The 55,451-nt window shown below is 63.7% G+C and carries 59 protein-coding genes and 1 pseudogene (2 of these 60 cut by a window edge); 48 read left to right on the forward strand and 12 right to left on the reverse strand.

Going from position 1 to position 55,451, the window contains the following annotated elements:
- The 10 genes from V7066_RS15275 to V7066_RS15320 all read left to right on the forward strand — a co-directional run.
- Positions 1–563, forward strand: partial view of a PRTRC system ParB family protein gene (locus tag V7066_RS15275; protein ID WP_334183859.1) — the end only. 1,204 nt of this gene lie to the left of the window's left edge; only the last 563 of its 1,767 coding nucleotides appear in the window; the start codon falls outside the window, past its left edge; the stop codon is at positions 561–563.
- A gap of 33 nt (positions 564–596) precedes the next feature.
- On the forward strand, positions 597–1,010 hold the full coding sequence (locus V7066_RS15280; protein ID WP_330704092.1) for a PRTRC system protein E: 414 nt from the start codon (positions 597–599) through the stop codon (positions 1,008–1,010).
- A gap of 53 nt (positions 1,011–1,063) precedes the next feature.
- On the forward strand, positions 1,064–1,270 hold the full coding sequence (locus tag V7066_RS15285; protein ID WP_330704091.1) for a PRTRC system protein C: 207 nt from the start codon (positions 1,064–1,066) through the stop codon (positions 1,268–1,270).
- A gap of 87 nt (positions 1,271–1,357) precedes the next feature.
- Positions 1,358–2,533, forward strand: coding sequence for a hypothetical protein (locus V7066_RS15290; RefSeq protein ID WP_334183860.1), 1,176 nt, complete (start codon positions 1,358–1,360; stop codon positions 2,531–2,533).
- Positions 2,482–3,312: a PRTRC system protein B gene (locus V7066_RS15295; RefSeq protein ID WP_330704089.1), complete on the forward strand. Its 831-nt coding sequence runs from the start codon at positions 2,482–2,484 to the stop codon at positions 3,310–3,312. The genes V7066_RS15290 and V7066_RS15295 overlap by 52 nt, the downstream gene beginning before the upstream one ends.
- Entirely contained in the window at positions 3,309–3,968 is a 660-nt protein-coding gene (locus tag V7066_RS15300) for a PRTRC system protein A (RefSeq protein WP_330704088.1), read from the forward strand. Before V7066_RS15295 ends, V7066_RS15300 begins: the two co-directional genes overlap by 4 nt.
- On the forward strand, positions 3,958–4,761 hold the full coding sequence (locus tag V7066_RS15305) for a PRTRC system ThiF family protein (protein WP_330704087.1): 804 nt from the start codon (positions 3,958–3,960) through the stop codon (positions 4,759–4,761). The genes V7066_RS15300 and V7066_RS15305 overlap by 11 nt, the downstream gene beginning before the upstream one ends.
- A gap of 35 nt (positions 4,762–4,796) precedes the next feature.
- Positions 4,797–5,030, forward strand: coding sequence for an antitoxin (locus V7066_RS15310; protein WP_330704086.1), 234 nt, complete (start codon positions 4,797–4,799; stop codon positions 5,028–5,030).
- A gap of 3 nt (positions 5,031–5,033) precedes the next feature.
- Positions 5,034–5,435 carry a type II toxin-antitoxin system VapC family toxin gene (locus tag V7066_RS15315; protein WP_330704085.1) on the forward strand — a complete coding sequence of 134 codons (402 nt, stop codon included), beginning with the start codon at positions 5,034–5,036 and terminating at the stop codon, positions 5,433–5,435.
- Positions 5,436–5,798: 363 nt separating this feature from the next.
- Complete coding sequence (locus tag V7066_RS15320) at positions 5,799–6,521, forward strand: hypothetical protein (RefSeq protein ID WP_334183861.1); 723 nt, start codon at positions 5,799–5,801, stop codon at positions 6,519–6,521.
- A 675-nt stretch (positions 6,522–7,196) separates the two neighbouring features.
- On the opposite strand, the gene V7066_RS15325 is transcribed toward V7066_RS15320, so the two are convergent.
- The 5 genes from V7066_RS15325 to V7066_RS15345 form a co-directional block, all read right to left on the reverse strand.
- Positions 7,197–8,423: an NAD(P)/FAD-dependent oxidoreductase gene (locus V7066_RS15325; protein WP_334183862.1), complete on the reverse strand. Its 1,227-nt coding sequence runs from the start codon at positions 8,421–8,423 to the stop codon at positions 7,197–7,199.
- A gap of 118 nt (positions 8,424–8,541) precedes the next feature.
- Positions 8,542–9,045, reverse strand: coding sequence for an aromatic-ring-hydroxylating dioxygenase subunit beta (locus V7066_RS15330; RefSeq protein WP_334183863.1), 504 nt, complete (start codon positions 9,043–9,045; stop codon positions 8,542–8,544).
- Positions 9,042–10,322 carry an aromatic ring-hydroxylating oxygenase subunit alpha gene (locus V7066_RS15335; protein ID WP_334183864.1) on the reverse strand — a complete coding sequence of 427 codons (1,281 nt, stop codon included), beginning with the start codon at positions 10,320–10,322 and terminating at the stop codon, positions 9,042–9,044. Before V7066_RS15335 ends, V7066_RS15330 begins: the two co-directional genes overlap by 4 nt.
- Before the next feature lie 66 nt (positions 10,323–10,388).
- Complete coding sequence (locus V7066_RS15340; protein ID WP_334183865.1) at positions 10,389–11,519, reverse strand: amidase; 1,131 nt, start codon at positions 11,517–11,519, stop codon at positions 10,389–10,391.
- Positions 11,516–12,208, reverse strand: coding sequence for a GntR family transcriptional regulator (locus V7066_RS15345; protein ID WP_334183866.1), 693 nt, complete (start codon positions 12,206–12,208; stop codon positions 11,516–11,518). The genes V7066_RS15340 and V7066_RS15345 overlap by 4 nt, the downstream gene beginning before the upstream one ends.
- Positions 12,209–12,476: 268 nt before the next feature.
- On the opposite strand from V7066_RS15345, the gene V7066_RS15350 reads away from it, so the two are divergent.
- From V7066_RS15350 to V7066_RS15370, 5 genes are all read left to right on the forward strand, one after another.
- The gene (locus V7066_RS15350) at positions 12,477–13,802 is read left to right on the forward strand and encodes a spinster family MFS transporter (protein WP_334183867.1); all 1,326 of its coding nucleotides are present in this window, start codon (positions 12,477–12,479) and stop codon (positions 13,800–13,802) included.
- Positions 13,795–14,397: a nuclear transport factor 2 family protein gene (locus V7066_RS15355; RefSeq protein ID WP_334183868.1), complete on the forward strand. Its 603-nt coding sequence runs from the start codon at positions 13,795–13,797 to the stop codon at positions 14,395–14,397. Before V7066_RS15350 ends, V7066_RS15355 begins: the two co-directional genes overlap by 8 nt.
- 94 nt (positions 14,398–14,491) lie before the next feature.
- A complete protein-coding gene (locus tag V7066_RS15360) occupies positions 14,492–16,687 on the forward strand; it encodes a TonB-dependent receptor (protein WP_334183869.1) in 2,196 nt (731 codons plus the stop codon).
- Positions 16,688–16,843: 156 nt separating this feature from the next.
- Positions 16,844–19,396: a beta-glucosidase H gene (locus V7066_RS15365; RefSeq protein WP_334183870.1), complete on the forward strand. Its 2,553-nt coding sequence runs from the start codon at positions 16,844–16,846 to the stop codon at positions 19,394–19,396.
- Positions 19,393–20,193: a 2-keto-4-pentenoate hydratase gene (locus V7066_RS15370; RefSeq protein WP_334183871.1), complete on the forward strand. Its 801-nt coding sequence runs from the start codon at positions 19,393–19,395 to the stop codon at positions 20,191–20,193. The genes V7066_RS15365 and V7066_RS15370 overlap by 4 nt, the downstream gene beginning before the upstream one ends.
- A 423-nt stretch (positions 20,194–20,616) precedes the next feature.
- On the opposite strand, the gene V7066_RS15375 is transcribed toward V7066_RS15370, so the two are convergent.
- Together V7066_RS15375 and V7066_RS15380 are read right to left on the reverse strand one after the other, a co-directional pair.
- Positions 20,617–21,009: an ArsR/SmtB family transcription factor gene (locus V7066_RS15375; protein ID WP_334183872.1), complete on the reverse strand. Its 393-nt coding sequence runs from the start codon at positions 21,007–21,009 to the stop codon at positions 20,617–20,619.
- A complete protein-coding gene (locus tag V7066_RS15380; RefSeq protein WP_334183873.1) occupies positions 21,006–21,629 on the reverse strand; it encodes a peroxiredoxin in 624 nt (207 codons plus the stop codon). Before V7066_RS15380 ends, V7066_RS15375 begins: the two co-directional genes overlap by 4 nt.
- 87 nt (positions 21,630–21,716) lie before the next feature.
- On the opposite strand from V7066_RS15380, the gene V7066_RS15385 reads away from it, so the two are divergent.
- The 8 genes from V7066_RS15385 to cydB are packed head-to-tail and all read left to right on the forward strand — an operon-like array spanning position 21,717 to position 28,520.
- Positions 21,717–22,634, forward strand: a complete 918-nt coding sequence (locus tag V7066_RS15385) for an MBL fold metallo-hydrolase (RefSeq protein ID WP_334183874.1) — start codon at positions 21,717–21,719, stop codon at positions 22,632–22,634.
- Positions 22,631–23,080 carry a YeeE/YedE family protein gene (locus V7066_RS15390; RefSeq protein ID WP_334183875.1) on the forward strand — a complete coding sequence of 150 codons (450 nt, stop codon included), beginning with the start codon at positions 22,631–22,633 and terminating at the stop codon, positions 23,078–23,080. The genes V7066_RS15385 and V7066_RS15390 overlap by 4 nt, the downstream gene beginning before the upstream one ends.
- 14 nt (positions 23,081–23,094) lie before the next feature.
- On the forward strand, positions 23,095–23,301 hold the full coding sequence (locus V7066_RS15395) for a YgaP family membrane protein (RefSeq protein ID WP_334183876.1): 207 nt from the start codon (positions 23,095–23,097) through the stop codon (positions 23,299–23,301).
- A complete protein-coding gene (locus tag V7066_RS15400; RefSeq protein ID WP_334183877.1) occupies positions 23,298–23,708 on the forward strand; it encodes a DUF6691 family protein in 411 nt (136 codons plus the stop codon). Before V7066_RS15395 ends, V7066_RS15400 begins: the two co-directional genes overlap by 4 nt.
- A gap of 37 nt (positions 23,709–23,745) precedes the next feature.
- Positions 23,746–25,329: a TIGR01244 family sulfur transferase gene (locus V7066_RS15405; RefSeq protein WP_334183878.1), complete on the forward strand. Its 1,584-nt coding sequence runs from the start codon at positions 23,746–23,748 to the stop codon at positions 25,327–25,329.
- A 3-nt stretch (positions 25,330–25,332) separates the two neighbouring features.
- On the forward strand, positions 25,333–26,118 hold the full coding sequence (locus V7066_RS15410; protein ID WP_017502964.1) for a sulfite exporter TauE/SafE family protein: 786 nt from the start codon (positions 25,333–25,335) through the stop codon (positions 26,116–26,118).
- Positions 26,119–26,130: 12 nt separating this feature from the next.
- Positions 26,131–27,525: a cytochrome ubiquinol oxidase subunit I gene (locus V7066_RS15415; protein WP_334183879.1), complete on the forward strand. Its 1,395-nt coding sequence runs from the start codon at positions 26,131–26,133 to the stop codon at positions 27,523–27,525.
- The gene (gene cydB, locus V7066_RS15420) at positions 27,522–28,520 is read left to right on the forward strand and encodes a cytochrome d ubiquinol oxidase subunit II (RefSeq protein ID WP_334183880.1); all 999 of its coding nucleotides are present in this window, start codon (positions 27,522–27,524) and stop codon (positions 28,518–28,520) included. The genes V7066_RS15415 and cydB overlap by 4 nt, the downstream gene beginning before the upstream one ends.
- Before the next feature lie 136 nt (positions 28,521–28,656).
- Here cydB and V7066_RS15425 read toward each other — a convergent pair whose 3' ends face one another.
- Positions 28,657–29,289, reverse strand: a complete 633-nt coding sequence (locus V7066_RS15425; protein ID WP_334183881.1) for a tyrosine-type recombinase/integrase — start codon at positions 29,287–29,289, stop codon at positions 28,657–28,659.
- A 183-nt stretch (positions 29,290–29,472) separates the two neighbouring features.
- On the opposite strand from V7066_RS15425, the gene V7066_RS15430 reads away from it, so the two are divergent.
- The 7 genes from V7066_RS15430 to V7066_RS15460 all read left to right on the forward strand — a co-directional run bounded on the left by V7066_RS15430 (position 29,473) and on the right by V7066_RS15460 (position 34,561).
- Complete coding sequence (locus V7066_RS15430) at positions 29,473–29,805, forward strand: ArsR/SmtB family transcription factor (RefSeq protein ID WP_017502969.1); 333 nt, start codon at positions 29,473–29,475, stop codon at positions 29,803–29,805.
- A gap of 8 nt (positions 29,806–29,813) precedes the next feature.
- Entirely contained in the window at positions 29,814–30,245 is a 432-nt protein-coding gene (gene arsC / locus V7066_RS15435; protein WP_017502970.1) for an arsenate reductase (glutaredoxin), read from the forward strand.
- Positions 30,242–31,303 (forward strand): ACR3 family arsenite efflux transporter, encoded by a 1,062-nt coding sequence (gene arsB / locus V7066_RS15440; RefSeq protein ID WP_017502971.1) that lies wholly within the window; start codon positions 30,242–30,244, stop codon positions 31,301–31,303. The genes arsC and arsB overlap by 4 nt, the downstream gene beginning before the upstream one ends.
- Entirely contained in the window at positions 31,300–31,734 is a 435-nt protein-coding gene (locus V7066_RS15445) for a GNAT family N-acetyltransferase (RefSeq protein ID WP_017502972.1), read from the forward strand. Before arsB ends, V7066_RS15445 begins: the two co-directional genes overlap by 4 nt.
- A complete protein-coding gene (arsH, locus tag V7066_RS15450; protein ID WP_334183882.1) occupies positions 31,731–32,471 on the forward strand; it encodes an arsenical resistance protein ArsH in 741 nt (246 codons plus the stop codon). Before V7066_RS15445 ends, arsH begins: the two co-directional genes overlap by 4 nt.
- A gap of 529 nt (positions 32,472–33,000) precedes the next feature.
- Complete coding sequence (locus V7066_RS15455) at positions 33,001–33,462, forward strand: hypothetical protein (RefSeq protein ID WP_334183883.1); 462 nt, start codon at positions 33,001–33,003, stop codon at positions 33,460–33,462.
- A gap of 16 nt (positions 33,463–33,478) precedes the next feature.
- Positions 33,479–34,561: a DUF5983 family protein gene (locus V7066_RS15460; protein WP_334183884.1), complete on the forward strand. Its 1,083-nt coding sequence runs from the start codon at positions 33,479–33,481 to the stop codon at positions 34,559–34,561.
- Between the two features lie 92 nt (positions 34,562–34,653).
- On the opposite strand, the gene V7066_RS15465 is transcribed toward V7066_RS15460, so the two are convergent.
- Positions 34,654–34,818, reverse strand: a complete 165-nt coding sequence (locus tag V7066_RS15465) for a hypothetical protein (RefSeq protein ID WP_330705269.1) — start codon at positions 34,816–34,818, stop codon at positions 34,654–34,656.
- 141 nt (positions 34,819–34,959) lie between these two features.
- On the opposite strand from V7066_RS15465, the gene V7066_RS15470 reads away from it, so the two are divergent.
- The 11 genes and pseudogenes from V7066_RS15470 (at position 34,960) to V7066_RS15525 (ending at position 46,199) form a co-directional block, all read left to right on the forward strand.
- Positions 34,960–36,717, forward strand: a complete 1,758-nt coding sequence (locus V7066_RS15470) for an ATP-binding protein (protein ID WP_334183885.1) — start codon at positions 34,960–34,962, stop codon at positions 36,715–36,717.
- The gene (locus V7066_RS15475; protein WP_334183886.1) at positions 36,714–37,916 is read left to right on the forward strand and encodes an ATP-binding protein; all 1,203 of its coding nucleotides are present in this window, start codon (positions 36,714–36,716) and stop codon (positions 37,914–37,916) included. The genes V7066_RS15470 and V7066_RS15475 overlap by 4 nt, the downstream gene beginning before the upstream one ends.
- A 12-nt stretch (positions 37,917–37,928) precedes the next feature.
- The gene (locus V7066_RS15480) at positions 37,929–39,227 is read left to right on the forward strand and encodes a hypothetical protein (protein WP_330705266.1); all 1,299 of its coding nucleotides are present in this window, start codon (positions 37,929–37,931) and stop codon (positions 39,225–39,227) included.
- A 31-nt stretch (positions 39,228–39,258) separates the two neighbouring features.
- Entirely contained in the window at positions 39,259–39,465 is a 207-nt protein-coding gene (locus tag V7066_RS15485) for a hypothetical protein (RefSeq protein WP_334183887.1), read from the forward strand.
- A pseudogene (locus V7066_RS28795) lies at positions 39,462–40,378 on the forward strand (hypothetical protein). Before V7066_RS15485 ends, V7066_RS28795 begins: the two are co-directional and overlap by 4 nt.
- A gap of 643 nt (positions 40,379–41,021) precedes the next feature.
- On the forward strand, positions 41,022–41,240 hold the full coding sequence (locus V7066_RS15500) for a hypothetical protein (protein WP_330705264.1): 219 nt from the start codon (positions 41,022–41,024) through the stop codon (positions 41,238–41,240).
- 838 nt (positions 41,241–42,078) lie between these two features.
- A complete protein-coding gene (locus V7066_RS15505) occupies positions 42,079–42,546 on the forward strand; it encodes a DUF736 domain-containing protein (RefSeq protein ID WP_330705263.1) in 468 nt (155 codons plus the stop codon).
- A gap of 83 nt (positions 42,547–42,629) precedes the next feature.
- Complete coding sequence (locus tag V7066_RS15510; protein WP_330705262.1) at positions 42,630–42,911, forward strand: hypothetical protein; 282 nt, start codon at positions 42,630–42,632, stop codon at positions 42,909–42,911.
- Positions 42,912–42,997: 86 nt separating this feature from the next.
- Complete coding sequence (locus V7066_RS15515) at positions 42,998–44,008, forward strand: DUF2493 domain-containing protein (RefSeq protein WP_330705261.1); 1,011 nt, start codon at positions 42,998–43,000, stop codon at positions 44,006–44,008.
- A 405-nt stretch (positions 44,009–44,413) separates the two neighbouring features.
- Complete coding sequence (locus tag V7066_RS15520) at positions 44,414–45,397, forward strand: DUF2493 domain-containing protein (protein ID WP_334183889.1); 984 nt, start codon at positions 44,414–44,416, stop codon at positions 45,395–45,397.
- 199 nt (positions 45,398–45,596) lie between these two features.
- Positions 45,597–46,199 carry a hypothetical protein gene (locus V7066_RS15525; RefSeq protein WP_334183890.1) on the forward strand — a complete coding sequence of 201 codons (603 nt, stop codon included), beginning with the start codon at positions 45,597–45,599 and terminating at the stop codon, positions 46,197–46,199.
- Here the strand turns inward: V7066_RS15525 and V7066_RS15530 are convergent, their stop codons facing one another.
- Positions 46,200–46,436 carry a hypothetical protein gene (locus V7066_RS15530; protein ID WP_334183891.1) on the reverse strand — a complete coding sequence of 79 codons (237 nt, stop codon included), beginning with the start codon at positions 46,434–46,436 and terminating at the stop codon, positions 46,200–46,202.
- Positions 46,437–46,640: 204 nt separating this feature from the next.
- Between V7066_RS15530 and V7066_RS15535 the strand changes: the two genes are divergently transcribed.
- The 7 genes from V7066_RS15535 (at position 46,641) to V7066_RS15565 (ending at position 54,939) form a co-directional block, all read left to right on the forward strand.
- Complete coding sequence (locus V7066_RS15535; RefSeq protein WP_334183892.1) at positions 46,641–46,988, forward strand: hypothetical protein; 348 nt, start codon at positions 46,641–46,643, stop codon at positions 46,986–46,988.
- Between the two features lie 421 nt (positions 46,989–47,409).
- A complete protein-coding gene (locus V7066_RS15540; protein ID WP_334183893.1) occupies positions 47,410–47,736 on the forward strand; it encodes a hypothetical protein in 327 nt (108 codons plus the stop codon).
- Between the two features lie 705 nt (positions 47,737–48,441).
- The gene (locus tag V7066_RS15545) at positions 48,442–48,741 is read left to right on the forward strand and encodes a CopG family transcriptional regulator (protein ID WP_334183894.1); all 300 of its coding nucleotides are present in this window, start codon (positions 48,442–48,444) and stop codon (positions 48,739–48,741) included.
- 66 nt (positions 48,742–48,807) lie between these two features.
- Complete coding sequence (locus tag V7066_RS15550; RefSeq protein ID WP_334183895.1) at positions 48,808–50,901, forward strand: type IV secretion system DNA-binding domain-containing protein; 2,094 nt, start codon at positions 48,808–48,810, stop codon at positions 50,899–50,901.
- A complete protein-coding gene (mobF, locus tag V7066_RS15555; protein ID WP_334183896.1) occupies positions 50,898–53,852 on the forward strand; it encodes a MobF family relaxase in 2,955 nt (984 codons plus the stop codon). The genes V7066_RS15550 and mobF overlap by 4 nt, the downstream gene beginning before the upstream one ends.
- A gap of 11 nt (positions 53,853–53,863) precedes the next feature.
- The gene (locus tag V7066_RS15560; RefSeq protein ID WP_334183897.1) at positions 53,864–54,439 is read left to right on the forward strand and encodes a restriction endonuclease; all 576 of its coding nucleotides are present in this window, start codon (positions 53,864–53,866) and stop codon (positions 54,437–54,439) included.
- Complete coding sequence (locus tag V7066_RS15565) at positions 54,439–54,939, forward strand: lytic transglycosylase domain-containing protein (RefSeq protein ID WP_334183898.1); 501 nt, start codon at positions 54,439–54,441, stop codon at positions 54,937–54,939. The genes V7066_RS15560 and V7066_RS15565 overlap by 1 nt, the downstream gene beginning before the upstream one ends.
- A gap of 301 nt (positions 54,940–55,240) precedes the next feature.
- Here V7066_RS15565 and V7066_RS15570 read toward each other — a convergent pair whose 3' ends face one another.
- Both V7066_RS15570 and V7066_RS15575 read right to left on the reverse strand, forming a co-directional pair.
- Positions 55,241–55,447, reverse strand: coding sequence for a hypothetical protein (locus V7066_RS15570; protein ID WP_334183899.1), 207 nt, complete (start codon positions 55,445–55,447; stop codon positions 55,241–55,243).
- On the reverse strand, positions 55,447–55,451 hold the 3' portion of the coding sequence (locus V7066_RS15575; RefSeq protein ID WP_334183900.1) for a phytoene desaturase family protein. It continues 1,582 nt past the right edge of the window; the window shows 5 of its 1,587 coding nt (coding positions 1,583–1,587); the start codon falls outside the window, past its right edge — the gene reads right to left on this strand; it ends in the stop codon at positions 55,447–55,449. Before V7066_RS15575 ends, V7066_RS15570 begins: the two co-directional genes overlap by 1 nt.

The raw sequence follows: 55,451 nt of genomic DNA on the forward strand, positions 1-55,451 counted from the left end.
CCGCTAATCCGGCCCATGCCCAGGCCACGATCCTGGTCGCCGCGATGTCAGGCACGCTCCCGCAGATCAAGGCGGAGACATTGCGCGGGCGGGCCGGGCTGCTGGTTGGTACGTCCTTCCCCGATCTCGATTTCAGCGAGAAGATCGCGGTGGTCCAGGCGCTACCGGAACCACAGGCTGCGACAGTGCTGTCCGCCATCGGCGCGGCCTATGCGAAGGATGTCACCAGTTTCGATCATGTCGCCGATCTGGCGCGGGTCTTCGCCGTCGACCTGCGCGACGCCTGGCAGGTCGATAAGGCCTTCCTCGAACGCTACTCGAAGGAGGAACTCAGGTTCGTTGCCCGCGAATGCGGGATGATCGCACACATCGGCGAGAAGGCGTTCGCGAAACTGCTCGGCCAGAAGAAGACCGATCTCATCACCGGCATGCTCCATGCACTCGGTTTCGAGTGGGCAGGGCGTCTGCCGAGCGCCATGACCCTCGACGGCGCATATGGGCCCCCGCCTGCGCGCCCAGTTGCACCGGCGAACGAGGCTCCGATTACGGACCTCGCCGCCTGAACGCTCCCTCGCTCTTCCAGAAGGATTTCTCCCATGCTGATAACCAGCCTGCTCCCGCTGCTCGCCCGCTATTCGCTCGGCTGCGATCTTGTCGCCGGGCCCGAGGGCATGGTCACGCTCACCATCATCCCGCGCATGATCGAAGGCGGCGGCCACAAGCCCGAAGCCGGTGAACTCCGGCCGATCTCGCTCACTGCGAGCGCCGCCGAGATCGATGCCGAACTTGCGCGGGGCGAGGACGGCGCGCTCGGCCAGCTCATCGCGGGTCGCAAGGCGCTCGCCGACCAGCTGGAAGAGCAGCGCCAGGCTATCGAAGCCGCCCGCGCTGCCGCGGCCGCGAAGACCAGAGCTGCGACATCGACGCCGAAACCGGCGACCGCCGACACCCAGCCTCCCGGCAATCCGCCGTCCGACGCCAAGCCCGAAGAGCCGGCCAGCCTTTGGTGATGCACGGCGCGGAAACCTCGCCCCATCGCTCCCGTCCATCTCTGGAGACAGTCATGCAGATCGATCATCTCACCCGAACCTATCGCTATGACGGCATCGACCTGCCCGTCCCGCCGCATCTCGCGCAGGACCCGGCCGCGCTGCGCGCCTATCATGCGACGCTGTACCCGGCGATCCTCAACGCCGCGATGGTCGATGCCGGGGTCATGGGCGGCGCGCATGTCACCGAATATCGCCGCGCCATCGGCACCAAGGGCTGATCGCGGTGCCGACGGCGCGGCGACGCCCCGGCGCGGCCATCCCCCCTGCGCTGCGCAAAACCCTCCTGGACTGGATCGAGACGGACGATGGCGACACTGCCGGCTTCACCCCGCCCGCCTGTAGCCCCCGGGCCCGAGCCCTCCATGCGCGGATCGTCGTCGACCCGCCGGGGCACGCGGGCGAAACCCGCGAACTGCTCCAGCCGCCGGCCGGACTTCGCCTCCCGCCGCTTGGCTGATCTTGCCAGTGATCTTGCGGGCGATCTTGCGGGCAGGGCCGTCGCGCTATCGTCCGATGTCCCGGCGATCTTCGACGCGCCGCTCGCGCCCCATCACCGGGTGATCGGGCGCTGGGCCGCGTCCCGGGCACAGGATGCGAGAGCCTGTACGCGGCTCGAAGCCCGTCGCCACATCGAGGCGGTGTTCGATGCCGCCGTGCGAGAAATCCTGGACCCGATCGATATCGTCGATCTGCGCATCGCGGTCCTGGGCAGCGAGGCGGATGGGCCGCCCGCGATCGCCATCATCTGCGACAGCATGGGACAGCTTGATCTGGGATGGATCGAAACCGGCGATGCGCCCACCGCCTGGCGCGCCGCTGCCTACCGGGCGCTTGAGCAGACACTCGGGCGGATGCTGCCGGTCTTCAGCTACCAGGATCTCTTGGACGAGATGTCCATGTACTACTGGGAGGGGGAAATCGATGACGAAGCTGCCCGCCGCAGCCTGATCGAATGTCACGGCGCGGACGCCGAGGATCTCGACGGTCACATGCTTCCTTCGCAACTGGACGAGCGCCGGCCGCCCTGGATGATCGCAGCGAACGCGGCGCCGCTAAAGCGGCTTCCCGCTGCCTTTCGTCGCAAGCTGGCAGATCTGCGTGCTGCGCAGGAGGTGCTTGGCACACTCTCGCCCGAAGCCGGCGCCTGGCACTTCGATTTCGAGGTCGCGAGCGCATATCTCCCCGGTATCGAGGAATGCGCCTCGCTGCCGCCGCTGACCTTGGTTCCCTTCGTGCCGTTCGCCCGCGAACTCGACGATGTCATGCGCAGCGGCATGGAAATGGGGTTCACGGATATCGCCGGTATCTGCCCGCTGCCGGATGTGGCCTGCATCGACGACTGGTTCGCCTCACTGCGGCTCGGCGCACAGTTCCTCCTCACGGTCCAGAACCTCATCCGCTTCGATCCCCCCAAGCCCAGGAGCCACCCATGTCCGACCATAGCACCCACTTCGAAGCCAGCGGTGGCGGTCTCGTCCTGACGAACGCCATCCTGCTCTATACGAACCAGGCGCTTCGACATCTCAAGCCCTACGGCGCCTCTTCGATCGATACGGCTGCCTTCGCCAGCATCCATGCAGTGGAACACGATGGCGATGGCCGGCCGACCATCGCGGCCGGCAGCCCGCTGACGCGCGCGCATCTGCGGCAGTGGTCGGAAGCGCTTGGCCGTACCGTCGTGCCGGAACTCCTCCCTGAGCATGTGCTGGTCGCTCATCCCGACATGCTGGCCTGGTGGGTGCCGGCTAAGGTGCGCCCGGCTCATTTCGCGCTTTCCGATCCTCCTGCCGATCTCCATGCGCTCGCTGCGCGAACGACGCTGCCGGTTCCCTATCCACCCCATCTCCTGATCGCCACACGCCATGGGCTTGGCGTCTATGCCCTCCCGGCAAATGAACGCCCGGGCGCCGACACGCCGGTGCTGCACTCGCCGATCCTCAACGTCTTCGTCGACGGGCGTCTCTGCTGGGGCAATATCCCGAAACCCAGGGTGCTCAGCATCGCCTCCATTCCCGCCTATGAGAGCGCGCTGTTCGACTCCTGGTCGACGCATCCCAATCCCGGGCAGGACCGGACGATACGCGGGAAGGGCGGGCTGGTGCGGCTCTGGGACGATCTGGCGGCGCGGGGTGCGCGCCGGTTTCCGGTGAGCCGTCTCAAGCCATTTGGCGCCGGCACGGCCGGGCAGGGGATAGGCCCGCGAAGGACCGCCGCCTGCGCGGTGACGGTAGGCCGGCTTATCGCGCGGGGCCGGGTATGACGATGCTCACCGATGATGCGACGGCGGCGGCGGTGCTTGAGGCCATGCCCTGCTATCCGGTGCCGCCATTTGGAAGGTCGCCCGCCATCGAGGCGCTGCGCGCTTCCCGCGTCGGCCATGGTCTCGCCATCGGCCATGACGGTGTGAAGCTGATCCTGCGTCGCCCGTGGCTGGCGCTGGACGTGCCGGTTGCGGCGCCCATCGCCGGCTATGTTCCTTATGGCAGCATCGGGGCACCGCGGGCCGATCTACGCTGCGGCCTGGTACCCCGGCGTTATTTCGTGCAGATATTGGAATTTCTCAAGGCGGCCCTGCCGAATGAGGCCGCCGCATTCATCCTGTGGAACGAGGCGAGCCGTGAATTTGCCGTCGAGTTCCCCGATATCGATGAAGCGACGCCGACACGACTCGTATATCGCATGCCCAGACTGCCGCCTGACTGGCACATGGTCTGTGACATCCACAGCCACGCGCGCGGCCGTGCATTCTTCAGCGCCACCGACGATGCCGATGATGCCTATGCCACCAAGATAGCGATCGTCTTCGGACGTCTCGACCATCCCGATGGTCCCACCATGGCTGCGCGGCTCTGTGCGGGCGGTATGTTCCTGCCCTTGCCGCGCTGTCCGTTTGCAGGAGCTCCCGATGCAGACTGATCAGGCACGGCGGCACTATCTTCCTGCCGGCTTTGACGATCGTGCGATCACGATCCTGCTAGTCGGATGCGGCGGGAACGGAGCGCAGATGCTGATGGGTCTCGCCGCGCTTGATACGGCGCTACGCGCGATCTCCTCGCGCTCGCTCGACGTCACCGTGGTCGATGACGATATCGTCACCGAGGCGAACCTTGGCCGTCAGCCATTCTACCGCTGCGATATCGGCCATTCCAAGGCGCGTACGCTGACCGAGCGCATCAATCTAGCGCATGGCCTTGCCTGGGAGGCGGTTCACGGACGCGCTCCTGAAGCGATCGGGATCGACGGCTTCGACATGCTCATCAGCTGCGTTGATACCGCCGCGGCCCGCCGCGCGCTGGGGGCGGCACTGCAGACCGGCAGAAATCCGCCCGTCTACTGGATGGACCTCGGCAACCGCTCCGGCGACGGCCAGTACCTGATCGGCTGTCCGCAGCGCACCAGTCACAGCGATCGCCCCCGTCTTCCCACCGTACTCGAAGCCTTTCCGGAACTCGCCGACGAAAGCCTGGCTGAAAACGATGCGCCATCCTGTTCGGTCGCCGAGGCGCTCGAGCGTCAGTCGCTGTTCGTCAACCGCGTCCTGGCAAGCCATGCTCTCGCGCTGCTCTTCGATCTTTTCGGGCGCGGTTCGATCGGGCATGCCGGGGCCTTCATCAATCTTGCCGGCGGTCAGACCGTTCCGATCCCACTTCCCTTCGCGAATGGCGCATCACTTGCGGCAGCCGGGCACGCAAACATCTCGCATTCTTAGCCTGTATAGGCTATGTCATATGCCAAGGAGTCGCCATGAACCTCGAGCGTCACGTCAAACTGTTCAAGAACGGCCGCAGCCAGGCGGTCCGCATTCCCCGTGAGTTCGAGCTTCCGGGCGAGGACGCCATTATCCGCAAGGAAGGCTCGCGCCTGATCATCGAACCCGCGCGTCCGCGCTCCCTGCTTGCCGTTCTCAAGACATGGGAGCCGCTCGATGAAGAGATCGGCCCGATCGAGGACCTGCCCGCAGAATCGGTCGACATCTGATCCATGTTCCTGCTCGATACGAATATCCTGTCGGACCTGATCCGGCAGCCCGATGGCATGGTCGCCCACGCTATCGCCGACGTCGGCGAGGACGCGGTTGCGACCAGCATCATTGTTGCCGGCGAACTGCGCTATGGCGCAGAAAAGCGCGGATCGCCGCGCCTGAAAAGCAAGATCGAGGATTTGCTGTCTCTCATTGCGGTGCTGCCGCTCAAGGACGATGCCGACGCCTGCTATGGGCGTCTGCGTGCCGACCTCGAGCGTCGTGGCACGCCGATCGGCGCTAATGACATGCTGATCGCCGCTCATGCGCTCGCAATCGACGCGACCCTCGTTACCGACAACATCCGCGAATTTGAGCGCGTCGATGGGCTGCAACTGGTGAACTGGCTCCGAACCACCTGACGCCCGGTTCACGCGGCGTTCCCGGTCTGATTCCCGTGGTCAGCGAGCATGAAGAAGGGAAGGGAGCCGCCGGGTGAAACCTCGCCCGCTTACGCCCAGGGCTTCCGCGATGGCGGTGGTTGTTTCGAAGATCTGTTCGACGGGGCCAGGCGATCCTACGCGGCTGCCGCACGAACCGGAGACCCATTGCCGATTTCCGCCACGCCTCGGGTTTCAAAGCCATCTCCGAGCAGTTGGCCGTCTCCGACAGACGCCCCGCGTCCCGCCCGGTGGTCGAAGCGCACCGTGATCATCGGTGCTGCCACTGCATCCGATGCAAAGGCAGGCTTGATGACGATGCTCCAGGCACAGCCCGGGCATGAAATGGCGCACATCATCATAGCCGACGCCGGTAGGGGCTTTCGGACGTGGCGTGGTGGGGAGCCCGCCCAGACCTGTGATCCGGCCGATCAGTTACGTGCGTTGCTCAGCGGCATCGAGCCCGACGACTTGCTGATCATCGCCGACGACAAAGATCTCGCCTGGATAGATCGACATGCCGGCGTGCTTCCGCTCTGCCGGACCATGGAGCGCATGCGTAATTCGGCGATCCAGCAGCGCGCGCAATTGCGCGCCTGGCTCGAGCGCGGACTATGCGAGGGGGAGGTCCTCGCCGGCGGCCATATCCGCTGGACCAAGCTCGCGCAGGGGCTGTCCGGCCGCCTCGGCGAATTCGTCGCCCGCTATGCCGATAAAGCCCAGCCACGCGGACACCGCCTCGTTATCGAACTACGCGATGGCGATCCCGCCATCGGCTTCATGACGCCGCAGGGCGAACTGCTGAACCCCGAACCGATCATCACCAACAAAGCGCATATGCGCAGGCACATGGCGGCGATGCTGCGATGCTTTGCAGCCGCCATTCCGCATCACCGCGACATGGCTGCCCGCACAGCACGACCAGACAATCCGGGAGTACCCCATGAACGAGATGACCAGCTTGCCCGTCATGCCGGGCAAGGACGCGCGAGCGGCAATCCTCCTGCCGGGACCGATCGACGATGGCCGTTGAACCGAGCGGGGCACAAGCGGACTTCCCGAGATTGAGCCGCGCCGAAATCCGCAACGCCATCCCCACACTTCCCGCTGCGTGCTTGTCGCGCTCCTGCCCGGTGACCTTCAGAAGAATGCCCGTGCGAAAGCACACCAGAACTGGAAACGGTATCACCGCTTGGGCCGGGTACGTTTGGCGAAGCCTTGGTATCCTCCCGACAATCGCAGTCTGATATACGAGCTGTTACCGCAACCGAGTTTTCCGACGATTCCGGTTGATACCACTCCTTGGCTGCGAAAGCCCAGCTCTGGCCGGTAGGCGACCGTCCGGTTTAGAGTCAGCCTTCGAGGATAACCGACGCTCACGCAGCGTCGGCTGCCGACCAGGTCAAGTCATTCCGAAGCCAACACGGGAACGTCCACTTTCGCCGAAACTGGTCATTCGTGACTTTGATAGTTGCCGAGCAGCTACGCGCCCAACCTTGCCGTTCAACTGGGAAATTAGACCGCCTATGAGCGGACATTCTGCCTATGACCGGGGCTGGGACCTTTGAGACTGTCAGCTTCGGAGCTGCGGCAATGGGGTAGCGGAAATTCCGGACCGAAGGGGCTGACTCCAGCTCGGGCCAGCATTGCGGCCAATCCGCTTGGACTATGCCCAACTCCCATTGATTGGCTTGTCGGGATGTGATTCATGGTTGGATGGCCCGCGATCAATGAGGCCCGAGCCTAGATGAATTCCTTCAGCGGCGTCCCCGCATCAGCAAGCCGCTCGAAATTGGGCGTCGCGCCGGCTTCGACCAGCTTGCGGCCCTGCACGTAGTCCTTGACCATGTTCACACAGTCCAGCGCCACAACCTTGCCCTGCTTGAGGTAAACCACCGAGAAGCTGCGCCCCTCGACGTCGCCGCGCGTCACCGTCTGGTCGAAGCCCATGTTGATCCCGGCCGTCTGCAGCTTGAGATCATACTGGTTCGACCAGAACCACGGGAACGCCTTGTAGGGCTTTGCGTCCCCGCAGATCGCCTTGGCCACGCACGTCGCCATGTCGTTGGCGTTCTGCACCGATTCCACGCGCATCACCGTGCCGCCCGCATAATCGCAGGCAAACGCCGCGCAGTCGCCGATCGCGTAGACGTCCGGCAACGAGGTGCGGCAGAACTCGTCCACGTCCACGCCGTTCGCGCCCGAGGCACCTGCCAGGATCAGCGGGCCGACGGCGGGCACGATGCCGATGCCGACGATCACCGCCTCGGCGGGGATGACCTCGCCATCGACCAGTTTCACGCCCGTCACCCGGTGACCGTCGCCTTCGAGGCATTCGACCGCAACGCCGGTGCGCAGATCGACGCCGTGATCGCGGTGTTCCTTCTGGTAGAACTCGGACAATTCCTCACCCGCGACGCGCGCCAGCACGCGCGGCAGGGCTTCGAGCAGGACCACGCTCAGCCCCATCTTCGACAGCACCGCCGCTGCCTCGAGCCCGATGTAGCCGCCGCCGATGACGACGATGTTCTTCGTCCCGGCATCGACCTCGGCCATCAGCGTGTCGCAGTCCTCGCGGGTGCGCACGGCGTGGACGCCCGCAAGCTCGGCGCCGCCGCACGACAGGCGCCGCGGATCGCCGCCGGTCGCCCAGACCAGCTTGCCGTAGCCGAAGGTCGTGCCGTTCGAGAGCGTCAATTCCTTCGCCTGCGGGTCCACCTTGGTGACTTCGGTGGAGAGCCTGAAGGTCACCTCCTTCTCGGCCCAGAACGTCGGCGGGCGGATGTAGAGACGATCGAAGGTCTTCTCCCGCGCGAAGTATTCCTTCGAAAGCGGCGGCCGCTCGTAAGGATGCTCCGGCTCGCGGCCGATGACGGCGATGGTTCCGGTGAACCCGTTCTGGCGCAAAGCGAGTGCGCACTGCGCTCCCCCATGCCCCGCTCCCACGATGACGACGTCTGATTTTTCCATGATGCCTTGCCGATCAGTCCTGAAGGAAGTGCGCCTTGCAGAAGTCCGGCAAGTATCGGGGGCCGACGGCAAACCGCGCGGCCCCCGATACTTGCCGGTTCCAGCCGTCCCTCACCGGTTAGAACAGATATCCGATGCCGTGCAGGTAATCGTCGGCGTTGACGAGCGTGACGATCTTGCGCCCAATCCGCCACTGACCGCCTTCGACCGGCTCGAGATGGTGCTCAACGTCGGCGGCGATCGTGCGCAGCCGCTCGAACTTGTATTCAGCGATCTGCATTGCCGAGCGCACGACGAGACGCTCGCCGTCCCTCTCGAACACGAAGCGGGAGACGGTGCGCACCGTGCGCGCCGGCGGAGATGCGGACATGGAGAAGCCGCTGCGCAGCCGCTTCACGCGCGCCTCGCGCATCTCGGCATCGTCGTAGGCCACGTTCAGCGCATCGGCGTGATCCTTCACGCCGAACTCGGTCGGAATGATGTAGAGGCCGTCCTGCGTCCACAGCGGCAGCCATGCCTTGTAGTCGAGCCGGTCGAGAATCTCGGCCTCGCGCCAGATGAACTGCATGGCGCCGAAGGCTTCGGCAGCGTCGACGGTCGCGGTCATCGCCTCGGTGCTCATGCCGTCATCATCCTCTTCCACTGCTGATAGGCGGCACGCATGCCGGTTTCGGCGCTGACGTCGCCCGCATCGTGGCCGGCTTCGGCAACTCCTTCGGGCGCATCGACTCCTCGGTTGACCATGATCCACAGATCATCGCCCGCTGCTGCACCGCGCTGGACGCGCTCCCAGCCCTCGGCGTCGTCGGGCGTGCCGAAGCCCATTGGTCCCTGGAAGTGTTCGTGCAGGCGCAGGCGCATGCGGTTGCCCGCGACAGGGCCCTCATCCATGCCGATGGCGACGTGAGTAATCTCGGTCTCGTCCACGGTCACCGGGCGCAGCACGCGGAAAAATGCCATCGAGCAGGCGACATTGGGGAACAGGTTGAGGTTGAACCCGGTGCCGCCCACGGCGCGCACCACCTTGCGAACGGTCGCGTCGTCGTGGCCTTCGGCCACCAGTTCAGCCGCCAGGTCGGCGAAGCGATCTGGGATCGGTGCGTCGAGATTGTCCTCAAGGTCGATGAGATCGGGGATCATCACCATGACGGAGTGGCCGTTGCCGAGGTTCTCGACCCAGCCGCCATGACCCAGCACGTCGAAGATGTTCTCGGTCTCCTCATCGAGGCTGTCGAGGAAGGTCTTGTGGACGATCGGGAAGTGGTAGGCGTCGGTGGTGTTCTCGAGCTGGATTTTCCAGTTGCCGGGAAAGCGGAACTTGTGTTCGCCCAGCGTCTTCACGCCGAAGCCCGCCCCCTGCTTCATGAACAGGTCGATCCACTTCTTCGCGGGGCCAAGGAAATCGACGAGCGGCTCGATGTCATCCTTGAACGTGGCGAAGATCATGCCGCCGTACGTTTCGACGCGCAGCGAGACGAGGCTCAGTTCCGCCTTTTCCGGCTCGCTCTGGTAACCCGAGACATGGGGCACCTTGCGCAGGGCGCCGTCCACGCCGTAGCTCCAGCCGTGGTAGGGGCAAACGAACACGCTGGTTTTGCCCTTCTTCTTCTCGCATACGCTGGCGGCGCGGTGGCGGCAGCGGTTGAGCAGGACGTGGATGGTGTCCGTCTTGTCGCGGGTGACGATGACCGGCTGATCGCCTACCCACGAGGTCTTGAAGGTGTTTGCCTTGGGCACGTCGCTTTCATGCGCGACCCAGACCCAGGTGTTCCGGAAGATCCGGTCCAGCTCCTGATCGAAGATCGCCGGATCCTTGTAGAGCGAGGTATGGACGCGGTCGTCGCGGACGAGGTGCCCGCAGTCGATCGCGACGCCGCCCCGGGAGGTCGTCGTGGTCATGGATTTTCCCTTGGTTATGAAGTTCCGCAGACCGCGATTGCGATCGGCGGGCCTCTATCTTCGAACTCAGCTTGCGGCGGCGAGCCGCTTCTCGATTTCGCGTGCGCAGGCGCAGAGCCGGGCATCGCCGTTCATGCGGCCGACGATCTGCAGGCCGACCGGCAGCCCGCGATCGGACAGCAGCGGCAGGGTCACGGCCGGGTGGCCGGACAAATTGAAGGGACGTACCAGCCGGGTGAGCGGTACGCAGGTGCGCGGGTCGGCGGCTTCCTCGATCGTCGGCGGGACCACTGGCAGGGTCGGCAGGACCAGCACGTCGAACCGGCCGAGCAGCGCATCGATCTCGGCGGAGAAACGGCGGCGCACGGCTTCGGCTGCGGCCAGGTCTTCGGGGCGTACCATGCTGCCCGCGCGAACCCGGCCGCGAACGTCCTCGCCCATGGCCGGGTCATCGACATGCGCGCCGATCGCGCTCCAGGTCTCGGCGCCCATGACCGTGAGCCCGGCGTCGAAGGCATCGACGAACGAATCGGCGCGGCATGTCTCGCCGCCGCCCAGTCGGGTCAAGGCATCCGCGAATGCGGCGCCGACTTCGTCATCAGCCTCGACGTCGAGCACGCCGATACGCAGCGTGGCGGGCGCATCCTCGGTCGTCCAGTGACCGGCGATCGTGGCCATCGTGCGCTCCACCTCGCCGACGTGCGCGGCGAAGACGCCGACGCAGTCGAGCGTGCTCGCGCACGGGTGCACGCCTTCGCGGCTAACAAGGCCGAAGCTCGGCTTGAAGCCCACCACGCCGCAGCAGGCGGCGGGCATTCGGACCGAGCCGCCAGTGTCGGTGCCGATCGCGACATCGGCGATGCCCGCCGCGACGCCGACGGCCGAGCCGCTCGACGAGCCGCCGGGGATGCGATCGAGCCAGCGCGGGTTGACGGGCGTGCCCGCCCAGGCGTTGGCGCCGGTCACGCCGAAGGCGAACTCGTGCATGTTGGCCTTGCCCACGATCGTAAGCGAACCGTCCTGGCGCAGGCGGCGGACGACATTGGCGTCGTCGCTCGCCGGCGGGGCATCCGCCATGACCGCGCTGCCCTGGAAAGTCGGATAGCCGGCGATGTCGAGGCAGTCCTTGACCAGCACGCGCACCGGGCCATCGCCGATGCGGAGCTCCCGGGCCACGGCGCCGAATTCGTCGATCACTTGTATTCACTCCCCTGGCGATCTTCATCGAACGGATTGAGCGCGACGAAGCGCAGCCGCGCGTTCTCGATGAAACTGAGCATCTGCTCGTAGACGTAGAGCGAGTCGCGGCGGCGGAAGCCGGTCAGCAGCGTGCTGCCGATCGCCACCGAGATCGCGCGTGTTTCCCTGTCGTGCAGGGTGGCGAGCCGGACCGCGTTGACCTGGTCGAAGTGCCGATGGATCATCGCCACGAGGCGCACGTTCGGGACCATCGCCAGCCATGCCTCGCGAAATGCGACATTGGCGTTGAACAGGCCCATCATGTCGTCCCTCTCGTAGGCGTCCTGAGCCGCTGCGAAGGCCGTTTCGAGCGTGGCCAGCCGCTGCTCGGTCATCTCGACCACCGCCATCGCCGCCGCGCGCGGTTCAAGCATCTTGCGGATCTCGAAGATCTCTAGGATGTCCGCGTTGCTGGGGGTCGGAAGCCGGAAGCCCCTGGTCGATCCGACAAGGTAGCCCTCGTGCACCAGGCGCAGCAGAGCCTCGCGGGCGGGCATGCGCGACATGCCCAGTTCCAGGGCAAGCGCCTTGTCCACGATGCGGTCGCCCGGAGCGATTCGTCCGAGGCGCAGACGGCCGAGGACTTCGGCATAGGCTTCTTCGGCATTGCTGCCTTTTTCGGGATCTTCGAGGAGGGGAGTGATCATCGAACACCTCTCATTAAGTGCATACACTTTACGTACTTATGTTTCTTCATGCAACCGTATTTGGCCGTTTGTGACATTTTACGTTTGACATGGATCAAATTCCGCATGAAAACGGTATGCAGATACGGCGCTGCTGCAAGGAGTGGCGCACGATAATCGAAGCCCTTCGGCGGCCGCGACAATTACCATGGCAAAATGCGTACGCCCTGTGGCTTGCGCATTGGCTTCGGGCGGCAGTGGCTGATCGAAGTTCAGGGACAATGCGTTTATGCAAGTCGATCCAACCCCATCGGCATTTCCGCGCCAGGCCGCGTCACAGGCGCACGCGCGCCGGGCCTGGCTCATCGTCGGGCTGCTGACGCTCGTCTACCTGCTGTCGTTCGTGGACCGGCAGATCCTCGCCCTGCTGATCGAGCCGATCAAGGCCGACCTGCAGATCGACGACTTGCGCTTCAGTTTCCTGACGGGGCTGGCGTTCTCGGTGTTCTTCGCCGTCGCCGGGGTGCCGCTGGGGTGGGCCTCCGACACGTTCCGTCGCAACCGAGTGATCGGTGCGGGCATCCTATGCTGGAGCGTGGCGACGATCGCGTCGGGACTGGCAGACAGCTATGGCCATATCTTCATCGCCCGTATCCTCGTCGGTGTCGGCGAGGCGGCGCTGACGCCCGCAGCCTATTCGTTGATCGCCGACATCGTCGCACCCGCCATGCTGGGCCGCGCGATCGCGGTGTTTTCGATGGGATCGCAGTTCGGCGCGGCGACGGCCTACCTGCTCGGCGGCGGACTGGTCGCGATGCTCTCGCGCCCAGGTGCCGGTCTGCCCTTCTTCGGCGATCTCGCCGTCTGGAAGCAGATGTTCGTCATCGTCGGTCTGCCGGGCCTCGTGCTTGCGCCGGTGATCCTCTTCGCGGTGCACGATCCGCGTCGCAACACGGCGGCGGATCGCGTCTCGCTGGCAGCCGCCTGGGCGCAGCTCAAGCCGCAGCGCGCCTTTCTGGTGCGGCACTATTGCGGGTTCACCGCGCTCGCGGCGGCATTCTTCTCGATCATGGCATGGCTGCCGGCGATGCTCGGGCGCCGGCTCGGACTGGATGCCGCGCATCTGGGCCTGACTGCGGGAACGCTCGTCCTGGTCTGCTGCCCGCTGGGCACGCTGACCGCAGGCTGGCTCGCCGATCGCCTGTCGGGCAGATATGGGCGCGAGGCCCCGCTGCGGGCGGCGATGATCGGCATGCTGGTCATGGTGCCTGCGATGGTGATCATTGCCGTGGCCGGTAGCGGCCCGCTGTTGATCATCGGCACGGCCTTGGCGCTGTTCGTTTCCCCCTGGCCGCTGGTCCACGCATCGCAGTCGCTGCAGACCAGCGTGCTACCGCGCATGAGGGCACAGATCACCGCCCTGTTCCTGCTCATCGCCAATCTCATCGGCCAGACCGGCGGGGTGAGCCTGGTGGCGCTGCTGACCGACAAGGTCCTGCACGACCCGGCGCAGGTCCACCTGTCGCTGGCGGCGGTATGCATCGTCGCCATGCTGCTGGCCTGGCAACCCTTGCGCAGCGCCGCCGCGCTCGTCCGGGAGGCGCGTGATGTCTGAACCGTCCGGAGCCGCTGCGGCCATCACGCAGGTTTCCGAACTGCAGGCGGAACTGAACCGGCTGCGCGCGGATGTGGCGCTCCTCCAGGCCGAGGCCGGAGCGCGCCGCACGCTGGGCCGCTACATGCGCCTGTGCGACGTGCCGCGCCTCATGACCGGGGCGAGCGAGGAGGAGCGGGCGCAGGCGATTGCGGCGCTGTTCATGCCCCAAGCGATCTGGGAAGGCGTGGGCGGTGCGCATGGTGCACAGTTCGGCAGCCAGGTTGGCCGCGAGGCGATCGCCGCGCATTTTCTGAACTTCTATACCCGACGCGAGCCGCTGCAGGTCTTCAACACGCATTACCTGTGCACCGAAAGCCTCGAAGCCGCCGATGGCAGGGTCACCGGCGACTGGGTCCAGTTCCAGCCCTGGGTCGATGTCGCAGGCGGCTCGCTGCTGCGCTCCAGCCGTCTCAACGTTACGTTTGAGCAGGTCGGCGAGGAATGGCTGATCGCCCACTATCGCACCGAAAATCTCTTCATCGCCGCTCTGCCGGACAACTGGTGGAGTTCACTCATCGCAAGACCCGCGCTGGAAATACCGCGCGCGGACTGACCATCGCCGAATTCTTGATTGCCGCAGGAACTTTCGTGCCGGGAGAAGCAAGATGCTCACCGGTGCTCCCATTCACTTTACCATGAGGGTTACCATGACGAAGGCTGCATTGTATCTGCGAGGCACGTTCCTTGCCACGTCTCTGATGTTCACGCTGCCCGCCAGCGCGCAGGAAGCGCCCGCTGCGGCCGACGAGCAGACCGGCGGTGACATCATCGTCACCGCGCAGAAGCGCCCGGAACTGCTGTCGAAGGCGCCACTTTCGATCAGCGCCGCGACCGGCGACCAGCTCAAGAGCGCGGGCATCACCGATGCATCGAACCTTGCGACCGTCATTCCGACCGTGCGCATCGACCAGGCCAACGGCCTGCAGGTGACCATCCGCGGCGTATCGAGCGCCGACGGCACGGAAAAGGGCGATCCTTCGGCAGCCTTCATGCTCAACGGCGTCTACGTGGCTCGCCCGCAGATGCTTTCGGGTGCATTCTACGACATCGGCCGCGTCGAGGTCCTGCGCGGACCGCAGGGCACGCTCTACGGCCGCAACGCGACGGCGGGCGTGGTCAACATCATCGCCAACCGTCCCTCGACCGACAAGTTCGCGGCTGCGGTCAATGCCGAATACGGGAACTACGACACCTACCGCGTCGATGCGATGGTCAACGTCCCGCTGAGCGACCGCATCGCCGTGCGCGCCGCAGGCGCCTACAACAAGCATGACAGCTACCTGATCGCGGGAACCGGCGTGGGCGATCACAAGCTCGGCCAGGACCAGGACGAATATGCCGGCCGCCTCAGCGTCGATGCCAAGTTCGGCAGCGACGACCAGGGCGAGCTGTATATCGTGGGTGACTACACCCATCAGGGCGGCGCGGGCACGCAGGCGGTCACCATGGCCAACTTCTACGGCGCGGCCACCACGACCAGCCCGGTGTACCGGCATCCCTCGTCGAGCGAGGCGCGCACGGTCAATTATCCCGTCGTCAGCGATCCCTATCAGGATAACAAGATCTACGGCGTGACGGCCGAGGCGAAGTGGGGCTTCGGCCCGGTCAACCTGACGTACCTCGGTTCCTACCGCATCTTCGATCAGGACCAGCGCAGCACGTACGTCAACTATAACGCGAACCGCTACGCCGAGCAGTACCAATACACCAAGAACAAGTCGAATTCGCAGGAACTGCGGCTCGCTACGTCGGGTGACGGTCCGCTGACGGCAGTTGCAGGCCTCTACTACTTCAAGGAGAAATCCGACTACGCGGACACAGTGCTGCACGGTTATGCGGGCTTCCCGCTGTACACCTTCCAGCAGGGCCCGGTCGAAGCGGAATCCAAGGCCGCTTTCGGCCAGGCGACGTACGAAGTGGTCAAGGGCCTGCGCCTGACCGGCGGCCTGCGCTACTCGCACGACCAGAAGTCGCGCCTCGGCGAGACGATCTACGATCGGACATCTTCGGAGATCGGTGCGAGCACCAACGTCCTTTCCTCGATCAACGACGCTTCGCGCACGGACTCCAAGCTGACCTGGAAGGTCGGCGCGGAATACGATGTCACGCCCGACATCCTGACGTATGGCACCGTCTCGACCGGCTACAAGGCCGGCGGCTTCAACGACGGCTGCGCGGCGGGTTCGCCAGGATGCACCAGCCCCGTCGTCGATCTGTACTACAAGCCCGAGGAACTGACCGCCTACGAGATCGGCGTGAAGGGCAAGGCGCTGAACCGCATGATCACGTTCAGCGTGGCGGGCTTCTACTACGACTACACCAACATGCAGCTCAGTTCGCCCGGACTGATCGGCCTGACGACGCTCAACGCGGGCAAGTCGACGATCAAGGGCATCGAGACGCAGTTCACGGTGACCCCGACCGCAGACGACCGCGTCGATCTGTCCATCAACTATCTTGATGGTCACTACACCGAATACAGCCCCACCGCATCGGTCGACTTCGCCGGGCGGCCGCTCGACAACTCGCCTGACTGGGTGGTCACTGCAGGCTATACGCATACGTTCCCGCTGGCGAATGGCGGCGGCGTCGCGGCGCATGTCGATACGATGATCAGTGACGACTACTACGTGACGTATTTCGGCAACGGAACGCAGTTCCGCAATCCGAGCTACATGAAGAGCAACGCCAACATCACGTACAATGCGCCCGATGATGCGTACTACGTGAGCGCCTTCATCAAGAACATCGAGAACTCCGTTCAGTTCTCGGGTTACGGCGCCGGACGTGTCTATGTCTCGCAGCCGCGGGTCTACGGTGTTCGGGCAGGCATGAAGTTCTGACCGAACGACGGCGCCCGGAGCAAACTCCTCCCGGCCTGGGCGCCGTCATCTTTGCCGCAAATACCAGAAGGTACGACGCGACACGCCGGGCTGCCTCCGGTGACCGGCCGCGTTTCGGGCCTGACAGCGGGCCATGTCCTCCTTAGAAAGATCCTGATGTCCCAGATCGCTTGTCCTCGCCCGTCCCGTCGCCGCGCGACCATGCTGGCGGCGCTGTTCGCCTCGACGCCGATCGTGCTTGCGGCGACGACGCCGGCCTTCGCGCAGACCGCGCCGTCCGAACAGGATATCGACGTCCGTGTGCAGGCCCTCCTTGGGCAACTTACGCTGGAGGAAAAGGTCTCGCTGCTGGCAGGTGGATCGCGCATCGCCACCGCCGCAGTGCCGCGTCTGGGCATTCCGGCCGTGCGCATGGCCGATGGTCCCAATGGCATCCGCGCCAACGAGACATACAAGGCCACCTCGTTCCCGGCCAGTTCCGCGATGGCGGCGACGTGGAACCCCGCAATGGCAAGCCGGGTGGGTGAAGCCATCGGCGAGGAAGCTCGCGCGCTCGACTATTCGATCGTCCAGGGACCCGGTCTCAATATCCAGCGCGTGCCGGTCGGCGGACGCAACTTCGAATACTATTCCGAGGACCCCTATCTCAGCGGCCGCATGGCGGTTGGCTGGATCAAGGGCCTCCAGTCTACCGGCGTCATGGCAACCGCCAAGCACCTGGCAGTGAACAACCAGGAAACCGATCGCCAGACCGTCAACGTCATCGTATCGCAGCGGGCGCTGCGCGAGGTCTATCTCCCCGGCTTCGAGGCGGTGGTGAAGGAGACCGATCCCGGGTTGGTGATGGCCGCCTACAACAAGGTCAACGGGCATTACTCGACGGAGAACAAGTGGCTCCTGCGCGATGTCCTGAAGGGCGACTGGCACTATCCCGGCGTCGTCATCTCGGACTGGGGCGCAACCCATTCCACCGCGCCTGCCATCAATGCCGGGCTGGACTTCGAGATGCCCGCGCCGGCCAAGTTCTTCGGCAAGGACATGGTCGAGGCGGTGCGGCGCGGCGAGGTGTCCATGGCGACCCTCGACGATTCGGTGTCGCGCATGCTGCGCCTGATCCTTCGTACGGGCCGGATGGACGGCTGGGCGCTGCGCCCGCAGGACAAGGTGGACAGCGCGCAGCACCGCGCCACGTCGCTGGCCGCCGCCGAGCAGGCGATTACCCTGCTCCAGAACGACGGCCATGCGCTTCCGCTCGATCCGGCCAAGATCCGGCGGATCGCGGTGATCGGCCCGAACGCCGATGCCCGTATGATCCAGGGCGGGGGCAGCTCCGAAGTGACCGCCATCCGCGTGACCACGCCGCTGGAAGGGCTGAAGGCGGCGCTTCCCGAGGCCCGTATCGACCACGCCATCGGCGTCACCAACGATCGCTTCGCGGCGATGGCCGACCCGCGCATGTTCTCGACCACCGCCGACCGCCACGAACAGGGGCTGACGCAGAAGCTGTGGACCAGCGGCAGCATGGACGGCGCCCCGGTGCGCACGGTGACCGACGATGTCTTCATGCGTTTCTACTTCGGCCCGGAACTGTCGGAGGACGCCGGGAACAAGGTCGTCATGCAGTGGACCGGCTACTTCTGGCCGCCGACCACCGGCGATTACGACTTCAGCATGATCGATCGGGGCAACGTGAGCGTGTGGGTGGACGGCAAGCCGGTCATCGCGCCGTCGCAGCCTGATTCGCCTTCGCCGCTATTCGGCGGCTTCGGCTGGCGCGAGCGCCGGACCAGCGTGCATCTGGAAGCGGGTCGCGGCTATCCGTTTCGCATGGACTTCATGCCCGCCCGGCACTGGAACTTGGCCTATCGCCTCGGCATCCAGCAGCCGGTCGGCTCGATCGCGCAGGCAGTCGCGGCGGCGAAGGGCGCGGATGCGGCGATCGTGTTCGTCGGCAGTTCAGTGACCTCGGAAAGCGAGGAGGCCGACCGCCCCAACATCAAGCTCTACGGAGAGCAGGACAAGCTGGTCGAGGCGGTCGCGGCGGCGAACCCGCGCACCATCGTCGTGCTCAACACCGGCGGGCCGGTCGAGATGCCGTGGAAGGACAAGGTCTCAGCGATCGTCGAGGGCTGGTTCCTGGGCGGCGAGGTCGGCAATGCCGAGGCGAACGTTTTGACCGGTCGCACCAACCCATCGGGGAAGCTGCCGGTCACGTTCCCCAGGCGGATCGAGGACAACCCGACCTTCGCGACGTTCCCCGGGAAAAACCTGGAGGCGCATTACAGCGAGGACCTGCTGGTCGGCTATCGCTGGTACGACGACAAGGCGATCGAACCGCTATTCCCCTTCGGTCATGGCCTGTCCTACACCAGTTTCGCATATGGAGGCATGAAGCTGACCAAGGCGGACAAGGGCTGGCGGGTCAGCTTCACCGTGCGCAACACGGGCAAGGTGGCGGGCACGGAAATCGCACAGCTCTATCTGGCGTTCCCGCGGGCCGCCGACGAGCCGCACCGCCAGCTCAAGCGTTTCCAGCGCATCGACCTGAAGCCCCGCCAGACCCAGCGTGTCTCGTTCGATCTGACGGACGCCGACTTGCGGATATGGGATACTGCGGCGAACGGCTGGAAGGTCGAGAGCGGGACGTACAAGGCCTTCGTCGGCGGATCGTCACGCGTGCTGCCGCTATCGGTGGAGTGGACACGATGAGCATGACTGCCATCGCCGACGTTCGGACTATCGCCGCTGCCCTCGTCGAAGCGCGGCGACAGCGCGTGGCCTTGCCGATGTTTCCAGGGGGCGTACCGGACACCCTCGATGCAGCCTATGCCATTCAGCGATGCGCCATCGAGGAGTGGGGTGACACAATCGCTGGCTGGAAGGTCGGGCGCCTCGACGCAAGCTCTAGCGAGCGCTACGGCGTCGATCGCTTCATCGGCCCGGTATTCGAGCGCGACGTCGTTCGAGCAGGGGATGGCGAAACGAGCCTCTTTCCCATTGTGCCGGGTGGAAGTGGCGCGTTCGAAGCGGAACTGGTCGCCATTGCCGATGTCGACCAGCCGGTACGGATCGCGCGCTGGACGATCGAAGGCGCGACAGAACTGGTCGGTTCCATTCACATTGGAATCGAGATGGCAGGCAGTTCCGTAGCGAATATCGCAGCCCTGCCTTCTACGGGCTCAATTGCAGCGTTCGGTAACAATTCCGGGCAAATCATCGGGCCGATTATCAGCTTGGCACCCGGTCCGCTTCTTGATGACGTCATCGTGAGCAGTTCTGTCCATGGACGCGTCGTGAGGACCGCTGCCGCATCGGTGCTTCCGGGCGGGCCGATGACGGCGTTTAAATTTGCCCTCGATCAGCTGCAAGCGCTCGGCATGCCGCTACGCAAGGGGCAGTTCGTATCGACTGGCGCCGTAACCGGCATGCATCAGGTTACGGAAGGCCAGTGCTGGGAAGCAGTATTTCAGAGGCATGGCCGCTTGGTCTGCAGAATAGTTGTCTGAGCTCGGGCAGGCGCCCACGCTGCAACTGCCGCAAAATCAGGCACCGTGACACATCCTCCGTAGCCTTAATGGGCGCATGGGTGTTGGGATTTGCAGGCTTCGCAAGATCAACGTCCGCGTATTGTGTTTGACGCGCCGTCAGCAGGCGGTCCGTCCATGGGAAGCGAAAGTCGGAGTCTGACGTCCGGCTAGGTTTGAGATCCGCGGATGGTTTTCGCGCGAGCGACCGGCAGCTATCTTACCTACGCCACTCCAAACGCGACATTCCGCAATCGGCCAGTTGCGACCAAAGCCAGACATTCCATTCGCGCCGATAGACGTCCTATTCTGCTGAAAGCGGTCGATCGCGGTGGTTGGATCTGACGGTCAGTCGTCGCCCCGAACACACTGGCCCAATCATATGTCGATCGGCACAATGTAATTCTAATCGATAATTTGAGCGAAGCCGGCAACACCCTCCGGAGATGGCGCGCGCTTTGTCGAATGTGAGGGTGTGCGCAGATCGTCGACCTCACCCAGCCCCCCGAAAATCGCTTCCATGGTTCGGACACATAAAGCGACGCTCTCGTCGGCAAGTGTATACCACACCAGCTTGGCCTCCTTGCGCGTTTGAACAAGATTGGCGCGGCGCAATTCGCCGAGCTGCTGGCTGAGCGCCGGCTGCGCGATCTCCGTTGCTTCACCGATCTCAGACACGTTGCGCTCACCGCGCAACAGGCAAGACAGAATCATAAGGCGCTGCGGTTGCGCAAAAACCTTGAGCTTTTCGGACGCAACGGTCGCAACATCGCGGTCCTGATAAAAAGCGGCTGTCATGGTGCGTCCACGAAGCGGCAGAACCAGTCCTCGCGATCCTCAGCAAGGTCGGATGGGGGACTGAGCAACGGCTTCCCTTCGCGCCATCCTTCAGGAGCCAGGGTTTGGGCATTGCTCACAGCCTTCAACGCCTTAAGCATCCGCAGCATCTCATCAACCGAACGCCCGACATTATGGGGATAGCAGGTGATCGCTCTGATGACGCCTTCAGGGTCGATGAAGAAAGTCGAGCGCATCGCCATACTGTCGGCCGATTGCTCATCGACCATGCCATAGGCACGCCCGATCGCCATGCTCGGATCCTCTATTATCGGAAACCGAACATCAGCGCTCAGTGTCTCGCGGATCGCCCGGACCCACGCCATGTGTGAGTACAGGCTGTCGACCGACAGCCCCAGCAGCGACGTCTCAAGGGCGTCAAATTCTGACTGACGCCGGGCGAGTTCGGCAAATTCCGTGCTGCAGACAGGCGTGAAGTCCGCCGGATGGGAGAAAAATATCACCCATCTTCCACGCAGCTTGGAGAGCTGAATTTCGCCTCCCGTCGAGCGGGCGCGGAAGTCCGGCGCAATATCTCCGATACGCGGTGGCCAGCTTTCCGTTTTTTGACCGATTTCCATGACGTCTCCTTCGACAGTCTCGCCGCTTGACGCAAGAAGATTATTCAATTACATGATTTGTGTAAATATGAATTTATGAGGTTTTCCGTGACCGACTCCGCGCTGGCTGCAGCCTCCTCGCAAATCTCCGCCGCTCAGGCTGGCATTCCCCAGATCAAGGCCTTTTTCGACGAGCCGACTTTCACGGTGACCTATGTCGTTCATGACCCAGAGAGCCTTCGCGCCGCGATCATCGACAGCGTGTTGGATTATGATCCGGCTTCGGGTCGCACATCCTTCTCCGCGGCAGATGCGGTGCTCGGCTATGTCAAGGAGAAGGGCCTGTCGGTCGACTGGCACCTGGAGACCCACGCCCACGCCGATCACCTCTCGGCCGCACCCTATTTGCAGCAGAAGCTCGGCGGCAAGATCGCCATCGGCGAACATATCGTCACCGTGCAGCAGACCTTCGGCAAGCTGTTCAATGCAGGCAGCGACTTCGAGCGCGACGGCTCGGACTTCGATCATCTGTGGAAGGACGGCGATCGCTTCCGTATCGGCAATCTCGATGTCACCGTGCTGCATGTGCCGGGGCATACGCCGGCCTGCATCGCATATGTGATCGGTGATGCCGTCTTTGTCGGCGACACCATGTTCATGCCGGATTATGGCACGGCGCGCGCTGATTTCCCCGGCGGCGATGCCCGCACTCTCTATCAGTCGGCGATGCGGCTTTTGTCGCTGCCGCCGGAGACGCGGCTCTTCATGTGCCACGATTATCTGCCGGAGGGGCGCAAGGACTATGTCTGGGAAACGACCGTAGAGGCCGAGCGCAAGGCCAACGTCCATATCCATGAAGGGGTAAGTGAAGACGAATTCGTCGTGATGCGCGAGGCCCGCGACAAAACGCTCGCGATGCCGCGCCTGATCCTGCCTTCGGTCCAGGTGAACATGCGCGCGGGGCACTTGCCGCCGGCCGAGGACAATGGCGTCACGTATCTCAAGATCCCGGTCAACGCGATATGATACTGCCCAGCTTTCCTAGCGCTATGCCCGTTGCGGGCTTGGCGGGTGGCCTGCTGATCGGGCTTGCTGCAGCAATCATGCTGCTCGGACTTGGTCGCATTGCCGGGGTCAGCGGCATGCTCGCCCGAGCGTCGGGCATTGCCGATACGGGCGCGCCGCGCGCCGTCGCGCGCGCCTTCGTTATTGGTCTGCCCCTGGGAGCGCTGCTCGTCACGCTGGCTTCCAGCGGGGTCGAGCCGCGTTTCACGGGATCGATCCTGCAACTGGTCATTGCCGGTTTGCTCGTCGGTTTCGGGACGCGGCACGGTTCGGGATGCACGAGCGGGCACGGGGTCTGCGGTCTTTCCCGACTCTCGCGCCGATCCATGGTCGCCACCTTGACCTTCATGACGAGCGGCTTCGCGACTGTCGGGCTGATGCGCGCTTTCGGATTCATTAACGGATAATCGGGAGGCTGGGGATGAAGAGGAATATGGGAACATTCGACCGGCTGCTGCGCACGATCGTAGCGCTGGTGATCGGCTATCTCTGGTGGGCCGGGACGATCAGCGGGGGTCTCGGTGTCGGCTTGGCGATCCTTGCGGTCGTACTCCTTTTGACGAGCGCGATCAGCTTCTGTCCGCTGTACCGCCCGCTCGGTCTCTCGACCTGCGGCCACGGCAAATGAAAGCCCCCGCAATCTCGTTGCTTGCCGGTCTTCTGTTCGGAGCCGGACTTGCCGTGTCCGGCATGGCTGACCCAGCGCGAGTGCGCGCTTTCCTCGATCTGTTCGGGGCGTGGGACCCTACTCTCGCCTTCGTGATGGCCGGTGCGACGATGCCTATGGCGATCGCCTGGCTGATCCAGAAGCGGATGCCGAAGCCCATCGCCTGCGAAGCCTTCGACTTGCCTGGCACAAGCCTACTAGATGCCAAATTGCTTGGCGGAGCGTCGCTGTTCGGGATCGGTTGGGGGATCGCGGGACTATGTCCCGGCCCCGCACTCGCCGACCTTGCCATCGCGCCATTCGAGGCGGGGATTTTCGTGGTCGCCATGCTCGCCGGCATGACCGCGCACCGCATCACCACACAATGAAAAGACGCCCGCTTCGGAGCGGGAGCGAGGAGAAGCCATGAACATCAAGCCGCTCAATCGGGATTTCGCTGTCTCCCCGCAGGTCGATGTTGCGGACATTCCCGCGATCTTCGCCCAAGGCTATAAGGCGATCATCTGCAATCGACCCGATGATGAGGAACCGGGCCAGATCGCCGCCGCGCAAATAGGTGAAGCTGCCGAACGACAGGGCCTGCGCTTTGCTTATGTCCCCGCAATCTCCGGGGCGATCACTGATGCGAATGTCGCGGCCATGGCGGATGCGCTTGCGCGCCTCCCTCAACCAATCCTGGCCTTTTGCCGTTCCGGCGCACGATCAACGAAATTATATGAATTGGTCTCATCGCAAAGCCCTTCGGCACCTAGCGCCCGCGTTCACGATGTTGTGATTGTCGGCGGTGGCGCGGCCGGGATTGCAACGGCGACCAGCCTCCTCAAGCGCAATTCCAAGCTTGATATCGCCGTCATCGAGCCCTCCGAGGTGCATTACTATCAGCCTGGCTGGACGATGGTTGGCGCGGGTGTGTTCGACAAGGATTTCACGCGCCGCACCGAAGCGCAGGTCATGCCCAACCGAGTGGCCTGGATCCGGGCCGCCGCCTCAGGCTTTGCTCCGGATGAAAACAATGTGATCCTCAGTGACGGCAGCGAAGTCCGCTACCGCATTCTCGTTGCCTGTCCCGGCATCAAACTGGACTGGGATGCGATACCCGGCCTCGCCGATGCAATCGGCCATAACGGCGTGACCTCCAACTATGGCTATGATCTGGCGCCCTACACCAACCGACTGGTGAAGGAATTCAGGGGCGGACGGGCGCTGTTCACCCAACCGGCGATGCCGATCAAATGTGCGGGCGCGCCGCAGAAAGCGATGTATCTCTCCTGTCATCGCTGGGAAAAGGCGGGCGTCCTGCAAGACATCGACGTCCAGTTCCACACCGCTGGCGCGGTGCTGTTCGGCGTTGCCGCCTATGTTCCGGCGCTGATGGAATATGTCGAGCGCTACGGGACCCACCTCAATTTCGAATCGAAGCTCGTCGCGATCGACGGCTGCGCAAAGGTGGCGACGTTCGAACGCAAGGATGGCGAAGGCACCCGGCTCGTCGAGGAGCGCTTTGACATGATCCACGTCGTGCCGCCGCAGGTCGCGCCCGATTTCGTGCGCACCAGTCCGCTCGCGGCAGCCTCCGGCTTCATCGAGGTCAACGAGGCGACGCTGCAACATGTGCGCTATCCTAATGTCTTTGCATTGGGCGACGCCTGCTCTGCCTCGAATGCTAAGACTGCCGCTGCTGCACGGAAGCAGGCGCCGGTCGTCGCGGTCAATGTTCTTGCCGCGCTCGAGGGCAAGCCGCCGGCCGCCGAATATGACGGCTATGGCTCCTGCCCGCTGACGGTCGAGGCGGGCAAGATCGTCCTCGCCGAGTTCGGCTATGGCGGGAAATTGCTGCCCAGCTTTCCCAACTGGCTGATCGACGGAACGCGGCCCTCGCGCCTCTCCTGGCTCCTCAAGGATACGATCCTGCCGCCAGTTTACTGGCACGGCATGCTCAAGGGCCGGGAATGGATGGTCGCGCCGCACGCGATCAAGGCGGCGCACTGAACCATGCTTGAGCCGCTACAATATGCCCTCGGCGGCCTGTCGGGCGCACTTGTGGGCTTTGTCCTCGGGCTCGTCGGGGGCGGCGGGTCGATCCTCGCCGTGCCACTGCTGCTCTATCTTGTGGGGATACGCAATCCGCATGAGGCGATCGGCACCAGCGCACTGGCAGTCGCGGCCAATGCGCTCGCCGGCCTCTGGAACCACGCCCATGCCCGCACCGTCAACTGGCGATGCGGGGGCATTTATGCTGCCGCCGGCGTCGTCGGCGCGCTTGGCGGCTCGACGCTCGGCAAGAGCATCGACGGGCACAAGCTGCTCTTCCTGTTCGCGATCCTGATGATTGTTGTGGCGGTGCTGATGTTTCGCGGTCGCGGCGATCAGGGCGTCGAGGGCGCGCAGTGCAATCGGGAGAATGTCGGCAAGGTCGTCGGCTATGGTCTCGGCACCGGTGCCTTTTCCGGCTTCTTCGGGATCGGCGGCGGTTTCCTGATCGTGCCAGGCCTGATCGCTTCGACCCACATGCCCATCCTGCGCGCGATCGGCACCTCGCTTGTCGCGGTCGCGGCCTTCGGCCTGACGACGGCGCTTAACTATGCGCTTTCGGGCTATGTCCTTTGGGGCCTGGCTGGCGTGTTTATTGTCGGCGGCATTGTCGGAAGCGTGATCGGCACGCGTGCATCGCAGGTGCTGGCCGCCGAAAAGGGCCGGTTGAACAGCCTCTTCGCCGTTTTCGTGCTCGTCGTTGCCATCTACATGCTATTCAAGAGCTGGTCCGAACTCGCCAGCTGAACAGGGATATTCATGGACGCCATCATTCTCGCAAGGGCGCAATTCGCCTTCACGGTGAGCTTTCACTTCCTCTTCCCGGCCTTTTCCATCGGGCTGGCAAGCTATCTGGCCGTGCTCGAAGCTCTGTGGCTGAAGACAGGCAAGGGCGTCTATGCGAACCTGTTTCGCTACTGGCTGAAGATCTTCGCCGTCGTGTTCGCGATGGGCGTCGTCTCGGGCATCGTCATGTCCTACCAGTTCGGCACCAACTGGTCGGTGTTCTCGGACAAGGCAGGACCTGTCATCGGACCGCTGATGGCCTATGAGGTGCTGACCGCCTTCTTCCTAGAAGCCGGATTCCTCGGGGTCATGCTGTTCGGGATCAACAAGGTTGGGCGCAAGCTGCACTTCGTCGCGACGCTTGCAGTCGCGCTGGGGACTTTTATTTCCGCATTCTGGATCCTGTCGGTCAACAGCTGGATGCAAACGCCCGTTGGCTATGAGGTCGGCGCCAACGGCCAGTTCCTCCCGGGGCCAAGCTGGCTGACAATCATCTTCAATCCCAGCTTCCCCTATCGGCTCTTTCACACAGTCCTTGCCGCCTATCTGACGACCGCGTTTATCGTCGGCGCGGTGGGTGCCTGGCATCTTCTTAAGGACCGCAGCAATCCCGGCGCGCGCAAGATGTTCTCCATGGCCATGTGGATGGCCGCGATCGTCGCGCCCATCCAGATTTTCGCGGGCGACATGCATGGCCTCAACACGCTCGAACATCAGCCGGTGAAGGTCATGGCGATGGAAGGGCATTTCCAGAGCCATCCGCATGACGCGCCCTTGATCCTGTTCGGCATTCCCGACAGCGCGAACCAGCGGGTGGATTATGCCATCGAGATACCCAAGGCATCCTCGCTCATCCTGAAGCACGAACTCGATGCGCCCTTGAAAGGTCTCGATACCGTGCCGCAAGCTGATCGTCCGCCCGTCGGCATCGTTTTCTGGGCGTTCCGCGTGATGGTCGGCATCGGGTTCGCAATGCTCGGGATCGGACTCCTGAGCCTCATCGCGCGCTGGCGTAAAGCGCTCTACGACTGGCCGCTGTTGCACCGCTTCGCTGTGCTCATGGGGCCGTCGGGACTGATTGCCGTGCTGGCCGGCTGGATCGTGACGGAAGTCGGGAGGCAACCTTTCACGGTCTATGGCGTGCTCCGGACCGCCCAGAGCGCTTCGCCGCTCGATGCCCCTGCGGTCGCCTCGTCGCTGCTGGCCTTCGTGATCGTCTATTTCACCGTCTTCGGCATGGGCATCTGGTATCTGCTTCATCTCATGAAGAAGCCGCCAGAGGCGCATGAAACCCCGCCGAGCGACGCGCCCATTCGCAGCGCAGGTATCACGCCCGCACCGGCTATCATCGAAGGAGCTTCGGCATGATCGGCCTCACCGTCATCTGGGCCTGCATCATCGGCTTTGCGATCATCGCCTATGTCGTGATGGACGGCTTCGATCTTGGGATCGGCATCCTGTTTCCGTTCTTCAAGGTCGGGCAGGACCGCGACACTGCGATGAACAGCATCGCGCCCGTCTGGGATGGCAACGAAACCTGGCTCGTGATGGGCGTAGGCGGCCTGTTTGCCGCATTTCCGCTGGCCTATGCCATCATCCTTCCCGCGCTTTACGCGCCGATGATCGCGATGCTGCTGGGACTCGTGTTCCGCGGCGTGGCCTTTGAGTTCCGCTGGCGGGATCCGGCGCACCGTGCTTTCTGGGACACGGCCTTCACGACAGGGTCGGTTATCGCCACCTTTGCGCAAGGCATTGCGCTCGGGGCCCTGCTACAGGGCATCACCGTCGAGGGGCGCAGTTATGCCGGAGGCTGGTGGGAATGGCTGTCGCCTTTCAGCCTGCTGACCGGCGTCGGCCTGCTGATCGGCTATGCCCTGCTCGGCGCCTGCTGGCTCAACTGGAAGACCGAAGGCGGATTGCAGCGGCAGACGGTGACCTATGCCGGGCGGCTTGGAATCGGCCTGCTCATCATGATCGGCGTGATTAGCCTCGCAACGCTGCGGCTCGAAACGCAATATTATCAGCGCTGGCTAAGCTTCCCGGGCGTGGTAGCGACAGCGCAGGTGCCGCTTGCCACGCTTATCGTGACATTCCTCTTTTATCGCAGCCTCCGCGTGAAGCGAGATGTGCAGCCGTTCTTCTGGGCGCTCTCGCTTTTCGGACTGTGCCTGGTCGGGCTTGGCGTCTCGATCTGGCCCGATGTCGTTCCGGCGCGCGTGACGATATGGGAAGCGGCGGCGCCCGTCCGCAGCCAGTTGTTCATGCTGGTGGGAGCCGCGATCATGGTGCCGATGATCCTTGCCTACACGGCCTGGTCCTATTGGGTCTTCCGGGGCAAGGTTGGCACGGAAGGATATCACTGATGCGCCTGTTGCTGAGCCGTCTCGGTTGGTTCGTCGGCATCTGGGCTGCGAGCGTTTCCGCGTTGGCGCTTGTGGGCGGAATGCTCCGCTGGTGGCTACGATAAATGGCCCCTCGCCTTAGGTGAGGGGCCAACACTCAAATTTCGGTATTTTCAGCGAGGGCCAGCGCGTCCTCTACGTCGATCCCGAGATAGCGCACCGTACTCTCGATCTTGCTGTGGCCGAGCAGGATCTGGACTGCCCGTAGATTGCCGGTCGCCCTGTAGATGATCGATGCCTTCGTTCGCCGAAGCGAATGGGTGCCATACTCGCTCCGCATGAGGCCGACCCCTGTCACCCATTCATCGACGAGCCGAGCATACTGGCGAGTGCTGAGATGCCCATTATGATCAACTCGGCTCGGAAACACATAATCGTCCAGCGTGCCGCCCCTTTGTTCGAGCCATGCCAGCAAGCTCGCTCGAGCATCTGGCAGCAGTTCGAACTGAACGGGCCGGCTCGTTTTCTGCTGCATTACGATCGCCCGCATTCGGATTTGCCCTCCGCTGACAAGGTCGCCGATCTTCATCTGCACCAAGTCGTAGCCGCGAAGTTTGCTGTCGATCGCCAGATCGAATAGCGCGCGATCTCGCAGCCGACGGTGCTGATTGAGGTAGAAACGGATTTCCCAAATCTGCTTCGGTTTCAGAGCCCGCTTTGCACCCACGGTCCTTCCGGCATTCCAAACCGGGCGATTGGTAGCAGTGAGTTCTGTTTCAGGCGTCTCCATGATCGTTCTCCTCCTATGGCCACATTGGCCATCTGGAGAACGCTTGCCGACGAGGATGTGCAGGATTTTGCTGTGGGGCTCGTGCTGACTAGGCCCGGCCTTTCGTGACGGAGCGGCCAAGGCCGGCTTCTGGTAAAGTCAGATGCTCCTTGATTAAATCCATATATCCAGCAATGTGGATATATGGACAACGACTCAGCCATCACGGCCCTTGGCGCGCTCGCGCAGGGCACGCGCCTCGACGCATTTCGCCTGTTGGTCCGCCACGAGCCTGAGGGCCTGGCCGCCGGCGAGGTCGCCAAGGCGCTCGACGTGCCGCAGAACACGATGTCGGTGCATCTCGCGACCCTCGCGCGCGCCGGCCTGATCCGGTCTGAGCGGCGCAGCCGCATCATCAACTATCGCGCCGATCTCGACCAGTTGAAGGCGCTGACCCTGTTCCTTGTGAAGGATTGCTGCGGCGGCAAGGCGGAGCTTTGCGAGCCGCTGATCGCCGAGCTTAACCCCTGCTGCTGAAGGCTGCCATGACCGTCGATATCATCATCTATCACAACCCCGAGTGTGGGACGTCGCGCAACACGCTGGCGATGATCCAGAACGCCGGCATCGAGCCGCACGTCATCGAGTATCTGAAGACGCCGCCGAACCGCTCGCGCCTCGTCTCGCTGATCAGTCGCATGGGCATCACGCCTCGCGCGCTGTTGCGCGAGAAGGGCACGCCCTATGCCGAGCTTGGCCTCGGCGACCCGGCGCTCAGCGACGACCGGCTTATCGACGCGATGATCGAGCATCCGATCCTCATCAACCGCCCGATCGTCGTCTCGCCGCTCGGCGTGAAGCTGTGCCGTCCGTCGGAAGAGGTGCTCGACCTGCTGCCGGCCCGGCAGCGCGGCGCCTTCACCAAGGAAGATGGCGAGAAGGTCATCGACGACGCGGGCAACAGGATCGGCGCATGACCACCGCCGCGTCGGCCAAGCCGGGGATCAGCACATTCGAGCGCTATCTCAGCGTCTGGGTTGCGCTGTGCATCGTGGTCGGGATCGCGCTCGGCTACGCGCTGCCGGGCCTGTTCGGCGCGATCGCCGCAGCCGAGGTGGCGCGGGTCAACCTCGTCGTCGCGGTGCTCATCTGGCTGATGATCATCCCCATGCTGCTCAAGATCGACCTCCGCGCGCTCGGCTCTGTTCGCCAACACTGGAAGGGCGTCGGCGTCACCCTGTTCATCAACTGGGCGGTGAAGCCGTTTTCGATGGCGCTGCTCGGCACGCTGTTTCTGGGCTGGCTGTTTCGGCCCCTGCTGCCGGCGGGCGAGGTCAGCTCCTATATCGCAGGTTTGATCCTGTTGGCCGCCGCACCCTGTACGGCGATGGTGTTCGTCTGGTCCAACCTCTGCGAGGGCGAGCCCACTTACACGCTGAGCCAGGTCGCGCTGAACGACGTGATCATGGTCTTTGCCTTCGCGCCGCTGGTCGGCCTGCTCCTCGGCGTCGCGTCGATCACGGTGCCGTGGGACACGCTGTTGATCTCGGTGATGCTCTACATCGTCGTGCCAGTCATCGTCGCGCAGATCGTCCGCAGTGTCGTGATCGGAGCGGGCGGACAGGAGGCATTGGACCGGCTGCTGGCTCGGCTTGGGCCGGTGTCGCTGCTGGCGCTGCTGACCACGCTGGTTCTGCTGTTCGGGTTTCAGGGTGAGGCGATCATCGCCCATCCGCTGGTCATTGCCCTGATCGCGGTGCCGATCCTCATTCAGGTCTATTTCAACGCGGGGCTCGCCTACTGGCTGAGCCGTAGGCTCGGTGTGGCATGGCGCGTCGCGGCCCCGGCTGCGTTGATCGGCGCCTCCAACTTTTTCGAGCTGGCCGTCGCCGCCGCGATCAGCCTGTTCGGGCTCAACTCGGGAGCGGCGCTGGCGACCGTCGTCGGCGTGCTGGTCGAAGTGCCGGTGATGCTGTCGGTCGTCTCGATCGTGAAGCGGACGCGGCCCTGGTACGAGGCGAGAGCGACGGCATGACCCAGGTCTATTTCTCGGAGGCTCGGCACGCTGATGATGTCCTGCGCCTCGCGCTCGGCGCCGCGCAGCTCCCGACCGACGATCTCGGCGGTCTCGACCAGATGTTCTTCAGCCTGTCCGACGATGAAGGGCTGATCGGGTTCATCGGTCTGGAAGGCAACGACGCTGACCGGCTGCTCCGCTCGCTGGTAGTGCTGCCGACCCGGCGCGGCAAGGGCTACGGCCGGATGCTGGTCGAGCGCCTCGAAGGCGTCGCCGATGGCGCGGTCGATCGGCTACACCTTCTGACCAGCGGCTCCGGGGAGTTCTTCCGCAGGCTCGGCTACGCCGATGCCGATCGCGATGCCGCGCCGGCGTTCATCGCCGCGACTGCGCAGTTCACGTCGCTGTGTGGTCCGCGCGCGACCTATCTCGTCAAGGATCTTGGATGACTCGCCTTCGTGACCTGACCGACCCCGACCATCTGCCCGCGCTAGATCGCAGCATCGCGATCGCCCGGCCGGGCACCGGCATGGGCGACGATCAGCCACCGCCGCGCATCCTGCTGCTCTATGGGTCGCTGCGCGAACGCTCGTTCAGCCGGCTTGTAGCCGAGGAAGCGTCGCGACTGCTGATCCTGTTCGGCGCAGAGGTGCGGATATTCGATCCGAGCGACCTGCCGCTCCCCGATCAGGTGAAGGGCGACGATCATCCCGCCGTCCACGAACTCCGGCAGCATGCGCTATGGTCCGAAGGCATGGTCTGGTGCAGCCCCGAGCGACACGGCCAGATCACCGGCATCATGAAGGCGCAGATCGACCATCTGCCGCTGGAGTTCGGCGGCATGCGTCCGACCCAAGGTCGCACCCTCGCGGTCATGCAGGTGTCTGGCGGCTCGCAGTCGTTCAACGCGGTCAACACGCTGCGCCTTCTCGGCCGCTGGATGCGCATGATTACCATCCCCAACCAGTCGAGCGTGGCAATGGCGTTCAAGGAGTTCGACGAAGCCGGCCGCATGCGCCCGTCGAGCTATTATGACCGGATCGTGGACGTGATGGAGGAACTGGTCCGATTCACGATCCTGACCCGCGCTCACGCTTGGCAACTCGTCGATCGCTATTCCGAACGGAAGGCCGCACAGGCGAAGCGTGATGCTGCGGCCGATCTTGCCTCGCGCGCGCTCGGCTGATGGCCGCGGGTTGCCCACCAGTTAGACTTAGAATGGCCGCTTATTCTGAAAACAGCCATCCGGGCTAACCCATCCAAACGGCAGAAATGTCCCAGACCCGGTCATATTCTGACGGTCCGCTTCCAAGCATCGTAATTTTGCGTTCGGACGGCTTGGATGGGCGCAAACCGGGCGCTCTGTGGAGCGTCCGAGTCGACCGCGACTGCAGACCGGCCGACTTAACCGTCCTCGTATCGCTGATGTTACCGTGAGTTTTCGAATAATGCACAGAGGCCATCTGGATCGCAGGCGCCTGGCAGCGCGCCGATAGCCGCTCTACGACAATGCGGCGAATAGCTCCGTAGCAGGCTGATTGATGCGTGCTTAACCTGCCGGCGACTTACGCCTCCCCTGACATAGCCGCCGATTTCCCACGCGTATCGTGGCGCATGTACGCGGGCCGGAGAGCAGGGAGCGGAGAGGGGAGGAGGGCTGGGGCGACGGACCCGGGGCGATCGACTGCCTCTTCCGTGCCACAGGAGATTATCCCATGGATGTCATCGTTTCCCGCACCCGCATCGCTGGGTGCGCGCCTCTCTATTCCTATCGCGCGCTGGTCCCTGTGGAAAGCGTCGATCCCGACCGGCGCCACCGTGTTGCGATCCTGCATGTTCAGATCGCGATGATCCGATCGGCGTGCACGCGCATTGCCGACACGATTGCGCCCCATCGTTGGTTCGAACGGGATATGGCCATCTCCTTCGGTCTTGCCGCCCAGCTCGGCCTCGCGGCGCGGCGCATCGAAGCACTTCTGTTGCAGTCGGTGTTTCCCGAGATGACCACCTGGTTGGCGCCGATCGCGCTTCGGCTCGACCATGACCCGGGAAGCGCGTCCCACCGCGTCGCGGCGATCGATCTCAATGCCGCTTTTGATGCCATCGCCCCGCACATCGACACGCTGAGCGCCGCCGAGCTGGCGCCGCCTCGGTCCACCGATCGCCGCGCCGCCTGATCCAGGAAAGATGCACATGATACATTACACACTTTCCCATCTCGAAGCGGCCGCCTCCCTCTGGGAAGCGGTTCTCGACCTGCGCGACCATCCGGCCGCCGAACCCGACGCTCTCGTTCGTGCGCTGGCGATCCGAACATCGTTCGAGGCGATCGGGACCTGCGCCATGCGCATCATTGTCGTGGGCTGGATTGATGCGGTCGATGCCGCCTGGTACAGGAACCAGGAGACCTGCCCCTTCTGTTTCGACTGGTCCTTTGTGAAGCAGTGGGTCATCGACACCATCGACTGGTCCGACCCCGATAATCCGGCCATCCGGATAGATGGTTCGGGCACTGACATGACAGACAACGTGACTACGGCCGCCCAAGCGGGGGCGAAGTCGCCCGGGCCAGCGGGGCCACAAATCACTCGGCACGAACATGTCGCCCTGCTGGCCCGCGTGCGCGCCGCCCTGGCGAGGCCGGACAGCCTCGATGCCGCCGCACGCGCCACATTGACCGGGGTGATCGGCGCCAGCGAAAGCGGGCTCAGGGTTTGTGCGCTGCCCTGGCCGATCGATATGCATCTGGGCATCATCGAGCACCGTCATGGCATCAATTTCTACGCAGGCCTGAACCATGACGTTCTTGTCGCGGAGATGGCGGAATATGCGCGCGAATGGTGGAAGGAGATCGGCGACAGGCGCGATCCGCATACACTGCCAGATGACGAGGTCCTCGCCGCCTATTTCGACGATCACCCTTCGGAAAGCTATTCGACCGAGATCCTGCGCCTGGAGCCCCTCCCGGCGGTCCGCTCAGTCTCTTCGATCGAAAGCGGCGCCTACTGCGTGCTGTCGACAGCCCATCTGACGGTGCAGACGGCCGGCCTTCTCGACAAATGGGCCTGCTGGCCTCCGAGCGACCGCCCCATCGACATCGCCGCCTCCGTCTATGGCTGGTTCGTACCGACGCGGCCGCTTCCCGATGACCGCCGAGCGCAGATCCCGGATGATCTCCAGGAAATTATCGCGTTCGGACGTGATCGGGGCTTCCAGTTCCTGCTCTTCGACTGCGATGCAGACCGCGCCGCCGATCTCCCCGTCCACGACTGGTGACCGCATCGAGGAACGGCTTACCAGCCAGGAAGAGTCTGGCTGGCATCCCGCCGGAGATGGACTCCTTTCGGAACCCCATCGCCTTCAATCCATCATGGAGCGCCCGCCCCGGCCTCCATCAACGGCAGCAGCATCGCATGGAGGGCATCTTCCGCGCGCTCACGCCGGGGTGCATCGCTCGAGGCCAGGTCCTTGCGCATCCAGTCGGGCAGTCGCCGCACGAGGTCCCGCAGTTTTACATCGTTTGAGTTGCTCATCGCCTCCTCTTTGCAGGACGCTCACCGCGACGACAACTGTCTTGGCGCTTTGCGTCGGCAGACCGCCAAGCCGGGACGAAAGGGAAGGGGGCAGCGTAGGGGAGACGGCCGGATGGTCCGTCGCCGAGACAGGAGATGATCATGCCTCTTCCCGCCACGATCGAGATCGCCGTCAGCCAGGACGCCGTTCGCTGCGCGTCCCGCCTTGTCGCGGGAAGCGCGCTCGATGCGATTCACGAAATCCTGCAGAATTGCCGCCGGGCCGACGCGCAGCACGTCATGATCAACCTTGTCGAGGAAGACGGCCGCACCTTTCTCGATATCCACGATGACGGCTGCGGCATCGACAATCCCGCTGCGCTCCTGACCTTCGGTTTATCCGGTTGGGGCGACGATATCATGCGGCGTGAGGCTCTGGCCGGCATCGGCCTGTTCAGCCTTGCCGGTCATGCCATCGAGATCCACGCCTTCTCGCCCGCGATGGGACACGGCTGGAAGGTCCGGATTCCCGCTGAAGCCTGGAGTGGCGACAGGGCGCTCGAACCCGAGCCGTGCGACCTCGGCTGGGGAACGATGGTCCGCATCGAGATATCCGGCGACTGGAAGATGGGCATCTGTTCGGCCATTGCTGAGGCTGCTCGTTACTATCCCTTGCCGGTGATGCTGGACGGTGCGTTGCTGCCCCGCAAGGATTTTCTCAAGGATGCGCTGCTGATCGAAGAGGCCTGCGGTTGCCGTATCGGCGTCTATAAAGGCAATTCGGTTCGGCAAGATGGCCCCTGCATCAACTTCCATGGTTTGGCCGTCCCGTGTTCTCTTCCCAATATATTCGAGTTGAAGAGGCAGGACTGCCACTGGTCCGATCGCATCGATGTGATCGACGCGCCTGAAATTCGCCTCGCCCTGCCGGCCCGCAACGCGGTGATCACGAACGAGGCGATGAAGGCGCTGCGCATCGCCATGGAACGGGCCCTATACACGGCCATCGCTGCCCAGGAGGAGCATCGCCTGCCCTTCGCCTTATGGCTGCGGGCTCGAGGACTCGGTGTGACGCTGCCCGCGGTACGGCCAGGGCTCTCGATCTGGCATCCATCGTCCGACGATGAACATGACAAGCCCGCCGACGGAACGACTGCCCCTGAGACTGCCTCTGGGGGCGCATTGATGGTTGTCCCCTCGCTGCGCTCCGAGATCGCGCAGGCGCTGGCACTCGCCCACCATCAGCCGCCGCTTCAGGATTTCGTGCTGGTGGAGGAGGAACGCTGGCTCGACGGCTATGACTGGTACGACGCTCTACCGATCATCCTCTATGTTTCCTTCCGGATTTACCGGGAGGGCATCGAATATCCTTATGGTGAAGACGATCGCCTTCCATGCGGCTTCGCTTCAGGTTTCGTCGACAGGATCGTTTCCGACCTGGAGATTGCCGAGACCTGCCATGAGGATGCGCCGCGATACGTCCATTCCATTGAAATCCCGGCCCTGGTCTGTCCCACTGGCAGTTGGGATATCGAGGAGGCCGTCGTCCTTGTGACCCGCGGCGGCGGTATCGACCCGGATCGCGTGGGACGCATGATCCACGCGTCGCTGTTCTCTGCGCCCGACGATGCCGACGCCGATAGCTGGGAGACCCAGTCCCGCGCCTTCGCGCGAAGCCCGGCAGGTGGCGACCGGCGTTCTTCTGGGGGAGGACGCCGCCACCCTCGAGGCCATCCTGATAGAGGCGCGCCATCATCTCGCCTGTCTGATCCCGAAGGATCGCCGGATTGTCATCCACGCGGATCGCGCCGGCATCACCGCCGATTTCATGCCGGACTGATGAGCCGCCGCCCGAACCCGTCCCCTGAGCAGCAGATCCGGCGTCCGGACACGATGCCGACGGAAGGAGCACGCCCATGACGATCGCCACTCATGACTTCACCCGCGATGCGAAAGTTCCGCTCGGTCACTGTTCGACCGGCACGCTGGAACTGGATCTCGGCAAACTGATGTCAGGCCGCTGCCTGATCCAGGGATCGTCGGGCGCGGGCAAGAGCCAGACGCTGCGCCGGATCATCGAGGAGGCCTTCGATTATATGACGACAATCATCGTCGATCCGGAAGGCGAGTTCGCCAACCTTGCCGCGCATATCGGCGCCACCACCGTCGTCGCGCGTGATTATGCCAATGACGGTCTTACCGCACTGGCGCTGCGCACCCGCCAGCACCGTATTGCCCTGCACCTCGATCTCACCGATCTGGAACCCGACCAACGCATCGAGAAGGCCGCCGCCTTCTTCGCAGGGCTGCTCTCGGCGCCGCGCGAGCATTGGGCCCACACGGTGCTGGTCTGCATCGATGAAGCGCATCTGCTTGCGCCGCATATGGCGGCCTCGGCCCGCGATGCCGAAACACGTCGCCTTGGCGTCGCCACGCTCACCGACATGTGCGCTCGGGGGCGCAAGCGCGGGATCGGCACGATCATCGCTACGCAGCGTCTCGCCAAGCTCGCCAGTTCGGTGGTCTCCGAATTGCACAACCACCTGATCGGTCTCAACGTCTTCGATCGCGATGTCGCGCGCGCCGCCGACCTGCTCGGCTTCGGTGGCGATCAGGCGGCGCTGCTCCGGCAGTTGCCGCCGGGAGAATTTTTCGCCTTCGGTCCCGCGCTTTCGGCGCTGCCCGTACTGGCGAAAATCGACACGACGATTACACCGCATATCGGCCGTACACCCGATCTGGTCGCCGCGGCCGACCTCGACCCGGACGAGAGCCGCACGCTCCTCGACCTCGACACCTTGCGCGAGGTGGCGCCGAGCAGGAACACCCATGCCGCCATGCGTGGCCAACGCGCGCTCGATGCTTTCCTGCTCGATCCTGCCGCGCCCGCCGCCGCGCGCATCGTCGGGGCGCTGGGCAGCATCGCGCCCAACGCCACTACGGCCGATGATCTTGCGCGCCATCTCGCGCTGCCCGCCAATGACATCGATGCCGGTCTCGATCTGCTCGCCGCGATCGGCGCCTCGGACACCATGCCGCGCGGCGATACGCGTATCGCGCGCCTGTCGGCCCGGTTGCGCCTGCGCGTCGTCGACACTCCAGTCGTCGGCCTGGCCTGAAAGAAGCCCACCATGACCCAGACCAGCTTCGATCTCGACACCGAGATCGTCGAACTGACCCCTTTCGTCCCCGAGACGGATACCGCGCCGACCGTGCCGCTATCTGAACTGGCTTTCCGCGCGGATGCATGGCTTCCCCATGAGACGGGGCGTCTCCGCGTAGCTTTTACCGACGATTGCACGATCGAGGAAATCGCCGCCCAGCTTGGGCGGTCCCGGGCCGCTGTCGCTACCCGGATCCATGACCTGGGCCTGCGCCGTAATTCGCGGCGATCGTGGAGCGACTGGGCCGATGAGGAACTGGCGCGCTGCTACGCCCACGAGCCGACGGCGACGTTGGCGGCGCGGCTTGGTCGCGGCGTGAGCGCGCTCTATGCCCGCGCCCGGCTGCTTGGCCTCTCTGAACCCGGATCCCCGCCGTACAGTGGCTGGGAGGACGCGCAACTGCGCGCGGGCTACGCCACAGGCGTACCTGTCGTGCAGATCGCGAGCCTGATCGGGCGACCCTTCGCCGGCGTCATCTCGCGCGCTTCGGCGCTGGGGCTGCGCCATGCCTGCCAGCCGGACGACTGGAGCGACGCGGAAATGAACCGCGCCCTCGAACTCGCGGCAACCGGCGCACGTTATGTCGCCATCGCCGAGGTTCTGGTGGCCGAAGGCTTCCCGGCCCGGAACAGTCGCAGCCTCGGCCAGCGCCTGCGTAAGCTGGGCTATGGCAGGGGCTGGGGCCGCCCGTGGATCCCCGAGGAGGACGCGCTTCTCCGTCATGCCTACAGGACGGGGGCGAGTCTGACGCCTCTGCGCGAGCGGCTTGGCCGCACCCCCCACTCGATCCGCTGGCGGGCCGAGGCGCTGGGGCTCAGGGGCTCGCATGTCCGCCGGGACGGATTTCGGCAGGGACCGGTGTGGACGGCCGAGGAAGAAGCCCGGTTGCGGGCTGACTATGGCAAGGTTCCGACCCGCCAGATCGCCGAGGCGCTTGGCCGCGGCGTGCGCGCCGTTCTCTATCATGCGAACCGTATGGGGCTGGTCCACGGGTTCATGCGCGCATTCAGCGCCGACGAAGAAAGGGCGATCCGTAACGCCTGGGCATATGGCGTCTCGATGGTCGATGTCGCGCAGGCCCTTGCCCGCGATCCCGCCGTCATCGGCAAGCATGCCGCGCGCCTCGGCTGCCGGTTCAACGATCCGGCGCGTCCCACGCGAGGCCCTAAGACGCGGCGGGCCAATAGACCACCTGTCACGCTCCACAGCCTGCTGGCGCTCGATACCGCTGTTCCGACCGGTGTCGATCTTCCGATCGCTGCCTGATCCCGGCCGCCGCTTCATTTCCGGAGGTTTTATGTCCACGCCTGTCCCGCCCAGCAGCCTGTCGTCTCTGCGGCGGCAACTCTCCAGCTTCGATCACGCGCTCAGAACAGCCCAGCAGCTGCGGTGTGCGACCGGTGTGCCGCACTATGTCGTGCATGGCGTCGCGCCGTTACAGGCGTTCAGGGTTACGATGCGGCCGCCTGCCTGGCCCGACCGCTGGCTGGCGATGGTCGCATGACGATGCCATCTGCCACCTATCCGGTCGTGGCGGCCTGGGGCATGGGCGTAAACAGCACCGCCATGATTATCGAGTGGGTAGCCCGGGGCCGAAGGCTGGATGCCGTATTGACCGCGGATACTGGCGCCGAAAGCCCCAGAGTTACGCCTATCTTCCGATTTTTCAGAAATGGATGGACGATCGAGGCATATCTCACCATATTGTTCGATACGAGCCAAAGAAATTCAAGCATTGGCCGCCGTACTTCACAATATTGGAGAATTGCCTGACGAACTCGACTTTGCCATCTGCCTCATTTGGTAGGAAATCTTGTTCAGTCAAATGGAAGATACAGCCTCAAGACCTTTGGGTGTCAAAATGGCAACTTGCAAAGAATATATGGCAGGTTGGCGGTAAGGTTGTCAAGCTGATCGGGTATGACGCTTCACCTGCCGACAACCGGCGTTATGCAAACCGCGAAGGCATCATGGATGCCCGATACGACTATCTTTATCCGCTTCTGCACGAATGGCATTGGGACCGCGACGCCTGCATCCGGCGAATTGAGGCTGAAGGCTTGCCGGTTCCCCCGAAATCGAGTTGCTGTGCGCATATGCGTTCCGAGGAAGTCGCGCAATTGCCGCGCTGGGTGCTTCGATTGATCGTGTTGGTTGAGGCGCGGGCCGCGCCACGCCTGCGCAATGTCGAGGGATTGTGGCGTCGGGCGACGAAAGCCCGTCCCGGCTCCATGACCATGTTCATCCGGCAGCGAGAGCTTCTTGATCCCGACGAGATCGACGCCATCGTCGCAGGCGCACCTGTCGATCTCATTGATTTCCAGCGTGTCGCTGCGGCCATTCCCGTGGAGCGGCGGCCGCATATGCGCCAATGGATCGATCGGTTCAATGAAGGTGTCGAGAGGCTCGCCGCCTGATTACCTCACCCGCTTGGGACGTGATGTTCATTTTGCCGGTCTCGCGTACTGGCTAGCGGCACTGGCTTGCATTCGCGCGTGCCCTGCACCGACGAGGGTTCGACCGCTCGTTTCGATATAACCCGCGGGGAAACGCTTCCTCTTGACACTTCGCACGTGCAGCATTCACAATCTGCACGGTCTTGAGGTCTGGCCGCCCCTGCGGCCAAATGTCCCAATCTTCAGGACCACCTGCGCACCCGAGGGGCAGGCGGGAAATTTCATCGTCAGGGCCGCGATGGCGCAGGAAGGCCCACCACATAGGGGCATCGCAGTCCTGGAGAACGACTTATGATCTCTTTGGTGTGGCGCTTCGTTTTTTGTCCGCTCGATCGTCATAAATCGTTCCGGAGAGATATGTGGTGGAACGGGGATCATTACATCGGAACCTGCCAATACTGCGGCTGCGCGATCCGGAAGGATGGCCCTCGTCGGTGGCGCCGCATCCTTGCCTAGCGGATGCTCCGGGCAGGGGGCGGTAACCGATGCAGGCACGACCCCTTGATCACAGGCCCATGTGGTGCACCTCGCTCCGGCCGCTGTTTCTGGTGCTGTTTGCCGGCCGGGGCACCGCGTTTCCCAAATCTTCCATGAGGCTTCGATCATGTCTAAGGTTCGCATCGGTGAGTGGAATATCGATCTGGCCCAGGCCACCGCGTCGAAAGGCGACATCGAGGTAAGGATCGTCACGCATGAAGACGGCACCTACACCATCGCGTATTCCGGACTGGAAAGCAGCGAAACCGCCCGCCTTCTGGGACCGGAGGTTCTTGACGCTTTCCAACGGGCAGGGGCCAAAGCCTTCGAGCAGGGGCCTGAGTAGAAACGCGAGACATTCCAACTGAAGCTCTGGACTATCTGTGCCCCGCATGTTGCAATGCAATATTCCCGCGAATCAGGAGGCTTTCTTGAAAGAATTCTCGATGATCCGCCACCTCGGTTTCGTGGCGGCACGACGCGGTGAGCCCACATCGGCTAATCCCTACAGGACATATCTCGGACGGATAGCCTGGATAGGCGGTTACTCCGAAGGCCGAGTTTCCCAAGCGTTCGGCACGATGCTGGCGTCCTGCGATACGGCAAGTAAGCGGTAGCCGGAACACTGGCTCCAACCTTTACGCTCTCGCTATTTCCCAGATCGGCCGATCACGGCGTTACGTCAATTTCAATCCCCAACTCCGGATTGGCTGGGGATTTCGAGCGGTCGCATCCGCCGTCTTTCGATGGCCATTCTTTCCGCCGCGCGGCCCGCCCCTATCTCCTGCTCGCTCCCGATACCGGGACCGCACCTGCCGGTGCCGCCGACCACGCCGCTCCCGCAGTGTCTGCGATGACCGCCGGTTCACGCCGCTGCCCCTCGCTACGGCGACTCCCGCCAGCGTAGCACCCGCGCGGCTACCGCCGCGCCCCGGGCGTCGCGCCCCAATCCACCTTCATCATCCCTCGCGCCGCGCCTCTGCCCCTGATCGTGCCGCGGTGTCGCGCGGAGTTGCGGGCGGCGGGGGCGTTGCGCGTGGACCGCGGCGGCGTCGCGCTGGGGGAGGCGGAGCGCCTCGCCGCGGGCGGGCGGCGCGGGAGGCGAGCGCGGGATAGAGAGGAGAGAAGGGCCGGTGAGGGTGTCGCTGAGAATGGTTTCGAGCGACATTCGAAAGGTAAAGACGATGAACATCGGTGAAATCTTTAATCGGAATGGCCGTCTGAAGGGCTCGATCGCCACTCGCACCATCGATCTGCCCAGTGTCGGGCTGCGCAAGGTCGTGAGCGATAATCCGAAGGCTCCGGTCTACGAGATCCTCGCGCTTAACGTCGCCCGCCGCTACGTCCAGATCGGCGCGCTGTGGGAGGCCGTGTCGAAGCAGGGGGATGTGTTCCTCGCCGGGAACATCGACGACCCCAGCCTGCCCGAGCCGCTGCCGATCGCGCTCTTCCCGGCCGACCATGGCGGCTACATGGTCGCCTGGCGCCGCGACACCATGCGCTCCGATTTCGGTGGCGGCATGGGCGCGAGCAGCGGCCGGTACGACGATCGCGACCCGGGCGATCAGGGCGGCTTCGGTGACAGCACCGTGGGTGCCGGCGGCGAACGGTCGGGTTCGGACACCTCGTTCGAGGAGGAAGACCCGTTCTGATCACGCGCTGATCAGTCCCATCGGGCCGGGGAGGCGTCAGGCTTCCCCGGCCTCTTTCTTTTTCGCCCATGAGGAGACATCCCATGCCCCGCTCTTCATTGCATTCTTCCGCCCCGTTGACCGACCTTGCCGCGCTCTCCGCGGCGATCATGGCCAGCCCCTCGATCCGCGACCTGCTCGCGCGGCATGTCGAGGGCGCGTCTCCCGTGCCGGAAATCCCGGCGGGTATCACCTGCGGCGAGATCATCGCCGCCATCTACGACCTGCTCGAGAATACGCCGCTCGCGCCGCATGCGGCCGGGATCGTCGATACCGTCCTGACGCGCGCGGCATTCGTCGCGCCCGCCCGGGCGAGCAGGCACTGACCCGGCACGACACCCATGCAGGGCCGGGACGCTATCCTCGCGTTCGCGGCCCTTTTCCTTTTGCCCCCCTGACAGGGAGAAGTTCCATGAGCCACGACCATTCGCGCAGCATCAGCCGCTTGGCTGATCTGCCCGCGCTGTTCGCCGAAGTGACCGCGACCCCGGAATTCCAGCGCGCGTTCGGTGATCCCATCCCCCTCTCGATCATCAGCCCGGGGGATGAACCCGGCGAACACGACATGCCCGAGCCGCTCCACGCACAGGCCGATTGTGCCGGGGTCATCGCCACCATTTTCGACCTGCTGACCGACACCCGCCTCGATGCGCTCGCCCCCGAGATCGCATGGGGCATGGTGAACAGCTTCCATTTCGTCGCCGGAAAGCTCGAACGGCAGGAAGACCTGTTGGCCGACGAACTGCGCGACATGATGCGCCGCTCCGACCTTTCCGAGGTGTTTAACACCGAGCTCGAGGAGAAGCAGCTGCTGTGCCAGTCGCTGTCCGAACAGCGCGAAGCGGTCGAGTGCATGCGCGACTATGCGGCCGACACCTTCCGCGTGCTTTCGGGCCGTCCCTGGTCGCCGGCGCGCGGTTCGCGGGTCTCGAAGGTCGCCACCGCCACGCAGGTCGCGATACAGGACTTCCTGCGCGCCCGGGAGCTCGCCGAGCGCGAGCGGTACCGCCCGCGTGGCCCGATCGTCGTCGCCTCGGGCCATGCCGAATGGCACGACTGGCAGATCCTGTGGGACCGGCTCGACGCGATCCTCGCGCGGATCCCGCACATGACGCTGGTGACCACCGCGCAGCGTAAGGGCTTCGATGCGATCGTGGCCTCGTGGGCGGGGAGCCGCGAGGTCCAGCTCGTCACCTACTCGCTGATGGGCGCGGGGCGCGGCGCGCCCTTTGCCCGTAATCGCAAGCTGGCCGAACTGAAACCCGTCGAAGCCGTGCTGGGCGAGGGCTCGGGCATTCAGGCGAACCTCTATCAGGCGCTGCGAAAGGTCGGGGTTCCGATCCATGCCTTCCGAAAGGCCGATCAGGCACCCGCCGAGAAGATCACCGCGCTTCCGCGGGGCCGCTCTCGCCGAGTAGCCTGAGACCGAAGTCTTAGCGCATTTTTCGAGGGACGGCGCGCCGCGCCGTCCCCCCTTTTTTGCGCAAGGGGCGTGCAGGGTCGCGAGGTCGCGGGCGCTCCACTGAGAGGTAAGCGCCTGGAGGCACCCGTTGCGAATCAGGGGCATCGAGCCCCAGATTCGCAAAGCCTCTTCTCTCTCTCAAGAATTCCAATGGTGGCACGGGACCGCGTCGGCCTCAAGGACGACGGGGCCCCACCATTTTTCCGGGCGGGTCGGGCGTCGCGCCTGGCCTGCAATGATGATGGCCGCCCGGAAAAATCGTGACCCCCATCGCCGGCTGCGCCGGTCGCGTTCCGCGATCCTTGACCCCGCCGCTCGGAGCCCGTGCCCAGGGGGGAACCTCTTTCGTTTCTACAGGAGGTTTCCATGACGAAGATCCACCGCAGCGTCCGCCCCTTCTCCGACATCGCCGAATTCATCGCGCAGGAAACGATGGGGGGCGCGACCGACGACTTCCACGCCGCATTCTCCTCCGATCTTGGCGGCATCCGCATCGGGCGCGGCGAAGAGGAGATGGCGACCGACATGCCCGATCCGCGCGAAGCCCAGCTTGCCGTCGAACTGATCGTCACGACCCTCTTCGACCTGCTGCGCGACACGCGGCTGCAGCCTGCCGCCGAGCGCCTCGCATGGGGCATCGTGAACAGTTTCCATCACGTCGCCGACCAGTGGCAGGGGCAGGCCGATAAGGCGACGCGCGACATTCAGGACCTGCTGCCGCGCGCCGACGGCAGCGAAATCCACGGCGTCGAACTCGAGCAGGCACAGGGCGAACTCGAATTCCTCGACGAAGCCACCGACGCCCTGCGCTGCATGCGCGACCATGCCGCCGACGTCTTCCACACCGAAACCGGACGGCCATGGTCGGCACCGAAGGGATCGCTGGTCTCGAGTAAGCGTACCGCCTCGGTGATCGCCGCCACCGATTTTCTTGCCGCCCGCCGCCAGCGCCGCACCGACGCGCATAACCCGCGAGGGCCCATCGTGATCTTCTCAGGCGGCGCGGACTGCTGGTTTGACGACCGCCTGATCTGGGCGAAACTCGACGACGCGAAATCCCGGAACCCGGCGATGGTGCTGGCGACGACCGCACAGGATAAGGGATGCGACGCGATGGCCGCAGCGTGGGCCGCCTCGCGTAAGGTGAAGCTCATCACGTTCCGCCTCAGCGCCAAGCTGGGGAAGAGGGCAGGGTTCGTCCGGAACGAGCAGATGGTCGGACTGCGACCCGTCGAGGCGCTGGTCTGCGAAGGGTCGGGCCTGCAGTCCCACCTCGCGCGCCTCGTGAAGGAGAAGCGTATCCCGGCGCGGTTCGTGAGGCTCAGCGATCAGGGATGGGAGGCGCAGTGAGATTCCGCCAGAGGATCGGTCCGGTTCGCCGGGCCGGTCCTCATTTCTTTTTACCAAGCGTAGCTCTCGCCCCCGCTCAGGGACCCGCAGGCGGGTCCGTCGCGGGCGCGATGCGGGACCGCCAGGCGGTCCCGGCCTCCTGCGCGCGGCTTCGCCGTGCTCGTCGCAGGGACACCCTCCGGGTGCGGTCTGGGCGGGGTTGGCTGAGGGGCGAGGCCGCGTCCTGCCACCAGAGGAGAGGAGGGCAGAGAGGGGTGGCTCATTCGAGGAGATTAAAGCCCTGTCCGAGCATCTGCACCTTTCTAATTCGGCCGTTTTCGTTTCCGGATCGCTGTCCATTACCGCGCTTCCCGAGCCCGTGATCGAACGCATCGATGGTATCCTGTACCGTGCGCTTCCCATCCTGATCGGGGACGCGCGCGGCGTGGATCGATTGGTCCAGCGCCATCTTTCCGATCGCGAGATCGCTGCTGTCAGAGTCTACTGTTCCGGCGAGGAACCGCGTCATAATATGGGCGACTGGCCTGTCCGGCGCATTCCTACTTCCGGGCGAAAGGGCACCGCCGCCTTCCATGCCGCGAAGGATGCGGCGATGGCGCGCGATGCCGCCCTCGGTCTCGTGATCTGGGATGGTCGCAGCCGGGGCAGCCTTGCGAATATCCACCGGTTGGCGGCGCAGCGGCGCTTCATCATGATCTGGTTCGGGCCCGAAGCGCGGTTCATCACCCTGAGATCGGATTCCGACAGGGACAGCTTTCTCGAGGCGCACCCCTGCCGGAACCTGGTGATGACCGGCGCGTGATCAGATCGCTGCCGGCAGTCCTTTAATCGCCGTCAGCGCCGCGCCGCCGCCTACCCGGACCGCCTGTGTGAGAAGCTCGCGAAACTCCTTTTCCGTGAGCTTCTCCACCGGCATCTCCGCGATCATCGCGGCATATCTGCCCCGCAACGCACGGCGCGCGTTTTCCAGTTCATCGTTCATCTTGCGCTGACGCGCTTCGAGATCGGCGAGCCGATCCCTTTCCGTCATCTTCGGCATTTCCATCGTCCTTCCCCGATGGCCTGCCCGTCGCTTGCGACTGTGCCACATCGGCGGGTCGGCGCAAGCGGGGATTGCCGCTTCCTGCGGAACCGGCGGGGCTTCGCGCCTGGCCGCTCCTGTCGGTCCGTCACCGACCACATCCCATCCCATCCATCGGCCCGCGGTGCCTGTCCTCCGCGGACACCCCATGAGGAGGCTTTCATGCTCACCATCGAACCCGATTACGACCGATTCGTCGAAACCCATGAACCGCACTATTTCTCTGCGCAGGCGAGGGGGTTCGCTCTCATTCGCCAGATCGAGCGCCACCTCAAATGGGCTAATTCCTACGCGGGCCAGTACTATGGTTACACCGATTACGAGACCGGTGACTTCGTGATAACCGGCGAGTGCGACGAGGAATACGAGGCGGAATGGAACCGGGCTTCGGACCTCGCCCGGATAGGTGCCCGCTCCAATGCGTATCGGATCGTCCGGGCGCAGGGCCGTGACGACGAGGCGGCCATGCTCATCCTGGAAGCGCACGCGTTGGTCGCCCAGCAGGGCTGATCACATATCCCGGGACCGGGCCTGACGCCCGGTCCCTTTTTTTTGCTTTCGGGGAGACCCCACCCATGAACGCCATCCCTCAAACCTCCTCGCCACGCACCACCGCGAAACTGCAGCAAGGGTGCCCCGCCCCTGCCGGTACGAGGCTGCGCAGCGCGAGCGCGCTGCGTAAGGCGGGACGCACGGCGCGAGGCCGTTTTGTAATGGACCCTACGCACGGGTGCTGCTGAGGGAATTTCCACATAAAATCATATAGATATGCTTGTCTTGCATGTATGGCGTGAACACGGGCGGATGTAGTACGGCGAACACCGGAGCGAAGTCGATGACGCTATCTACCTGAGATGATATGGTTTGTTTGCGTGATACATGTCTCACGCCATGCTGAGTCTGTTCTTCTTGCGATAGGAGAATTCGGCCGATGACTGAATTGAACCAGGACTATATCGACGCACTTCACCGCGCCATGGTCGAGGCCATTTGCAAAGTCTCCGCAGCCAGGCAGCAATCCGCATCGTCCGACAAGGGGGACACACTTTACATCGGTACAGCCGAAGTATGTCAGGCCCTCACCAATTTGCTGACCGAGTTTCTGGAAGGCGTGCCTGGTCTGGACAGGCCGGGGGATGTGAGGCAGCTGTCGGATACCGTTGCCAGAAAGATCCGTCGAGGTATCGCCGAGATACGGCGGCACCGCGACGCCACCGGCGGCGCCCCCTTGCCGTCCATCGTCATCCGGGAAAACTGACACATTTGCCTGGAAGCGAACTGGCATTTTTGCGGGCGTGGGGCGAAGGGGGCATATCTTTTCGAGGGGCGACCATATTGCCCTCATTGTTGCGTGACGGCATTTCACCAATCTGAATAATGATCCGCGCACAGACCGCAATGCCGGGCGGATATTGACCCCAAATGGCGTTCTCAAACATCAGCCCAGGTTTTGAACAGGGCGTCGTGCCGGAGAAAACCCATCCTGCCTAAAAGGGGCAGATTTTCTCGTTCGGTCAAGGCTTATGGTGAACATTTTGGTTGTCGTTGATCGCCACCTTTTACGTAACCGGCGGCGAACGGTTGGGGATCACGCGCCTGTTGAGCGGACCTCATTCGTGTCGCTGGTCTGCGATTTTCCGCTCCTCTCGATAGTCCCGGATACAGTTAACCAGATACCAATCAGAGCGCAGGGTCTTTCGAGTTTAAGTGAGATACCAGCGTCGCCCGGCGAACCAGCAAATCCTCAAAGGCGGCTATGCCTATTCCGAGCGTCGAGGGATTGAAGCTGCTGGTAACAGCATAGGTCGCCACGCTTGACAGGAGGGATGACTGCTTGGCCTCGTATGGACGGTTCCTGGCAAAGACCATGCAAATGGCCGGCGCTTGAAAGTCGAATGGAGTCGTAGTACAAAATAGGCGCTTCATGACAGCTGCGAAGGTTCCTAAAACGGAGTGCCTTCGCGTGCCCAAGATCAATTTCCGTCTCGAGGATACGCTGCATCTCGCGCTGATGCGGCGTGCGCGGGCGGCCAATTTGCCCCTGTCCGGCTTCATTCGCCAGGTGCTCGAACAGGCGATCGACGAGCGCAAACGCTATGTCTTTTCCTCGCAGGACGAGATCCTCGCAACCTCCATCCAGATTCTTTCTATCCTCGCGACCTCGGTAGGAGGCCGCTCGCCCGAGGTGCTGGAGCAGGGCATGGCGCAGGCGCGCAGTATTCTCGCAGAGCGCGGCCTTCTCGGTGAGGAGGAGGGACGATGAGATGCTCGGGCTGTTAAACACTATGCCGCTACGCGGCTCCGCGTCCAACAGCCAGGAGGTACTCCAGTGAGCATCTTCCGCAACGATACGCTGGGGTCATGGACGCGCGGCGGTCAGGCAATCGTCCACAATGTCCGCATGACCACGCAGGTCTTTTACCAGACCCTGTTGGCCGGCGTCATCATCTGGATCATCGGCACGATTTGGTATGCGTTCGAGAAGTCGACCGAATATGAACGCTTCGTGCTGGTCAAGCTCGCCGAAGCGATGATCAAGGTCGATGCGGCGGGCGGCACCAACGATCCGGTGCAGTTTCGAACACCTGAGGGGCGGGACTACTGGACCTCGGCCGACTGGCTGGTCGCGTCTCCGCTGGCGAAGAAGACGCTGCATGCCTTCGAACTCTATCTGCTGCACGGCGCATTGATCTCGGGCCTGTTCGCGCTCGCCATGCTCGGCTGGGCCTGGTTCTATTTTACCCGAACGGGGAGGGGCCTTGGCTCCAACGAATATCTTCGCGGCGCGCGCTTCGGCACGATCCGGCAGGTAAAGCGCGCCTTGTGGCGGCAGAAAAAGGGACCGCTTGCGATCGGCAAGGTCCCGGTGCCTGAGGCTTATGAGCCTGAACATATCCTGCTCTGCGGGGCGCCCGGCACCGGCAAGACCAACCTCATCGTCGGCATGCTCGAGGGTATCCGCAAGTCGGGGCGGCGCGCTATCGTCTATGACACGGCGGGCACTTTCGTCGAGAAATTCTACCGCCAGGGCACCGACGTGCTGCTCAATCCGCTTGACCAGCGCACCGCCCGCTGGTCGCCCTGGGTCGATGTGCCACGCGACTATCATTATGACCAGATCGCCGAGTCCACGATCCCCGACAAGCATGGCGATCCCTTCTGGGCCAAGGCGGCGCGGGGAACGCTTGTCGCGGTCATGCGCAAGCTCGCCCGCCAGCAACACACCTATGTCTCGGTGCTGCTCGACCGGCTGCTGCGGTCCAAACTCAAGGATCTCGCCGCCTTCGTGACCGGCACCGACGCCGCCGCTTTCATCAGCACCGAAGGCGAGCGGACGTCGGCCGGTATCCAGGCCGAGCTTGCATCGGTGATGCGCAGCTTTGGCTATCTCGACGATACCGAGGATGGTTTCTCGATCCGCGACTGGGTCGAGAAGGGCGCGGAAGGAAGCTGGCTCTTTATCACCGTAAAAGCCGACCAGCTTCCTTCGCTGCGTCCGCTGATCACCGTCTGGCTCGATATCGCCATCAGCGCGATCATGAGCCTGACGCCCGATCGCGACCGGCGGCTATACTGCGTGATCGACGAATTGCCGACGCTGCAAAAGCTGCCGAGCCTTTCCGATTTCCTCGCCCGGGCGCGCAAATATGGCGGCTGCGGCATATTGGGCTTTCAGTCCTATCCGCAACTCGAAGCCACTTACGGCATCCAGGACGCCGCCGCGATCACCGGCTATTGCTCGACCTGGGTAGCGCTACGGGCCAACGATACCGCGACCGCCAAACATGTCTCTGAAAATCTCGGCCAGGTCGAGCAGGTCGAGGCGAATGAGGGCATGTCCTACGGCGTCAATGACATGCGCGACGGCGTCAACCTGTCGCGCATGCAGGTGACGCGGCCGCTGGTCATGCCGACAGAGGTCACCAACCTGCCCAACCTCGTGGGCTTCCTGCGCTTCGGTCGCAACCTGCCGGTGGTCCGGTTCGACAGCCGGTTCAACGACGTGCCGACGCTGGGGCCAGCCTTTCTCGAACGCACGACGCCGCCCATTCATATCGACAAGGCAAAGACACTGGTCCGCATCGCCCATGCCGAGGCGGTCGTGCGTGAAGCGATGGAACGCGAGGGGGCACAGACTCCTCAGTCGCCCCCGAACCCGCAAGACAAGCTATCGACAGGATCACCAGCGGGCTCCGACGCGCCTCCCACGCCTCCCGCACAGCCGGACCTGTTCGTACCTCCTCCGGCAAACGTAAATCCCGGCCAGATAGAGGAGATATTGCGGAATGGCGAGAATGCGAAGCTAGACCTGCCGGCTCGTACGCTCTGGACAATGCTGGCGGGCAGGCAGGGTGAAATCCGCTCCGATCTTGTCCAGCATGGCCGCGAGGATGGTCCGCGTGAACCGGCCAAGCCCGCATGATCCAGCCCCAGCGCCTCCATGGCAAACCGGCCAATATCGCCAGATATTATACGGTCGGCGATTACTACACCAAGGGCGGCGACGAGCCCTCCGAATGGGGTGGCAAGCTGGCGCAGGATCTGGGTCTTTCCGGATCGGTCGACGCAAAACTGCTGCGCGACCTGCTTGCCGGGAAAGTCGGCGAACAGCAACTCGGGCGTCATCGCGCAAATGGTGAAATCCAGCATCATCCCGGCTGGGATTTTGCCGTCAACGCGGCCAAGTCCGTCTCGATCATGGCGCTGGTGGCGGGCGATGAGCGGGTGCTGGCCGCTCATGAACATGGGGTCACCGCAGCCATCTCTTATTTGGAGGAACAGGCGCAACTGCGCCGCCGGGACGCGGGCCAGATCGTCCACGAGACGACCGGCCGGATTCTGGTCGCCCGTTTTACCGAACATGGCAGCCGGGAACTCGATCCCCATCTCCATACCCATCTCGTGGTCCTCAACATGACGAACCGCGCTGATGGCGACCCCATGGCGAGCCTGGAAAGCCGGGTCATGTATGGCGAGCAGCGCGTCGCCGGGCAGATCTATCGCAATGCCCTGGCCTTCGCCTTGCGGGAGACGGGCTACCAGATCGACTTCGATCCCAGATCGGGCCTGTTCGAAATCCGCGGCGTTCCAAGCGACCTGATGGAGAGTTTCTCCCAGCGTGCGGAGCAGATCGAAAAGCATGCGCGTGAACATGGTCTGGTCGGACAGAAGGCGCAGCGTACCTCCTTCTATGCAACGAGGCGGGCCAAGGTGAAGATCGCCTATGATGCCCTTTTGGGGCAATGGCATAAGCGGGCCGGCAAGTTTCTCGATACGCTGGAACAGACCGCCTCGGCTGCCCGAAGCCAGGAAGACGAACATGCAGCGCCCAGCGAACGCGAGGCGTCGCGGGCCGCGCTGTTCGGGTTGCGCCAATTGGAGACCGCCGAGGCGGTCAACAATCTGGGCGATATCCTGCGCACGGGCCTCGCCGCCCATGTCGGCGAAGTCCGCCTTGAGGATATCCGCCCAAGACTTGAAAATCATGAAGTCTTGCGCAAGCTGCTGCCGACCCATGAGCAGACCGGCGACACGGTGCTCACCCGTGGGCGCACCAGTCGGACATCCTGGCGCCTGGAACTGGCGCTGACCCAGCATATCGCGCTTGGTCTTGGTGACGGCCGCCCGATTGCTTCGAGCGGTCGGGTGCTGTCGGTACTGGAAGAGACATCACTCAACGGTGAGCAACAGCGCGCGCTGGTCGAGACGGCACTCTCGCGCGATCGCGTGACCGCGATTCACGGCGTCGCCGGCTCGGGCAAATCGACGCTGGTGCGGGTGCTGGGGAACGCGGCAGAGCCCGGCACGACCTTGATCGCGCTGGCGCCCACATCCTCGGCTGCGGCGGAACTGGGAAGCAAGGCGGATATCGCCTCTCATACCGTCGCCGGCTTCGTGGCGCGGGGCGGGCAGGGGATTACCGATCGCCATGTGCTGGTGCTCGACGAGGCGGGACAGTTGGGAAATCGCCAGGCAAGGCGGCTGCTCGAGATCAGCAGGGCCACGGGCGCACGGCTTTTGTTCCTGGGCGACGAAAAGCAGACCGGGGCGATCGAGCAGGGGAAACCTTTCTGGCTGATGCGCAGGCTGGGATTGCCGACCGTCGAGCTGACCGAGGCCGTGCGGCAGGAAACCAGGTCGATCAAGGCGGCGGTCACTGCGGCGAGGACCGGGGACTTCACGCAGGCGCTGGCCAAGCTCGATAGCGTAAGCACCGTGACCGACAATGAGAAAATGGCCGAGCAGGTGGTCGCAGCCTGGGTTCGGCTGAAGCCGGATTCGCGATCCGGCACCAATATTCTCGTCCTCGACAATGCGACCCGGCTGATCGTCAACAGCAAGATCCGGGAGGCCCTCAAAGCCGAGAGCGGCCTCGCGGCCGAGGACAGCCGGCTTTCGATACTCGCGCCGGCGGGCCTCACTGACATCGAAAAGCATATGGCCCGCTTCTATACCGCAGGCCAGGTCGTGCGCTTCGATCGGGACCTCACACGCCTGGGCGTTGCGCGAGGCGCCGATTACCGTGTGGCAGGCCTTGGCAGGGACGGTAATGGTCGGCAGGTCGTGCGGCTTGTTGATGAGAATGGGCGCGAGATCCGCTGGGATCCGCAGACAAGCAGGGCGCAGCATATCAATATATTCAATCCCGAGGAACGGGATCTGGCCGAAGGCGACCGCATCCAGTGGCGCCTCGTCAACCGCGAGCTCGATTTGCGCAATGCCGAGCGCGGCACGGTCGAAAAACTCGACGGAACATTGGCGACGATCGGCTGGGACCGGACCGGCAAAACGCAGCTGGTCGATCTGTCGAAGCACCAGACCTGGGATCATGGCTATGCGGAAACCGTATATTCCTCCCAGTCCAAGACCTATCCGCGTGTCTTTGTGCTGGCGCCGGTCGAATCGCCGCTTGTCAACGCCCAGAATTTCTACACCGCCATCACCCGCGCAGCCTTCGGCGCCCGGCTCTGGACCAACAATGTCAAGGAACTGATCGCCAAGCTTGAACGCCAGTCGGGTGAGAAGACCTCTTCCTCTGAAGGGCTGGGGCGCATGAAGGCGGATCGCGTCGAGGCCTTCTCGAAACGCCAGGCAGGCCATCTGAACGGCCTCAAGACCGAGCAGGAACGCATGCGTACCGAGCGGCGCGACCGGGCGCTCCAACGCCAGCTTGACAGGCGCGAGCAGCCACCGCGTGGCGCGGCCAACCATCTCGCCAAGGGCGCGCGAAGCATCGCGCAGGTCCTCGACGGGTTTCTCAGCCGCATCGTCGATCGAGCCCGCATCGAACGCGATGCCGCGCAAGTCCGCACCGATCAGCCGATCCATGCGCCTGTGTCGCAGCCCGAACCTCCCCATGGTCCCGAAAGATAAGGTCACTGCCCATGCTGTTTGTCGTCCTGGCCTTCGTTCTGATCCTGCTTGCGCTCGCTCTGGCGCGATTTCGAGTACCTCCACGCCATCGCTGGCGACGGCGGCAGGCCAGGACCATGGCATCGCAACTATGCGGCCGCGACCGGCTGCAGCCACCCCAATTACTCTATGCCCGGCTCAGGGCCATGGATCCTCTCGCCTTTGAAGAACTGCTGCTGGAGAGTTTCGAGCGGCGCGGTCACAAGGTGATCCGTAATAATCGGTATACGGGCGATGGCGGGATTGATGGCCAGGTCGTTATCGATAGCGCGACATGGCTGATCCAGGCGAAACGCTATTCCGGCGCCATCCGGCCCGAACATGTCGTCGCCTTCGATACGCTCTGCCAGGCGCGCGGACGTCGGGGCCTGTTCATTCATACTGGTCGCACCGGGCCTCAAAGCCGCCTGTCTGTCAGCCATTCCGGCGTCGTTCGGATCATTTCCGGGCGGTCCTTGCTCGCTCTGCTGACCGGTGGCCCGGATCCCGGTTTGACGGCAGACATCGAGCCAGCGCGCTCCATGCCACAGATACGGAAGATCAACTGATGCAGAAATATTGTCCATTCCTGTCGGCTATGCTGTTCAGCATCACACTCTTGCCGCACGCAGCATTGGCAAAGACACGCAGTGTGGAAGAGGAGCGTCTTATCGGCTCCTGCATTCGTAAAGCATCACTCGGAAAACCATGGCTGGAAAAGACACTGTGGGGACTACGCGACCAGGAAGCGGGCTGGCTGGGAGCGGAAATTCGCAACAGCAACGGCTCGCATGATCTGGGCCCGCTGCAGATCAACAGTTGGTGGGTCCCGCGCATCGCCGGGGAGGTCCAGAGGTCGGAGAAACAGGTTCGCAACTGGTTGCGGTTCGACGCCTGCTTCAATGCGGAAGCCGCGCGGTGGGTGTTCTTGTCTGCTCTTCGCTCCTCGGGCGATTATTGGACCGCCGTTGGAATTTATCACAGCCCGACGCTGTGGCGACAGCGACGATATCAAAAGGCCGTTGCCCGGCACCTGCAGGAAAGATTTGGCGACAATGTATTTCGATAACCAGTTTCAGTTCAGGCGGTCGCTGCGAAATATGTGGCCTCACATGTCAAGTTTGTCGTCACCGCCTCTTGATCACTGCTTTCGAACGCAAGATTACGCGCGCAATCTAGCCGTTTTTGTAGCCGTTCTTGAGCCCAAAGGGGCGTCGCTGCGACCAGCAACCTCGAGCCGAGCGATAATCTGCGTAGAAAAGAAAGTGCGGCGCTGAGTATTTTGGGCTGAAGCAGCGCAGAGGTCCATCAGATCGTCTTCGCTGCTAGTCGCCACGATAGGCCGAGATCGTGATCACCGGCAACATTTCCTATCCCTTGCGAAACAACAGTGTCAGCAAGAAGAAAAATGTCTTGAAATCCAGCAACTTGAGCGCAGCCCGGGCCTCCTTGGGCGTCAATCTGGCGACCATCGGCATCGCGCCAAAAATCTTGCCCCGGATCACCAGCGTATTACCGTCACGTTCGATCTTGCGGACGGTCATCAGCTCCTTGTCGTTCGCATCGAGGATTTTCATCAGA

The sequence above is a fragment of the Novosphingobium sp. genome, assembly GCF_036820275.1.
In the GTDB taxonomy this organism is placed as follows: Bacteria; Pseudomonadota; Alphaproteobacteria; order Sphingomonadales; family Sphingomonadaceae; genus Novosphingobium.

Excerpts from the sequence above, each read along its gene's own strand:
- V7066_RS15280 (WP_330704092.1), top strand. The coding sequence starts at position 597 with ATGCTGATAACCAGCCTGCTCCCGCTGCTCGCCCGCTATTCGCTCGGC.
- V7066_RS15285 (WP_330704091.1), top strand. The coding sequence starts at position 1,064 with ATGCAGATCGATCATCTCACCCGAACCTATCGCTATGACGGCATCGAC.
- V7066_RS15290 (WP_334183860.1), top strand. The coding sequence starts at position 1,358 with ATGGCGACACTGCCGGCTTCACCCCGCCCGCCTGTAGCCCCCGGGCCC.
- V7066_RS15295 (WP_330704089.1), top strand. The coding sequence starts at position 2,482 with ATGTCCGACCATAGCACCCACTTCGAAGCCAGCGGTGGCGGTCTCGTC.
- V7066_RS15300 (WP_330704088.1), top strand. The coding sequence starts at position 3,309 with ATGACGATGCTCACCGATGATGCGACGGCGGCGGCGGTGCTTGAGGCC.
- V7066_RS15305 (WP_330704087.1), top strand. The coding sequence starts at position 3,958 with ATGCAGACTGATCAGGCACGGCGGCACTATCTTCCTGCCGGCTTTGAC.
- V7066_RS15310 (WP_330704086.1), top strand. The coding sequence starts at position 4,797 with ATGAACCTCGAGCGTCACGTCAAACTGTTCAAGAACGGCCGCAGCCAG.
- V7066_RS15315 (WP_330704085.1), top strand. The coding sequence starts at position 5,034 with ATGTTCCTGCTCGATACGAATATCCTGTCGGACCTGATCCGGCAGCCC.
- V7066_RS15320 (WP_334183861.1), top strand. The coding sequence starts at position 5,799 with ATGGCGCACATCATCATAGCCGACGCCGGTAGGGGCTTTCGGACGTGG.
- V7066_RS15325 (WP_334183862.1), bottom strand. The coding sequence starts at position 8,423 with ATGGAAAAATCAGACGTCGTCATCGTGGGAGCGGGGCATGGGGGAGCG.
- V7066_RS15330 (WP_334183863.1), bottom strand. The coding sequence starts at position 9,045 with ATGAGCACCGAGGCGATGACCGCGACCGTCGACGCTGCCGAAGCCTTC.
- V7066_RS15335 (WP_334183864.1), bottom strand. The coding sequence starts at position 10,322 with ATGACCACGACGACCTCCCGGGGCGGCGTCGCGATCGACTGCGGGCAC.
- V7066_RS15345 (WP_334183866.1), bottom strand. The coding sequence starts at position 12,208 with ATGATCACTCCCCTCCTCGAAGATCCCGAAAAAGGCAGCAATGCCGAA.
- V7066_RS15350 (WP_334183867.1), top strand. The coding sequence starts at position 12,477 with ATGCAAGTCGATCCAACCCCATCGGCATTTCCGCGCCAGGCCGCGTCA.
- V7066_RS15355 (WP_334183868.1), top strand. The coding sequence starts at position 13,795 with ATGTCTGAACCGTCCGGAGCCGCTGCGGCCATCACGCAGGTTTCCGAA.
- V7066_RS15360 (WP_334183869.1), top strand. The coding sequence starts at position 14,492 with ATGACGAAGGCTGCATTGTATCTGCGAGGCACGTTCCTTGCCACGTCT.
- V7066_RS15365 (WP_334183870.1), top strand. The coding sequence starts at position 16,844 with ATGTCCCAGATCGCTTGTCCTCGCCCGTCCCGTCGCCGCGCGACCATG.
- V7066_RS15370 (WP_334183871.1), top strand. The coding sequence starts at position 19,393 with ATGAGCATGACTGCCATCGCCGACGTTCGGACTATCGCCGCTGCCCTC.
- V7066_RS15375 (WP_334183872.1), bottom strand. The coding sequence starts at position 21,009 with ATGACAGCCGCTTTTTATCAGGACCGCGATGTTGCGACCGTTGCGTCC.
- V7066_RS15380 (WP_334183873.1), bottom strand. The coding sequence starts at position 21,629 with ATGGAAATCGGTCAAAAAACGGAAAGCTGGCCACCGCGTATCGGAGAT.
- V7066_RS15390 (WP_334183875.1), top strand. The coding sequence starts at position 22,631 with ATGATACTGCCCAGCTTTCCTAGCGCTATGCCCGTTGCGGGCTTGGCG.
- V7066_RS15395 (WP_334183876.1), top strand. The coding sequence starts at position 23,095 with ATGAAGAGGAATATGGGAACATTCGACCGGCTGCTGCGCACGATCGTA.
- V7066_RS15400 (WP_334183877.1), top strand. The coding sequence starts at position 23,298 with ATGAAAGCCCCCGCAATCTCGTTGCTTGCCGGTCTTCTGTTCGGAGCC.
- V7066_RS15405 (WP_334183878.1), top strand. The coding sequence starts at position 23,746 with ATGAACATCAAGCCGCTCAATCGGGATTTCGCTGTCTCCCCGCAGGTC.
- V7066_RS15410 (WP_017502964.1), top strand. The coding sequence starts at position 25,333 with ATGCTTGAGCCGCTACAATATGCCCTCGGCGGCCTGTCGGGCGCACTT.
- V7066_RS15415 (WP_334183879.1), top strand. The coding sequence starts at position 26,131 with ATGGACGCCATCATTCTCGCAAGGGCGCAATTCGCCTTCACGGTGAGC.
- cydB (WP_334183880.1), top strand. The coding sequence starts at position 27,522 with ATGATCGGCCTCACCGTCATCTGGGCCTGCATCATCGGCTTTGCGATC.
- V7066_RS15425 (WP_334183881.1), bottom strand. The coding sequence starts at position 29,289 with ATGGAGACGCCTGAAACAGAACTCACTGCTACCAATCGCCCGGTTTGG.
- V7066_RS15430 (WP_017502969.1), top strand. The coding sequence starts at position 29,473 with ATGGACAACGACTCAGCCATCACGGCCCTTGGCGCGCTCGCGCAGGGC.
- arsC (WP_017502970.1), top strand. The coding sequence starts at position 29,814 with ATGACCGTCGATATCATCATCTATCACAACCCCGAGTGTGGGACGTCG.
- arsB (WP_017502971.1), top strand. The coding sequence starts at position 30,242 with ATGACCACCGCCGCGTCGGCCAAGCCGGGGATCAGCACATTCGAGCGC.
- V7066_RS15445 (WP_017502972.1), top strand. The coding sequence starts at position 31,300 with ATGACCCAGGTCTATTTCTCGGAGGCTCGGCACGCTGATGATGTCCTG.
- arsH (WP_334183882.1), top strand. The coding sequence starts at position 31,731 with ATGACTCGCCTTCGTGACCTGACCGACCCCGACCATCTGCCCGCGCTA.
- V7066_RS15455 (WP_334183883.1), top strand. The coding sequence starts at position 33,001 with ATGGATGTCATCGTTTCCCGCACCCGCATCGCTGGGTGCGCGCCTCTC.
- V7066_RS15460 (WP_334183884.1), top strand. The coding sequence starts at position 33,479 with ATGATACATTACACACTTTCCCATCTCGAAGCGGCCGCCTCCCTCTGG.
- V7066_RS15465 (WP_330705269.1), bottom strand. The coding sequence starts at position 34,818 with ATGAGCAACTCAAACGATGTAAAACTGCGGGACCTCGTGCGGCGACTG.
- V7066_RS15470 (WP_334183885.1), top strand. The coding sequence starts at position 34,960 with ATGCCTCTTCCCGCCACGATCGAGATCGCCGTCAGCCAGGACGCCGTT.
- V7066_RS15475 (WP_334183886.1), top strand. The coding sequence starts at position 36,714 with ATGACGATCGCCACTCATGACTTCACCCGCGATGCGAAAGTTCCGCTC.
- V7066_RS15480 (WP_330705266.1), top strand. The coding sequence starts at position 37,929 with ATGACCCAGACCAGCTTCGATCTCGACACCGAGATCGTCGAACTGACC.
- V7066_RS15485 (WP_334183887.1), top strand. The coding sequence starts at position 39,259 with ATGTCCACGCCTGTCCCGCCCAGCAGCCTGTCGTCTCTGCGGCGGCAA.
- V7066_RS15500 (WP_330705264.1), top strand. The coding sequence starts at position 41,022 with ATGTCTAAGGTTCGCATCGGTGAGTGGAATATCGATCTGGCCCAGGCC.
- V7066_RS15505 (WP_330705263.1), top strand. The coding sequence starts at position 42,079 with ATGAACATCGGTGAAATCTTTAATCGGAATGGCCGTCTGAAGGGCTCG.
- V7066_RS15510 (WP_330705262.1), top strand. The coding sequence starts at position 42,630 with ATGCCCCGCTCTTCATTGCATTCTTCCGCCCCGTTGACCGACCTTGCC.
- V7066_RS15515 (WP_330705261.1), top strand. The coding sequence starts at position 42,998 with ATGAGCCACGACCATTCGCGCAGCATCAGCCGCTTGGCTGATCTGCCC.
- V7066_RS15520 (WP_334183889.1), top strand. The coding sequence starts at position 44,414 with ATGACGAAGATCCACCGCAGCGTCCGCCCCTTCTCCGACATCGCCGAA.
- V7066_RS15530 (WP_334183891.1), bottom strand. The coding sequence starts at position 46,436 with ATGCCGAAGATGACGGAAAGGGATCGGCTCGCCGATCTCGAAGCGCGT.
- V7066_RS15535 (WP_334183892.1), top strand. The coding sequence starts at position 46,641 with ATGCTCACCATCGAACCCGATTACGACCGATTCGTCGAAACCCATGAA.
- V7066_RS15540 (WP_334183893.1), top strand. The coding sequence starts at position 47,410 with ATGACTGAATTGAACCAGGACTATATCGACGCACTTCACCGCGCCATG.
- mobF (WP_334183896.1), top strand. The coding sequence starts at position 50,898 with ATGATCCAGCCCCAGCGCCTCCATGGCAAACCGGCCAATATCGCCAGA.
- V7066_RS15560 (WP_334183897.1), top strand. The coding sequence starts at position 53,864 with ATGCTGTTTGTCGTCCTGGCCTTCGTTCTGATCCTGCTTGCGCTCGCT.
- V7066_RS15565 (WP_334183898.1), top strand. The coding sequence starts at position 54,439 with ATGCAGAAATATTGTCCATTCCTGTCGGCTATGCTGTTCAGCATCACA.
- V7066_RS15570 (WP_334183899.1), bottom strand. The coding sequence starts at position 55,447 with ATGAAAATCCTCGATGCGAACGACAAGGAGCTGATGACCGTCCGCAAG.